This is a genomic window from Microbacterium immunditiarum (assembly GCF_013409785.1).
Taxonomy (GTDB): domain Bacteria; phylum Actinomycetota; class Actinomycetes; order Actinomycetales; family Microbacteriaceae; genus Microbacterium; species Microbacterium immunditiarum.
This window is the reverse complement of the sequence record NZ_JACCBV010000001.1, coordinates 2,165,347-2,221,343: the sequence shown is the minus strand read 5'-3', so window position 1 is coordinate 2,221,343 and position 55,997 is coordinate 2,165,347. Positions and strand designations below refer to the sequence as shown.

Annotated in this window: 54 protein-coding genes, 1 tRNA gene, 1 other RNA gene and 2 pseudogenes (2 of these 58 only partly in view); 25 read left to right on the top strand and 33 right to left on the bottom strand. The window is 68.5% G+C overall.

What is annotated here, in order from left to right; all coding sequences use genetic code 11:
- Positions 1-2,042: the 5' portion of a cation-translocating P-type ATPase gene (locus BJ991_RS10265; protein ID WP_179489708.1), read on the bottom strand. The gene continues 676 nt to the left of window position 1, outside the view; 2,042 of the gene's 2,718 nt are visible here — the first part of the coding sequence; it begins with the start codon at positions 2,040-2,042; its stop codon lies off the left edge, out of view.
- Between the two features lie 161 nt (positions 2,043-2,203).
- Here BJ991_RS10265 and BJ991_RS10260 point away from each other — a divergent pair, with 161 nt between their 5' ends.
- Entirely contained in the window at positions 2,204-4,090 is a 1,887-nt protein-coding gene (locus BJ991_RS10260) for a glycoside hydrolase family 15 protein (protein WP_179489706.1), read from the top strand.
- A 20-nt stretch (positions 4,091-4,110) separates the two neighbouring features.
- Here BJ991_RS10260 and BJ991_RS10255 read toward each other — a convergent pair whose 3' ends face one another.
- Complete coding sequence (locus BJ991_RS10255; RefSeq protein WP_425487526.1) at positions 4,111-4,671, bottom strand: helix-turn-helix domain-containing protein; 561 nt, start codon at positions 4,669-4,671, stop codon at positions 4,111-4,113.
- Positions 4,672-4,738: 67 nt separating this feature from the next.
- On the opposite strand from BJ991_RS10255, the gene BJ991_RS10250 reads away from it, so the two are divergent.
- Entirely contained in the window at positions 4,739-5,812 is a 1,074-nt protein-coding gene (locus tag BJ991_RS10250; protein WP_179489704.1) for an NAD(P)/FAD-dependent oxidoreductase, read from the top strand.
- On the opposite strand, the gene BJ991_RS10245 is transcribed toward BJ991_RS10250, so the two are convergent.
- From BJ991_RS10245 to BJ991_RS10230, 4 genes are all read right to left on the bottom strand, one after another.
- Positions 5,742-6,218, bottom strand: a complete 477-nt coding sequence (locus BJ991_RS10245) for a putative glycolipid-binding domain-containing protein (RefSeq protein WP_343048842.1) — start codon at positions 6,216-6,218, stop codon at positions 5,742-5,744. The genes BJ991_RS10250 and BJ991_RS10245 overlap by 71 nt on opposite strands.
- Positions 6,219-6,449: 231 nt before the next feature.
- A complete protein-coding gene (locus tag BJ991_RS10240) occupies positions 6,450-7,022 on the bottom strand; it encodes a helix-turn-helix domain-containing protein (RefSeq protein WP_179489700.1) in 573 nt (190 codons plus the stop codon).
- 237 nt (positions 7,023-7,259) lie between these two features.
- Complete coding sequence (locus BJ991_RS10235) at positions 7,260-7,520, bottom strand: Txe/YoeB family addiction module toxin (protein ID WP_179489698.1); 261 nt, start codon at positions 7,518-7,520, stop codon at positions 7,260-7,262.
- On the bottom strand, positions 7,517-7,768 hold the full coding sequence (locus BJ991_RS10230) for a type II toxin-antitoxin system Phd/YefM family antitoxin (protein ID WP_172988416.1): 252 nt from the start codon (positions 7,766-7,768) through the stop codon (positions 7,517-7,519). Before BJ991_RS10230 ends, BJ991_RS10235 begins: the two co-directional genes overlap by 4 nt.
- A gap of 360 nt (positions 7,769-8,128) precedes the next feature.
- Here BJ991_RS10230 and BJ991_RS10225 point away from each other — a divergent pair.
- Together BJ991_RS10225 and BJ991_RS10220 are read left to right on the top strand one after the other, a co-directional pair.
- Positions 8,129-9,146: pseudogene (locus tag BJ991_RS10225) on the top strand (Abi family protein).
- Positions 9,147-9,205: 59 nt separating this feature from the next.
- A pseudogene (locus BJ991_RS10220) lies at positions 9,206-10,099 on the top strand (IS5 family transposase).
- Positions 10,100-10,552: 453 nt separating this feature from the next.
- Here BJ991_RS10220 and BJ991_RS10215 read toward each other — a convergent pair.
- Positions 10,553-11,002, bottom strand: coding sequence for a hypothetical protein (locus tag BJ991_RS10215; RefSeq protein ID WP_179489694.1), 450 nt, complete (start codon positions 11,000-11,002; stop codon positions 10,553-10,555).
- A 145-nt stretch (positions 11,003-11,147) separates the two neighbouring features.
- On the opposite strand from BJ991_RS10215, the gene BJ991_RS10210 reads away from it, so the two are divergent.
- Positions 11,148-11,558, top strand: coding sequence for a hypothetical protein (locus tag BJ991_RS10210; protein WP_179489692.1), 411 nt, complete (start codon positions 11,148-11,150; stop codon positions 11,556-11,558).
- 139 nt (positions 11,559-11,697) lie between these two features.
- Positions 11,698-12,462 carry a LysM peptidoglycan-binding domain-containing protein gene (locus tag BJ991_RS10205; RefSeq protein WP_179489691.1) on the top strand — a complete coding sequence of 255 codons (765 nt, stop codon included), beginning with the start codon at positions 11,698-11,700 and terminating at the stop codon, positions 12,460-12,462.
- 250 nt (positions 12,463-12,712) lie between these two features.
- Here the strand turns inward: BJ991_RS10205 and BJ991_RS10200 are convergent, their stop codons facing one another.
- Positions 12,713-13,210, bottom strand: coding sequence for a GNAT family N-acetyltransferase (locus tag BJ991_RS10200; RefSeq protein ID WP_179492700.1), 498 nt, complete (start codon positions 13,208-13,210; stop codon positions 12,713-12,715).
- A gap of 135 nt (positions 13,211-13,345) precedes the next feature.
- Positions 13,346-14,119, bottom strand: a complete 774-nt coding sequence (locus tag BJ991_RS10195) for a DUF6414 family protein (RefSeq protein WP_179489690.1) — start codon at positions 14,117-14,119, stop codon at positions 13,346-13,348.
- 162 nt (positions 14,120-14,281) lie between these two features.
- Here BJ991_RS10195 and BJ991_RS10190 point away from each other — a divergent pair, with 162 nt between their 5' ends.
- Positions 14,282-15,238, top strand: coding sequence for a hypothetical protein (locus BJ991_RS10190; protein ID WP_179489689.1), 957 nt, complete (start codon positions 14,282-14,284; stop codon positions 15,236-15,238).
- A gap of 188 nt (positions 15,239-15,426) precedes the next feature.
- Here the strand turns inward: BJ991_RS10190 and BJ991_RS10185 are convergent, their stop codons facing one another.
- From BJ991_RS10185 to BJ991_RS10165, 5 genes are all read right to left on the bottom strand, one after another.
- Positions 15,427-16,542, bottom strand: coding sequence for a chymotrypsin family serine protease (locus BJ991_RS10185; protein ID WP_179489688.1), 1,116 nt, complete (start codon positions 16,540-16,542; stop codon positions 15,427-15,429).
- A 300-nt stretch (positions 16,543-16,842) separates the two neighbouring features.
- Complete coding sequence (locus tag BJ991_RS10180; RefSeq protein WP_179489687.1) at positions 16,843-17,256, bottom strand: hypothetical protein; 414 nt, start codon at positions 17,254-17,256, stop codon at positions 16,843-16,845.
- Between the two features lie 174 nt (positions 17,257-17,430).
- Positions 17,431-18,237 carry an IS21-like element helper ATPase IstB gene (istB, locus tag BJ991_RS10175; protein ID WP_179489686.1) on the bottom strand — a complete coding sequence of 269 codons (807 nt, stop codon included), beginning with the start codon at positions 18,235-18,237 and terminating at the stop codon, positions 17,431-17,433.
- Entirely contained in the window at positions 18,234-19,844 is a 1,611-nt protein-coding gene (gene istA, locus BJ991_RS10170) for an IS21 family transposase (RefSeq protein WP_343048710.1), read from the bottom strand. The genes istB (BJ991_RS10175) and istA (BJ991_RS10170) overlap by 4 nt, the downstream gene beginning before the upstream one ends.
- A 66-nt stretch (positions 19,845-19,910) precedes the next feature.
- A protein-coding gene (locus tag BJ991_RS10165) for an IS3 family transposase (RefSeq protein WP_179488225.1) occupies positions 19,911-21,163 on the bottom strand; the annotation gives its coding sequence in 2 pieces (ribosomal slippage) (positions 19,911-20,881 and positions 20,881-21,163; 1,254 coding nt in all).
- A gap of 87 nt (positions 21,164-21,250) precedes the next feature.
- Here BJ991_RS10165 and BJ991_RS10160 point away from each other — a divergent pair.
- From BJ991_RS10160 to BJ991_RS10140, 5 genes are all read left to right on the top strand, one after another.
- The gene (locus BJ991_RS10160; protein WP_179492696.1) at positions 21,251-22,432 is read left to right on the top strand and encodes an IS256 family transposase; all 1,182 of its coding nucleotides are present in this window, start codon (positions 21,251-21,253) and stop codon (positions 22,430-22,432) included.
- A 276-nt stretch (positions 22,433-22,708) separates the two neighbouring features.
- Complete coding sequence (gene istA, locus BJ991_RS10155) at positions 22,709-23,914, top strand: IS21 family transposase (RefSeq protein ID WP_179489685.1); 1,206 nt, start codon at positions 22,709-22,711, stop codon at positions 23,912-23,914.
- Positions 23,914-24,702: an IS21-like element helper ATPase IstB gene (gene istB, locus BJ991_RS10150; RefSeq protein ID WP_179487034.1), complete on the top strand. Its 789-nt coding sequence runs from the start codon at positions 23,914-23,916 to the stop codon at positions 24,700-24,702. The genes istA (BJ991_RS10155) and istB (BJ991_RS10150) overlap by 1 nt, the downstream gene beginning before the upstream one ends.
- Before the next feature lie 395 nt (positions 24,703-25,097).
- Positions 25,098-25,502: a VOC family protein gene (locus BJ991_RS10145; protein WP_179489684.1), complete on the top strand. Its 405-nt coding sequence runs from the start codon at positions 25,098-25,100 to the stop codon at positions 25,500-25,502.
- Positions 25,499-25,801 carry a winged helix-turn-helix transcriptional regulator gene (locus tag BJ991_RS10140; RefSeq protein WP_179489683.1) on the top strand — a complete coding sequence of 101 codons (303 nt, stop codon included), beginning with the start codon at positions 25,499-25,501 and terminating at the stop codon, positions 25,799-25,801. Before BJ991_RS10145 ends, BJ991_RS10140 begins: the two co-directional genes overlap by 4 nt.
- 266 nt (positions 25,802-26,067) lie before the next feature.
- On the opposite strand, the gene ssrA is transcribed toward BJ991_RS10140, so the two are convergent.
- Positions 26,068-26,438: a transfer-messenger RNA gene (gene ssrA, locus BJ991_RS10135) on the bottom strand.
- Between the two features lie 220 nt (positions 26,439-26,658).
- Here ssrA and BJ991_RS10130 point away from each other — a divergent pair.
- On the top strand, positions 26,659-27,177 hold the full coding sequence (locus BJ991_RS10130; protein ID WP_179489682.1) for a DUF2231 domain-containing protein: 519 nt from the start codon (positions 26,659-26,661) through the stop codon (positions 27,175-27,177).
- Here BJ991_RS10130 and BJ991_RS10125 read toward each other — a convergent pair.
- From BJ991_RS10125 to BJ991_RS10115, 3 genes are read right to left on the bottom strand one after another with little or no spacing between them, the layout of a single operon-like run.
- Positions 27,168-28,136: an SDR family NAD(P)-dependent oxidoreductase gene (locus tag BJ991_RS10125; protein WP_179489680.1), complete on the bottom strand. Its 969-nt coding sequence runs from the start codon at positions 28,134-28,136 to the stop codon at positions 27,168-27,170. The two genes, BJ991_RS10130 and BJ991_RS10125, sit on opposite strands and share 10 nt — an antisense overlap.
- Positions 28,133-29,626, bottom strand: a complete 1,494-nt coding sequence (locus BJ991_RS10120) for a phytoene desaturase family protein (RefSeq protein ID WP_343048709.1) — start codon at positions 29,624-29,626, stop codon at positions 28,133-28,135. The genes BJ991_RS10125 and BJ991_RS10120 overlap by 4 nt, the downstream gene beginning before the upstream one ends.
- A complete protein-coding gene (locus tag BJ991_RS10115) occupies positions 29,623-30,129 on the bottom strand; it encodes an SRPBCC family protein (RefSeq protein WP_179489678.1) in 507 nt (168 codons plus the stop codon). The genes BJ991_RS10120 and BJ991_RS10115 overlap by 4 nt, the downstream gene beginning before the upstream one ends.
- 153 nt (positions 30,130-30,282) lie before the next feature.
- Here BJ991_RS10115 and BJ991_RS10110 point away from each other — a divergent pair, with 153 nt between their 5' ends.
- Positions 30,283-30,903 carry a hypothetical protein gene (locus BJ991_RS10110; RefSeq protein WP_179489676.1) on the top strand — a complete coding sequence of 207 codons (621 nt, stop codon included), beginning with the start codon at positions 30,283-30,285 and terminating at the stop codon, positions 30,901-30,903.
- Positions 30,904-30,932: 29 nt separating this feature from the next.
- The gene (locus tag BJ991_RS10105; protein ID WP_179489674.1) at positions 30,933-31,607 is read left to right on the top strand and encodes an SIMPL domain-containing protein; all 675 of its coding nucleotides are present in this window, start codon (positions 30,933-30,935) and stop codon (positions 31,605-31,607) included.
- Between the two features lie 30 nt (positions 31,608-31,637).
- Here the strand turns inward: BJ991_RS10105 and smpB are convergent, their stop codons facing one another.
- The 4 genes from smpB to prfB form a co-directional block, all read right to left on the bottom strand.
- The gene (gene smpB / locus BJ991_RS10100) at positions 31,638-32,114 is read right to left on the bottom strand and encodes an SsrA-binding protein SmpB (RefSeq protein WP_179489672.1); all 477 of its coding nucleotides are present in this window, start codon (positions 32,112-32,114) and stop codon (positions 31,638-31,640) included.
- Positions 32,115-32,185: 71 nt separating this feature from the next.
- Positions 32,186-33,100 (bottom strand): permease-like cell division protein FtsX, encoded by a 915-nt coding sequence (ftsX, locus tag BJ991_RS10095; RefSeq protein ID WP_179489670.1) that lies wholly within the window; start codon positions 33,098-33,100, stop codon positions 32,186-32,188.
- The gene (gene ftsE / locus BJ991_RS10090) at positions 33,097-34,227 is read right to left on the bottom strand and encodes a cell division ATP-binding protein FtsE (RefSeq protein ID WP_179489668.1); all 1,131 of its coding nucleotides are present in this window, start codon (positions 34,225-34,227) and stop codon (positions 33,097-33,099) included. Before ftsE ends, ftsX begins: the two co-directional genes overlap by 4 nt.
- A 91-nt stretch (positions 34,228-34,318) precedes the next feature.
- Positions 34,319-35,431, bottom strand: a complete 1,113-nt coding sequence (prfB, locus tag BJ991_RS10085) for a peptide chain release factor 2 (RefSeq protein WP_179489666.1) — start codon at positions 35,429-35,431, stop codon at positions 34,319-34,321.
- A gap of 20 nt (positions 35,432-35,451) precedes the next feature.
- On the opposite strand from prfB, the gene BJ991_RS10080 reads away from it, so the two are divergent.
- Positions 35,452-36,762 (top strand): MFS transporter, encoded by a 1,311-nt coding sequence (locus BJ991_RS10080; RefSeq protein ID WP_246301072.1) that lies wholly within the window; start codon positions 35,452-35,454, stop codon positions 36,760-36,762.
- A gap of 19 nt (positions 36,763-36,781) precedes the next feature.
- Here BJ991_RS10080 and BJ991_RS10075 read toward each other — a convergent pair whose 3' ends face one another.
- A complete protein-coding gene (locus BJ991_RS10075) occupies positions 36,782-37,738 on the bottom strand; it encodes a helix-turn-helix domain-containing protein (RefSeq protein ID WP_179489664.1) in 957 nt (318 codons plus the stop codon).
- A gap of 330 nt (positions 37,739-38,068) precedes the next feature.
- Here BJ991_RS10075 and BJ991_RS10070 point away from each other — a divergent pair, with 330 nt between their 5' ends.
- Both BJ991_RS10070 and BJ991_RS10065 read left to right on the top strand, forming a co-directional pair.
- Positions 38,069-41,737, top strand: coding sequence for a S8 family serine peptidase (locus tag BJ991_RS10070; RefSeq protein WP_179489662.1), 3,669 nt, complete (start codon positions 38,069-38,071; stop codon positions 41,735-41,737).
- Between the two features lie 263 nt (positions 41,738-42,000).
- Positions 42,001-42,312 (top strand): hypothetical protein, encoded by a 312-nt coding sequence (locus tag BJ991_RS10065; RefSeq protein ID WP_179489660.1) that lies wholly within the window; start codon positions 42,001-42,003, stop codon positions 42,310-42,312.
- A gap of 28 nt (positions 42,313-42,340) precedes the next feature.
- Here BJ991_RS10065 and BJ991_RS10060 read toward each other — a convergent pair whose 3' ends face one another.
- On the bottom strand, positions 42,341-42,937 hold the full coding sequence (locus tag BJ991_RS10060) for a TetR family transcriptional regulator (RefSeq protein WP_179489658.1): 597 nt from the start codon (positions 42,935-42,937) through the stop codon (positions 42,341-42,343).
- Between the two features lie 78 nt (positions 42,938-43,015).
- On the bottom strand, positions 43,016-43,405 hold the full coding sequence (locus tag BJ991_RS10055) for a putative quinol monooxygenase (protein WP_179489656.1): 390 nt from the start codon (positions 43,403-43,405) through the stop codon (positions 43,016-43,018).
- Between the two features lie 91 nt (positions 43,406-43,496).
- On the opposite strand from BJ991_RS10055, the gene BJ991_RS10050 reads away from it, so the two are divergent.
- Both BJ991_RS10050 and BJ991_RS10045 read left to right on the top strand, forming a co-directional pair.
- Positions 43,497-44,957 (top strand): MFS transporter, encoded by a 1,461-nt coding sequence (locus tag BJ991_RS10050; protein WP_179489654.1) that lies wholly within the window; start codon positions 43,497-43,499, stop codon positions 44,955-44,957.
- An 11-nt stretch (positions 44,958-44,968) separates the two neighbouring features.
- Entirely contained in the window at positions 44,969-46,102 is a 1,134-nt protein-coding gene (locus BJ991_RS10045; RefSeq protein ID WP_179489652.1) for a saccharopine dehydrogenase NADP-binding domain-containing protein, read from the top strand.
- On the opposite strand, the gene BJ991_RS10040 is transcribed toward BJ991_RS10045, so the two are convergent.
- Genes BJ991_RS10040 through BJ991_RS10010 form a run of 7 tightly spaced genes read right to left on the bottom strand, consistent with a single transcriptional unit; the run spans position 46,035 to position 50,531 of the window.
- Complete coding sequence (locus BJ991_RS10040; RefSeq protein ID WP_179492690.1) at positions 46,035-46,475, bottom strand: pilus assembly protein TadG-related protein; 441 nt, start codon at positions 46,473-46,475, stop codon at positions 46,035-46,037. The genes BJ991_RS10045 and BJ991_RS10040 overlap by 68 nt on opposite strands.
- Before the next feature lie 5 nt (positions 46,476-46,480).
- Positions 46,481-46,954 carry a TadE family protein gene (locus tag BJ991_RS10035; protein ID WP_179489650.1) on the bottom strand — a complete coding sequence of 158 codons (474 nt, stop codon included), beginning with the start codon at positions 46,952-46,954 and terminating at the stop codon, positions 46,481-46,483.
- The gene (locus tag BJ991_RS10030; RefSeq protein ID WP_179492688.1) at positions 46,929-47,324 is read right to left on the bottom strand and encodes a TadE/TadG family type IV pilus assembly protein; all 396 of its coding nucleotides are present in this window, start codon (positions 47,322-47,324) and stop codon (positions 46,929-46,931) included. Before BJ991_RS10030 ends, BJ991_RS10035 begins: the two co-directional genes overlap by 26 nt.
- A 56-nt stretch (positions 47,325-47,380) precedes the next feature.
- Positions 47,381-47,572: a hypothetical protein gene (locus BJ991_RS10025; protein WP_179489648.1), complete on the bottom strand. Its 192-nt coding sequence runs from the start codon at positions 47,570-47,572 to the stop codon at positions 47,381-47,383.
- Between the two features lie 18 nt (positions 47,573-47,590).
- The gene (locus tag BJ991_RS10020; protein ID WP_179489646.1) at positions 47,591-48,514 is read right to left on the bottom strand and encodes a type II secretion system F family protein; all 924 of its coding nucleotides are present in this window, start codon (positions 48,512-48,514) and stop codon (positions 47,591-47,593) included.
- Positions 48,511-49,365, bottom strand: coding sequence for a type II secretion system F family protein (locus BJ991_RS10015; protein WP_179489644.1), 855 nt, complete (start codon positions 49,363-49,365; stop codon positions 48,511-48,513). The genes BJ991_RS10020 and BJ991_RS10015 overlap by 4 nt, the downstream gene beginning before the upstream one ends.
- Entirely contained in the window at positions 49,362-50,531 is a 1,170-nt protein-coding gene (locus BJ991_RS10010; RefSeq protein WP_179489642.1) for an ATPase, T2SS/T4P/T4SS family, read from the bottom strand. Before BJ991_RS10010 ends, BJ991_RS10015 begins: the two co-directional genes overlap by 4 nt.
- Before the next feature lie 147 nt (positions 50,532-50,678).
- On the opposite strand from BJ991_RS10010, the gene BJ991_RS10005 reads away from it, so the two are divergent.
- The 3 genes from BJ991_RS10005 (at position 50,679) to BJ991_RS09995 (ending at position 51,881) form a co-directional block, all read left to right on the top strand.
- On the top strand, positions 50,679-50,891 hold the full coding sequence (locus BJ991_RS10005) for a PLDc N-terminal domain-containing protein (RefSeq protein ID WP_179489640.1): 213 nt from the start codon (positions 50,679-50,681) through the stop codon (positions 50,889-50,891).
- A gap of 73 nt (positions 50,892-50,964) precedes the next feature.
- Positions 50,965-51,046: transfer RNA gene (locus tag BJ991_RS10000), tRNA-Leu, on the top strand.
- Between the two features lie 58 nt (positions 51,047-51,104).
- On the top strand, positions 51,105-51,881 hold the full coding sequence (locus BJ991_RS09995) for a DedA family protein (RefSeq protein ID WP_179489638.1): 777 nt from the start codon (positions 51,105-51,107) through the stop codon (positions 51,879-51,881).
- Between the two features lie 31 nt (positions 51,882-51,912).
- Here BJ991_RS09995 and ku read toward each other — a convergent pair whose 3' ends face one another.
- Positions 51,913-52,854 (bottom strand): non-homologous end joining protein Ku, encoded by a 942-nt coding sequence (gene ku / locus BJ991_RS09990; protein ID WP_179489636.1) that lies wholly within the window; start codon positions 52,852-52,854, stop codon positions 51,913-51,915.
- 112 nt (positions 52,855-52,966) lie between these two features.
- Between ku and BJ991_RS09985 the strand changes: the two genes are divergently transcribed.
- Positions 52,967-55,798 carry a cation-translocating P-type ATPase gene (locus BJ991_RS09985; RefSeq protein ID WP_179489635.1) on the top strand — a complete coding sequence of 944 codons (2,832 nt, stop codon included), beginning with the start codon at positions 52,967-52,969 and terminating at the stop codon, positions 55,796-55,798.
- Positions 55,795-55,997, top strand: partial view of an ATP-dependent DNA ligase gene (locus tag BJ991_RS09980; RefSeq protein ID WP_179489633.1) — the 5' portion only. It continues 2,371 nt past the right edge of the window; the window shows 203 of its 2,574 coding nt (coding positions 1-203); its start codon is at positions 55,795-55,797; its stop codon lies off the right edge, out of view. The genes BJ991_RS09985 and BJ991_RS09980 overlap by 4 nt, the downstream gene beginning before the upstream one ends.

Here is a 55,997-nt window from a genome sequence, read left to right as displayed (position 1 = left end):
AGCCGCACAGCCGTCACGAGCGTGCCGAAGTTGTCGTCGACGAGGATCATCTTGCCGGCCTGCTTCGTCACGTCGCTGCCCGAGCCCATTGCGACGCCGATGTCGGCCTGCTTGAGCGCGGCGGCGTCGTTCACGGCGTCGCCCGTCATCGCGACGACCGCGCCCTGCTCCTGCATGAGCCGGGCCAGCCGCAGCTTGTCTTCGGGCGTCACCCGGCCGAAGACGTGCAGATTCGGCAGAGCCGCCTTCAGCTCGTCGTCGCTCATCGCCTGGATGTCGGCGCCGCTCGCGGCACCGCCCGCGAGCCCGAGCTTCTCCCCGATCGCGGCCGCCGTGATCGAGTGGTCCCCAGTGATCATGCGGACCTCGATGCCCGCTTCGCGCGCGATCCGCACCGCCTCCTTCGACGACGGCCGCAGCGGGTCGATGATCCCGACGAGCCCGACGAATGTGAGGTCGGTCACGGCGAGCATCGGATCGGCCGGAACCGGGTTGCCCTGCGCGAATCGGCGCACGGCGAACGCCAGTACGCGGAGCCCCTGCTCGGACAGCCGCCGGTTGGCGGCGAGGATGGCGTCGCGCTGCGAGGCGAGGTCGACAGGGCCGTCGGGGGTCAACGCGTGCGAGCAGCGCTCGAGCACGACATCCGGTCCGCCCTTGACGACCGCGACGAGCCGGCTGCGAATGCCGTCGGGGAACTCGTGGAAGGTTGCCATGAACTTGTACGCCGAGTCGAACGGCACCTCGGCGGCCCGCGGGAATCGCGCTCGCGTGATCTCGGCGTCGGCGCCCATCTTGGCGGCGAGCACGACGAGCGCCGCCTCGGTCGGGTCGCCGATGATGTCGCCCTCGTCCGACACGGTCGCGTCGCTGCAGAGGGTGAGCCCCAGCGCGAGCTGCGTGAAGTCCGGGTTCGCGCCGCCCGCCACGCCTCGGATCTCACCCGACTTCTCATAGCCGGTGCCGCCGACCGAGAACCACTCGCCCGCGTAGTAGAGGGACTCGACCGTCATCTCGTTCATCGTGAGCGTGCCGGTCTTGTCGGAGTTGATCGCGCTGGTCGCACCGAGCGTCTCGACGTCGGTGAGGTTCTTCACGACGGCCTTCTGCTCGGCGAGCTGCCGAGACCCGTACGAGAGCATCGCCTGAACGAACGACGGCATGCCGGTCGGGATCGCCGAGATCGCCATCGAGATGCCCAGCAGCAGCACGGAGGCGATCTCCTGACCGCGCAGCAGCCCTGCGATGACGATGATCGCGACGGCGCCCCAGGCGATCCAGCCGAGGACGACGGTGAGAGAGTCCAGCTCGCGCTGCAGCGGGGACTTCGCGGGCTTGACGGCCGACAGCATCGACGCGATCCGGCCCATCTGCGTGCTCATGCCCGTGTCGGTCACGACGACGGTCGCCGTACCCCGGGTGACCTGGGTGTTCTGGAACACCATGTTCGCGCGGTCGCCGAGGGTCGTCTCGGGGTCGGCGATCGTGCCGGGGTCCTTCGCGATCGGCGTGCTCTCGCCGGTGAGCGCCGCCTCCTGCGTCTCGAGCGTCGCGGAGCGGAGGATGCGGGCATCCGCCGGAACGATGTCACCCGCCTCGAGCGCCACGATGTCGCCGGGCACGAGGCTCGTCGCCGCAATCTGCTCGAGCACTCCGTCGCGCACCACCTTCGCCTGGGGGATCTGCATCTTCGCGAGGGCGTCGACGGATGCCTTCGCCTTCAGCTCCTGGCGGGTTCCGAGCACGACGTTGAGCACGACGAGCGCACCGACGACGATTCCGACGCTGACCTGGTTGATGAACAGGCTGACGATCGCGACCGCTACGAGCATGATGTTCATGGGGTCGGCGAACTGGCGCAGCGCGACCTGCCACACCGACGGCGAGGGCTCGGCGGCGATCGAGTTCGGCCCGTACGTCGTCAGGCGCTGCGCAGCCTCGGAGCGGGTCAGTCCGCTGTCGCGATCGGTCTGGACGGCCGCCACGACGGCATCCGGATCCTGCGTGAACCACGGCGTGGCGGTGCTCTCCACTGTGCTCATGCCCGAACGATACTGCCCTTTCCGTCCCCCCATCAGGGTGAATCGGAACGACGGATCACCCGCGCGGGGCGAACAGCGCCGGGCAGCCGTCGCGTACTGTCGGACTCGTCGGCCGGATCGTCGGCGCGTCGACGCCGGCCCGAGATGCGAGGAGGCCGTCCGTGGCGCAGGACTACCCGAACATCGCCGACCATGGGCTCATCGGCGATCTGCAGACGGCCGCCCTCGTCGATGTGAACGGCACGATCGACTGGTTCTGCATCCCCCGCTTCGACTCCCCCAGCGTGTTCGGATCGCTCCTCGACGCGGAGAAGGGCGGGCACTTCAGCGTGCGCCCGCTCGTCGACGACTACGTGACGCGCCAGCTGTACCTGCCCGACACCGCGATCCTCATCACGAGGTTCATGAGCGAGGCGGGCGTCGGCGAACTCATCGACTTCATGCCGGTGATCGAGGGGGACGCGACGGACCGCCACCGCCTTGTGCGGATGCTCCGGGTGGTGCGCGGCGAGATGACGTTCCAAGGCGACATCGTGCCGCGGTTCGACTACGGCCGCACGCCCCACGAGATCCAGCCCGTGCCCGATGCGGGCGTCATGTTCACCACGGGCGAGCAGTCGCTCACGCTTCACCGCGTCGGACCTCCCGTGATCCACGGCTCGCGCAGGGCCGGCCGGATCGAACTGGTCGACGGGGGCATCCGCATCACCGGCACCCTCATGGCGGGAGAGCTCACCGGTGTGATGCTCGAGTCGGGCGGGGCGGCACCCGTCCAGACGACCGAGGAGGAGATGCTCCGGCTGTTCCATGCCACGCGCCGGTTCTGGCGCGACTGGAACAACCGGTCCACCTACCGGGGCCGGTGGCGCGAGGTCGTGGCACGGTCGGCGATGACGCTCAAGCTCATGACGTACGCGCCGAGCGGCGCGCTCGTCGCCGCGCCGACGGCGGGGCTGCCGGAACAGGTGGGCGGCGAGCGCAACTGGGACTACCGGTACACGTGGATCCGCGACGCCTCGTTCTCGGTGTACGCGCTGCTCGGGCTCGGCTACACCGAAGAGGCCGAGGCGTTCGTGAAGTGGCTCATGGACCGCATCCGCGAGAGCGCGGGCAATGGGTCCGGGCCGCTCAAGATCATGTACCGGGTCGACGGCTCGTCGGACCTCGAGGAGGAGGCGCTTCACAATCTGTCGGGCTATCGCGACTCCGCGCCCGTGCGCGTCGGCAACGGCGCATCCGACCAGCTGCAGCTCGACATCTACGGAGAGGCGATGGACTCGATCCACCTCGCCGACACGCACGGCCTGCAGCTCCCGCACGCGGGGTGGGTGCAGATCGCCGAGATGCTCGACTGGGTGTGCGAGAACTGGAACACGCCCGAGGAGGGCATCTGGGAGACGCGCGGCGGGCGCAAGAAGTTCACATACGGGCGGTTCATGTGCTGGGTCGCGCTGGATCGCGGCATCCGTCTCGCCCGCCTGCGCGGCCGGCCGGCCGATCTCGAACGGTGGATCCGCGAGCGCGACGCGATCTACGCCGCGATCATGGCGAAGGGCTGGCACGAGGAGCGCGGCGCATTCGTGCAGCACGAGGACTCGGACGTGCTCGATGCGTCGCTGCTGGTGATGCCCCTCATGGGGTTCGTCGCACCCAACGACCCGATGTGGCTCTCGACGCTCGACGCGATGGACGACGAGCTCGTCTCGGACAGCCTCGTGTATCGCTACAACCCGGCCGCGTCGCCCGACGGGCTGCGGGGCTCGGAGGGCACGTTCACGCTGTGCTCCTTCTGGTACGTCGACGCGCTCGCGCGCTCCGGCCGCCTCGACGAGGCTCAGCTCATCTTCGAGAAGATGCTCACCTACGCGAACCACCTCGGGCTCTTCGCGGAGGAGATCGGCCTGACCGGCGAGCAGCTGGGCAACTTCCCCCAGGCGTTCAGCCACCTCGCGCTCATCAACGCCGCGGTGAACCTCGACTACCAGCTCGACCACGGGTCAGGGGTCGTCGATCCGGTGCTCGCGATCGGCCGGCGCCGCGGCCGGTGACGGCGATGGTGAGGCGGATGCTACGCGTGCGAGTCCCGGTCGTGCGTGTGGATCCGCTCCCCCTCGGCGTTGAAGATGCTGATCACCTCGGCAGGACGTGAGCCGACGGCGCTCATCGCGTGCGGCGTGCGCGTGTCGAACTCGGCGGCCTCCCCGCGGGCGAGCACGAGGTCCTGGTCTCCGAGCCGCAGGCGCAGCCGGCCGCTCAGCACGTAGACCCACTCGAACCCGTCGTGAGTCTTGAGAGCGGGCAGATCATCCCGCGGCGCGTAGGTGATCTTGTAGGTGCTCACGGGCGAGTCCTCGAGCGTGAGCGGCGCGATGACCATCCCGTTGTGACGCACGGCGGGACGCCGCACGCGCGGGTCGGCGGACTCGGGTCGCACGAGATCGTCGATGCGGATGCCGAGCTGCCGCGTCACGGGAATCAGCAGTGCGAGCGTCGCCTGACGCTTTCCCGACTCGAGCCGCGAGAGCGTGCTGACCGACATGCCCGACCTGTTCGCCACCGCCTCGAGCGTGAGCCCCTTCGCGAGGCGCGCCTCCCTCAGACGCGGGCCCACCCGGTCAAGTTCCTCCACGATGCTTCCTTTTGCCATTTCCGCAATCCAGCTTGCCAGACTGGAAGGTGCGGCGCACTCTTGATCCATGGAACAGTGGGATGCGATCGTGATCGGCGCCGGTGCGGCCGGCCTCAGTGCCGCGCAGATGCTCGGGAGGTCTCGCCGGCGCACGCTCGTCGTCGATGCGGGTGCTCCGCGCAACCGGTTCGCCGAGCACATGCACGGCGTGCTCGGACAGGACGGGACTCCCCCGACGGAGCTGCTCGCACGCGGCCGCGCGGAACTCGACGTATACGGGGTCGTGGTGCGCGGGGCATCCGTCGTCTCCGTCGTCGAAGACTCGACGCGCGTCTCGGTCTGGCTCGATGACGGCAGCGAGCACGCCGGTCGCGCACTCGTCGTCGCCACGGGCGTCAGAGACGAGCTGCCAGATCTTCCGGGGCTCGCCGAGCGCTGGGGCCGGAGCGTGCTGCACTGCCCGTTCTGCCACGGGTGGGAGGTGCGCGATCAGCGACTCGGCGTGCTGCTGCTCTCGCCGCTGCAGCTGCATCAGGCGCAACTCGTGCGCCAGCTGAGCGACGACGTCACGGTGTTCGCGGGAGCGCTCGGTGCTCTCGACCCGGCGGTCGAGCAGCGCTGGAGGGCTCGAGGCATGGTGGTCGAATCGGAGCCTGTTGTGGAGTTGCTGGGCGATGCGCCCGACCTCACCGGCGTGCGACTGCGCGACGGGCGAACGGTGGGCGTCGACGCGATCTTCACGGTGGCTGCTCCTCGCCCGCTCGACGTCTTCCTCGTGAGCCTCGGGCTCGACCGTGCCGAGACGCCGCACGGCTCGTTCCTCGCGGTGGACGCGGCGGGCCGCACGAGCTCGCGGCGCATCTGGGCCGCGGGAAACGTCGTGAACCCGATGGCGAACGTCCCTCAGTCGATGGGCGCGGGAGCCATGGCGGGAGCCGCCGCGCACGGTGCGCTGGTCGAGGAGGACTTTGCGCTCGCGGTCGCCGGGAGCATCAGCGGGTGGGCGAGCACCGCGGAGGGATGGTCGGTCGCGCGGGACGCGACCTGGCGGACGCGCTCAGCGCTCCCGATCAGTTCACCGCCGTGTGTCGAAGGAACAGCCCTGGGTAGTGCAAGACATAGCCTTCCTCGTCGACCGTGATGATCGCAGTGAAGTCGGAGTCGCGCGACTCGTACAGGTACTGATCGGCGCTCAGCCGTGTGTAGCGCTGAGGGTCCGGGGTGACATGAAGGTCGGGCACCGAGATGTAGGCGGTGACGATGTCGGCGGTCTCACCGACCTCGAGCTTCAGTCGACGGATCGGCAGAGTATTGGTCAAGGGCGAAACCGAGATGTCAACTTCTTCGGCGCCGCTGAGATCGTGGCGCCGATGACCGCCGATGAACCATCCGTCCCGCTCGCGTCGAATCGAGGTCGAGCGATCGGCGACGGTCATCTCGAGGCTTTGGAAGCACCAGCCTGCATCGACGGACAGGACGTACTCGAGTTCCCCGAACGGCCCGAGCACCTTGCTCGCGAACCGGATCGAGTCCGAGCGCCGACTCACGACACACGTCTCGTCGCTCGGTTCGGCGACGCCGATCCATCGAAGAGCGGTCACGCCTCAATCATCGGGGAGCGCACCGAGCTCCAGGCTGATCGACACCGAAGAGCACCTCGACCTCGGCCTGCGACGCCCACTCGATCACTGTCGTCATGCGCCTAGGTGATCATTGGCGTCCGGCGACAACGGATGCCCGCACCGGCTTGTTGGTCTGACAACCAGTCCATCCGGTTTTCAGACGCTCGCGAACGTGTCGCGCCAGGCGAGGACTCCGCGCCGCGCGAAGTCCTCGGGAACTTCGGACAGAGGCGGTGTCGGGTCGGCAGGATCGACGGCGAGCGTGGCCGGCGTCGCGAGGTAGCGGTCCGGATCATCCACCCACGGAGGGGTCGGCAACCCGTCCTCGCGCAGACGCCACGTGACCAGCGCCGCAATCGTCGCATCCCAGGCCCGATCCCCGGTCGACTCGGGCTCGGCCAGGCCGAGAACGCCGCGGACGAGCCCGTGCTCGGCGACGAGATTGTCATTGAGCTGCAGGAGCGCTCGGAGCGCGCCTTCTCTGTCCCCGCCCGCAAGGCGATCGCGGATCTCGGCGGCGACGGCCGCGGCGTCGTCACGCTGGGTCGGCGCGGCGTACAGACGATGACCAGCGCCCGCCAGCAATCGCTCGACGGTTCCGAAGTCCGTGTCGCGCCCACGCTCAGATCGAGAGACCCTGCTCTGATCGATCCGGGCACGTGCCGCAAGCTGCTCCTGCGTCAGCCGTCTGCTCTTGCGAGCGGCGCGGATGAGGGTCGATGCTGCCATGGCGCCACCATCCTTCTCGGTATGACTTCTAAGTCATATTCTAAGCGACGGATGCCGTCACCAAGGCCGTGTCTCCTCCCCTGCCTCGGACAACGCCCATTCGGGTTGTTGTTGGCGCCCGCTCATCGGGTCTTCGTGCGGGCGGGTCATGCGTGCGTCTGCGATGTGTCGCTGGATTTCGGTTGCTTCGGAAGGGTCGTCCGCGCGTACGACGACCGATGCTCGGGCGCCGGTGACTCAGTAGTGGTCTCGCGCCTGCAGGATGACGATGTGGTCGTCAGTCACGTAGTAGACGAGTCGGTTCTTCTCATCGATGCGACGAGACCACGCGCCGGAGAGGACATGACGGAGGGGTTCGGGTTTGCCGATGCCTTCGAATGGATCGCGGAGGACGTCGGCGATCAGCAGGTTGATCCGCTTCAGCGTCTTGCGATCCTGTGTCTGCCAGTACACGTAGTCCTCCCACCCATTGGGGTCGAAGGCGAGGGATCGCGTCACGCGTCGAGAAGGTCGTGCTGCTCGAACTCGCCGCGACGTGCACGTTCCACGGCCTCGAGCAGCCGCTCCGCGTTCGCGGGGTTGCGCAGGAGGTAGGCAGTCTCGGTCAGTGCATCGAAGTCATCCTTGGACATGATCACTGCGTTGCCCCGGCGGGAGACGACCTCGACCGTCGTATGGTCCTCGTTGACCTGCTGGATGAGCCCGAACAGGCTCTTCCGAGCTTCGGTCGCAGTGATAGCGGACATGGAGACACCTCCGAGTAAGTAGTACGTAAAACGGTACCACTCTTGCGCCCGATCGAGGACCGCCATTCGCGCGCCGACGAGCAGGATGGGACGCACGCAGGTCGGTTCATCGCGATCACCGCACCCGGCAGTCGCGGCCGCCCCTCAGCCAGCGTCGGCCCAACGTCGAGGCAGCGGACGACGACGTCAACCAGAGCTTGACGTCAGATCGTGGAGCCGGAGCGCGGGGTCTTCCGAACTACCTATCAACTCTTTACAGCAGCGTGTCGGCGTTCTGTGCTAGCTTTGCGGTATCAGACATCGCCCCCCTCTGAGCCTCGGCTCATGGGGGCGATTTTCATGTGCGGTATACGTTGATTTGTGGAGTACACGAAGGAGTTCAAGGAACGCGATGCGCTCCTTGAGGAGCTAATCGGACGCGGGCTCGCCGTTTCGGATCGCGCTGCCGCGCTCGAGTTCTTGACAAGAGTGGGCTATTTCCGGTCGGGGGCCTACCGGTATGTCCTTCGAGAATTACTTCCGCCTGACCAGGTCGACGCCGAGCGGCGCGAGTATCGTTCGGATCGATACATTCCCGGCGCAACTTTCGCGCACGTGGTCGCTCTGGAGTCGTTCGACTTCAAGTTGGCGCGCGTCTGCCTCGAGGGGCTGCTCGACTTCGAAGTGCGCGCGCGCAGCTATAGCGCACACGCTTGCCGCCAAGGACGTTGCTGCGCACACACGCGTCGAGTGTCTCGACGGTGGAATGTGCGGTCGGCCAGCGCGTGACGGCACGAAGTTTGAAGCGTGGATGAGAACGTGCGATGCCGCTATCAGGGAGGCGGCAGAGGACGAGGACTTCATCGCCCATCACCTGCGGAAGTACCCTCTGCAGCCGGTGCCGATCTGGGCGGTGACAGAGGCGCTCAGCTTTGGCAAGCTTCCGTTCCTGTTCGAGTTAATGAAGGCTGAGGACGCTCGTGAGGTCGCTCGCGCTTTCGGCTTCGAACACCCGCGTCCGTTCGGCGCGGTGCTTCGCATGATGGTGGATCTGCGAAACGTTTGCGCGCATGGGTCCCGTTTATTCAACCGGGCTTTCAAGAGACCGCTCTCGCTGAAGGGCCATGAAACGGCTGGTGATCTCCTCAACCACGTAGCAGAGCAAGGATTCACGGCGTCGCCGAAGCCCAATCAGCGTCTGTACATCTACGCTGCGGTGTTGGCGTTCATGCTGCGCTCGCATGTCGCCGGAACCAACTGGCACATGACATTCAAGACTCAGGCGAAGAAGTTGAACATCGACTTACTGGCGCCCGACGGATTCCCAGTGGTATCCCGAGAAAGGAACATGGGCTTCCCCGACTATTGGGAGCAACTGCCGCTGTGGACGGCGTCCTGACTCGATCCGACTAGGGCGTGTCTGACAAATAGTTCGGGTCAGGCTGAGAGTCTGAGACGGTGTCGCGATTTCAGTTGCTGTCGGATGCCCAGTGGTCGTTGATCGAGGGGATGCTTCCGCGTCCGACGGGTCGGAAGGGACGCCCGTTCTCGGACGCGCGGACGATGCTCGAGGCCATCATCTACCGGTACCGGTGCGGAATCGCGTGGCGGGATCTGCCCGAGTCCTTCGGTCGGTGGCGGACGGTGTGGACCTGCCATCACCGGATGGCGACGGACGGCACCTGGGACAAAGTGCTCGCGAAGCTCACCGCCACCGCGGACGCCGTCGGGATCGTGGACTGGTCGCTGTCAGTGGACTCCACGATCGCCAGGGCGCACCAGCACGCGACGAACACGACCCGCACCACAGGGGGCTGGATCGAATTGCACGACTCTGCTCGAAGAGCCGCCTGACCACGGCATCGGCCGCTCCCGCGGCGGGCTCTCGACGAAGATTCACCAGCTCGTCGACGGGAACGGGCTGCCGCTGGTGACGCTGATCACGCCGGGGCAGGCCGGCGACTCACCCATGTTCCTCCCCATGCTGGCGCACCTGCGCGTCGGTCGCGATGTGGGTCGGCCACGCACGAGACCGGACGCGGTTCGCGGTGACAAGGCATACTCGTCGCGCGCGATCCGCGGGCACCTCCGCGCCCGCGGAATCAAAGCCGTCATCCCCGAGCCCCACGACCAGAAGGGCACCGTAAGCGGCGCGGATCGCGCGGCGGTAGGCCCGTCGGGCTCGATGCCTCCGACTACAAGAACCGCAACGTGATCGAACGCCGGTTCTGCGACGTCAAGCAGTGGCGTGGCCTCGCGACCCGCTACGACAAACACGCCATCGTCTACCGCGCCGCGGTCCTCATCCACGCCGCAATCGCGTGGGCCAAGCAATTGTCAGACACGCCCTAGCTGCCTGGGGAAGACGCCGGCGCCGCGGCGCCGCCGAACTGGCGCCGCCACCCTCGGCTTTCGGCGCCCGACGGACGACCGCGCTGCGGGCGCAACTCGCTTATTTCCGCAAGTGTCGGAGGCTGGCGGTACCGTCTCTGGCGCAGCCCCGAAACTGCCGATGAGAAGGAGTTCCAGCATGCGAGTCCCGACCTATCACTCGATCAATCAGTCCGACCCCGACGTCCATCACAACCACAACGACTGTCCGAGCGGCCAGCAGATCCCGGCGTACAACCGCCGCCCCGGCACCAACGGATGGCCGCTTTGTCGGCACTGCGCGAGCATGTGAGTCTCGGCGCCGAGAGCTCCCAGCCGTAGACTTTCGGCGCCGCTAGCAGTGATAGTCGCCGTCGCGGGCGAGCGCCCGCTGACCGACCTGCACGCGCCGTGGCGACTCAGGCCGAAGTAGCCTCAGTTCGTGGCCACGAAGACGTTGTCGGCTACCTTCAGTGAGTCGTCCGGGGCTGGTGCGCCGTCGGGAGTGACCACGAAGTCTCCGGACGGGCCGCCCACGCCGATCGCGCCACCTTCGGCGCCGCAGCCGACGACCCATTCTCGATCGTTCGGGTACACGATGAGACAGACCGTGTCGGGGCGCTCAGCTCGCGCGAGCCACAACCTCGTATCGTCATGCTCGCCCACGTATCGCGCCGTGTCGAAGGCGATTTCGTCGCTTCCCTCCACGACCACCGAGGGGAGCTCATCATCCGGCCCAGCCTGCCCGTCGAGGACGGAGTACGTCGCCCCGCTTGATGAGCAGCCAGCCAGGAGCGCCACCAGACCGAGAAGCGAAGAAGACATCATCGTCGTCCGCGTTGATCTCATCTGACCCATTCCTGTCGGCCCCGATTTGAGCGCCATCCTTGCATAGTGGGGAATCATCGCATCAGCAATTCCGTTCCAACGCGCGGACAGAGGCGCGCAATGCGTGAGGGCGCTTGATAGTTGCGCGTACAGCGACCGCCTTCCGTACCAGGGTTCGCGAGTGGTCTGCCACGATTGCGAGATGCGAAGAGACGAGTTCCCCTTCTCGCCGCAAAGCGCGACTGAGCTGTCGATCGGAGACCTGATCGCGGTGCCGGCTGCCGATGGGAAATGGACGTGCCTCCAGGTCTTGGAGTTGAAACCCCGCGCGCGCACGGAGCTTGTTGTCGGGCCGCTCCCGTGGGTGGGCTCCGATCCCCCGACCGCGGCAGCGGTCGGAGGCCTCGAACCGGTTGCGCGCGCGCTCACTCGCATCGAGATCTTCACCCGCGGCAAGTTGGAAGTCGTGGACAACATTGCGCCGTCGTCGAGTGACGTATCGACCTTCTACGGGGACCACGGCGTGGGAGTGGTCAGCAAAGTGTGGGGTTGGCAAGCAGCGATTCACAATGCCCAGGCGGTCACCGGCGTCGACCACGAGACGATGCACTGAGGGACCGTCCTCCGTACGGGGACTAGCTAGGCTTCGGCTTGTTCGGCCCAACGCGGGACGCGTACGTGTGAGGTTCTACGGCTGACCTGCGGCTCCTCAGTGCTGGCACCCGGACTGCCAGCCCCAATATAGTGTCGACATGAGCCTCGCCGGCAAGATCACCCTTGGAGCCGGCGTACTCGTCGTTGGCGGCCTCGTCATCCTCGCTGCCCCTGCTGTCACTTCGGTGGCTGGCGTGGTCTCGTCATGGGCAAACTCCGCCCCGACTGAAGAGTCGCCCGAGGCGGTTTCAGTGGCTGACGATGACGCCGCGATCGAGAAGAAGATGCTGGGCGAGTTGGGCGATGGGTACGTGTATGTCGGCAACGGCACGGCGATCCCAGAGAACAGCCCAGCGGGGTGCGAGGAGCCGCGCTGGCTTCACGTGGGGGGCGGGCGCGCCAGCATCAACGGCGACCTGATCGACCGGGGAGTGAACGAGCTTGCACGGGGGACGGCGGGCCTCGACGCTGAAGGCAACGTAAAGACGTACACGGTCCAGCCCGGTGATGCGCTGTATGCGATCGGTGACCGGTTCTGCATCGCAAACGCGCTGACTATCGCGACCCTCAATCACACGCGCACGATCCAGCCCGGCGAGGTACTGCTGCTTGCTCCTGATAGTTCGATCCCGTGGGTGGAGTACTTCAACCCGCGGAGCGCGGAGGGCGGCTACCAGCAGATTCCCTACCAGCTCGCGGTCGAAGCGATGAGCGCCGCTGCCTGGGCGGGCGATGTCGACCGGATGCGTGACATCTTCACGAACGAGCTACGCGCGCTGTATCCCGACCCGGCCGAGGCTGACGTCATCGCGCAGGCGCTCGACGCTGGCGACCTCGACGTGCTGCGCCAAATGTTCGCGTAGCCCAGTGACGTCCTCGACGGACCGCGCTTGCCCATGTTCCGCAGAGCCACGGCGAAGGCGTCATGCTCGACGACCTCTGTAAAGTCCCACGACCGATGGAATTCGCCTGGGCGAGTATCCAAAAGACCCAGACCATCCAAATGGGCCACTGCGTACTCAAACGCATCCCTGACGAGCTGGGAGTCGTAGCGGCCCTTCGAGGTTTCCGATCGACGCGAGCGTCCGCTGAAGGACCGGCTCGCGTACGCATTCAGAGTGTCATGCCGAGCACCGTACGGGCGGCGATGAGTCCGCCGTGGTCGTCCTCGCGTCGAGTCATCCCGATCTTCTGTGCGACATTCTCAGAGGCGGTGTTGTCGGGATGGATGATCGCCACGAGCTCGGGCGCGTCGATCTCAGTACGAGCGAAGTCCCGGCACGCCGCTGCCGCCTCCGTTGCGCAGCCCTGCCCTTGGAGCACGGTGCGCACGTGGTAGCCCACTTCGAGCATCGGGACGCCGTCGACGTCTTGCCCGGTCAGTCCGCAGTCACCCACGAACTGGCCCGAATGCGTCTCCATGATCCAAAGATCGAAGCCGTGGGTGGCGTAGTTGTCTTCGTTCCGTGCAATCCATCGCGCCCCGTCGTCGCGACTCTTCGTCGCCGGGTACAACATCACCCGGGGGTCGCCGAGCAGGGCGGCCATATCGTCGAGGTCGGCCGATGTCATCTCGCGGAATCGGAGCCGCGCGGAGGGAGCGGGAACCATCCCAGCACCGTATCGGCAGCCGACCGGCGCCCGCGCTTGCGGAGGGCGACCTGGCGCGCGCTCCGGCATCGCTCAACTATCTCGCGGGGTTGGCCCTGCGCGGTGTTGAGCCGCAGAGGAGTCGTGAGTACGTCCTCATTGGTAGATGGCGAGCAAGCTCAGTTGCATCGCTGGCCCTTCTAGCCACATCATTTCGGATCCTTTAGGCGGTCCTTTACGTTCGAGTTCGCGCCTCGCTTCGCGTGGAAGCTGCGAGTAGATGGGGATACCCGGCAGCGGCTTCCACTGGCCTGCCGGCCACGTGGTGACAACCTTGCCCACCACCCGGGCTACTCCGTCTACCGTGACACCACTAGGCACCTGCGCTGCGAATCGTGAGTCATCGGGAAGGTCTCCGAGGATGATGCCAGCGCCGTCCATAGCCGCGCCGAACTCGGCCATCGCATTGAATGTGCCGTCGTCGAACTTCTCCAGCCCCGTAGGCTTCCCAGTCAGCTGACCAATGGCCCGCATGAGGGGCAACATTGAGAGAATCCCCTTCGAGTCGGAGAGTTGTGACACATCCGCTGGGTACACCTCTGCAGCGAACTCCACTAGGTGTCCGGTACGCAGCGTCGCACGAAGCGACGGGTTTGCTTCGAGGTCGAACCAGCCAAACTGGTCTCCGTCGCCCTCAACTAGGGCGATAAGGCGCTCGAAGCGCGCCGGCCCATCATCTTCGTAGTCGAGCGATTCTGCTTCAGCCTTCGACCTGCCGACACCCAAGTTCGCGATCTTGGCGTCCAGCGCAGCCTTCTTCTGGCGGTCCGTCGACGAGGAGCGATTGCTCGCCCGGCGCAATCCGTCCTCGACTTGGCTGATGTACTGACCGAGCTGCTTCTCGTCGAGGTACAGGAAGTTCCTGAGCATTGAGTCCGCTTTCTCATGGCGATTAGGTTTGAGACTACTCAGGTCCACCGACATCAATCCGGTTCGTTGCCGTGCGCAGCAGTCACAAACTACGGCGCTGTCAGGTGGCACCGTCCCGCTTCAGTCAAGCGTGACGTCGGAGGCCGTCGGTACGCTCGACGCGTGGACGCGCACGAAACCTTCGCACCGACCCCGGCGCCTGAAGAGCTATCCCTAGGCGAGGAACTGAATCGCGACTTCTACGCGCACTCGCCTTCCCAGTATCTCCGCACTCGCATCACCCTTCTGATCACCTTCGGAGATTCGCGCGCACCCGCACATCAGGCAGTCTCCGATGGCGTCCAAGCCTGGAATCTTGGCGCTCAGTTCGACGCTACGCCGGACGAGGACGAGACAGATGAGTTCGCGGTGGTCGAGTCGATATCGATCATGTACCTGGCGGCTGAAGCGCTAATCCGCCTCTTCTTCGCCCACGTCGACGGCAACTCCTGTCCCCCGCTGCGGCTGTCCTCGCTGACCAGCTACGCCAAGTTCAAACAGAAGACAGCGAGTTTGCTCACCAACCCACCCGACGTGGACTCGTTACGTCGAGTGTTCCGCGGGATGTCCGCCCCGCCTTCCGAGGTCACTGAGGACATGTGGGCTGAAGATGCTGAGGTGCTTCAGTTCCTTGTTCGCCGTGCGGCGGAACTTCTGGTCAATGAGCCGAACGTTTACAACGCGACAAAGCACGGGCTCGCGGTTCAGCCGCGGAAGTCGGCCATGAAGCTCGGGAGCGAGACGGATCCGCTCGGCGTGATTATCGACCATCACGGATCTTCCGTGCGGTACCTAAACAAAATGCCGAGCGACGAGGTGGGCGTTCAGCACTGGCGGGAGACCGTTCAGTTCACTTTCCCCTCGATCAACCTCGCGACCGCTATCGCTTTTGCCGACGAGATCGATGCCGTTCATGCGGTCGCGAAGTGCCGTTTGCTGGACGAAAGTGGATCGATCTCGATCCGACGTCGGTCCTTGCTCAAGTACCTCCAGCGCGTGCCCTTCGGGGCCAACTACACCGGCCTGCTGTCCATGGCGATGAATCGGGACTTTCAGGTTGCAGTCTCACCAGTCCACTAGCGACGTCCAAGTGTCGCTGACGAGCTGCTGGTGATTGGCTATGTCAACTTGATTCGGGACCGGGATGACGGTCCGATTCAGGACCACCAAGGTGGTCACCCCTTACGCTTCGGGTACTTGCCACGTGGGACGGGAGTCGCGCTGAGGTCTAGTGGATCACCTCAGCGCGACTCCCGCGATCCTAGTTCCTACGGAACGTAGGCAAGGCCCCAGCCAGTCGAGCTTCCAAGCGCCACGTCGACCGGCGCATACAAGGCGACGGGGCTACACGACCGCGTTGATGACCCCGGGTCACCGGTGCAGGTCTGGGAGCCGCCAACGATGCCGCTGATAATGCCGGAAGCGTAGACCTTCCCGTCCACACGGCGGTAAACCGGTCCACCACTGTCGCCGTTGCCGGCGGCTTCGATGGAACTCGTCTGGCTGGTCCACGTCGTGCCGTAATAGCACTGAGTGATGGAGTAGCAGACGAGCGTGCCTGTCGCCGTTACTTCGTTGGAACATGCGTTTCCGGAGCGGGAGCCGCTGTAGCAGACATGGTTGCCGACGACAGCGATGTTCGCGCCCCGGATCTGTTCGAGTGTCCCGCCGTCAGTGTGGTTGCCGGTGAACACCGCCGGGTACATGACGGCGACGTTCCCCCCGGTCCAGAGTCCGGTGTCAGTAGCTGCGACCGAGGAGACCGACATCATCCCTTGGAAGTTGCCGATGTTCGAGCTCGAGTTCGAGGTGCTGCTGTAGTACCAGGTCTTCCCGATGTAGTCGCGACCGCAGTGTTCGGCCGAGAGCATGCCGGCTGCGTTGTCGGAGAACCTGCCGATGCGGAAGCCAGTGCTGCACGAGCGGCCGTTTGGTCCCGTGGTGGCAGACTGCATGTACGCACCAGAGAAGAAGTTCACGTAGTAGCCGATGTTGCGGGTCGCTGGCTGAACGTCCGCGGCGACGTCGACGGTGACCGGGATCCCGACATCAAGTTCTTTCGCGATTGCGTTGGTGTCCATCCGAGCGCCGACGGCGGGTTCGACACCGACCGCGATCGTGGAGCCGTCTTTCGCGGGCACTGCGGTGACGATGCGGCCACCGTTTGCAAGTACGCCCCCGTCCTCACCCATCGCGCGGAGCGCGGCATCGATATCGGTCTTCGAGTGAACGGCTGGGATGATCTTGACGGCCTGCTCCGGCAGATGCTCCTTGAGCAAGGGCGCCCACTTCGACTCTGGCATCGTGGAGTAGATGAGCAGCGTCTGACTGTCGCGATCCCACTCGTAGGTATTCACGGGAAGATCTGGGTTTCCGACCTGCATATGTCCCAGAGTCCGTCTTCGGTGGAGGCAGGCATTCCCCCCGGTTCCGCGGGCTGCACTACGGACTGGTCCTCGATGACCTTGCCCTCGTACGGGACGAGGCCCGGCCGGGCCTCGTCTTCCGCAAGTGCGGCTCCTGATGGTGAAAGCGACAGGGCGGGCAGCAGCAATGCTCCCAACAGTCCTACGCCAAGTCTGTTCCTCAGTTTCGTGTCCACCAATCCCCCTACTCTGCACGAGTTCCCGTTGAGTCGGAAACTACGGAGAGTAGATCAGGATCATCACTCGCCGCGTCAGAGGTTACCCCCGAACGGGGGGTAGGGTTTGAGGGGTTCCCGTACCGAGATCGACCGTGATCTCCTCGCCTGGGGCAAGCCCCTTGGGGACGGGAATTGTGTAGGTCTTCACGGCAATATCCGCCGTGCAGAGTGGTCCGCCGGCCCGCTCGATTTGGACCACGATCGACGTCGGGCTCTCAAGCTCGATGCTCTTCGGCTCGTTTGGGCAGGAGGAGCTGCCGAGAGTGACGACGAGTAGGTTGCCGTCTTTGTCCCAGAGTGCCTTGAACGACTCATCAAGCGGATCTGATGGCTCGTGACCTGCCGGGTACCCCTCATCAGAGGCAATGTAGATCGGCTGAGCACACGCGGTCAGCATGCCTGCTAGGGAGGTGGCGACTGCGAGGATCAGCATCGCTCGCGTGTGGGTCCGCATGGCCATCTCCTTGGGATCGCTTCCAAGCACGCTACCCCCGATCCAGGGGTGGGGCGGCCAAGAGTTGCGGCGTCGTTATCGGCCACGAGAGTTCGCAATCCGCCAGGGGAAGCAGCCGGAGTGTACCCCCGGGCGTGAGTCCTTCGTCTCATCCCCGTCCGACCAGTCCGGCGGTTAGTACGACTGCTCGTATCGCGCGTGGTTGAGCCGGTAGCTAGAAGTGCCGGTTTCGATGATCGTGCCGTTGAAAGTGAGCCGGTCAACGATCGCGGCACATAGGCGAGGGTCGGTGAACGTCTTGGTCCACCCGGAGAAGGACTCGTTGGAGGCGATCGCGACGGAGGCTTTCTCTTCGCGTTCGGTGAGGACTTGGAAGAGGAGTTCGGCGCCGCGGCGGTCGAGTTCCATGTAGCCGAGTTCGTCGATGCAGAGCAGGTCGACGCGGCCGTAGCGGGCGATGGTGCGGGCGAGTTGTTTCTCGTCGGCGGCTTCGACGAGTTCGTTGACGAGCCTGGTCGCAAGCGTGAACTTGACCCGGTAGCCGCGTTCGGCGGCCGCGGTGCCGAGCCCGATGAGCAGGTGGGATTTGCCGGTGCCGGAGTCGCCGATCAGGCAGAGCGGGTCGCCGCGGCGGATCCAGTCCCCGGTGGCGAGGGTGTGGATGGTGGCGGGGTTGATGTTCGGGTTCGCGTCGAAGTCGAAGTCCCCGAGCCACTTCTGCCTTGGGAACCCTGCCGCGGCGACCCGGCGGATCACGGAGCGACGGTCGCGGTCGTCGCACTCGGCCAGCAGCAGTTCGGCCAGGAACCCCTTGTACGTGAGCTGCTCGCGTTCGGCGATCTTCACCGCCTCATCCATGACCGCCCGAATGGTCGGCAACCGCAGCCGGCGGCAGGCTTGATCGACCGCGGTCGCTGCGGCTTCCTCGGTCATCCCACGCTGCCGGCGCAGACTAGTGGTCACCTTCGTCGGAGTACTCATTGCCCCGTGGTCCCCTCTCGTTCCTGGGCCCCCGACCCGGCCGCAGCGCGGCGAGTGAGGAGCCGGTCGTACTGTGCCAACGACGGCAGCGGTCGCCGGTCGGGTGGCAGGCCTGCGATCACCGCGGCTGGGTCCGCGAGCCGGCGTTGGGTGAGGCTGATAACTCGCTGCTCATGTCCGTGCGCTTCAACGGGCTGACGGTTCGATCCGGACCCACCAGCGTGCAGGCGGGCTTCGACGGCGACGACGTCGGCGGATACCGCGCCGACGGTCAGCGCCGCCCGGATCCCGGCCACGACATCGTCGGGTCGCATGCTGCGGTGCAGCAGGAGCACGTCAATAAGCGCTCGGGTGCCGGCGGTGTCGCCGTCGACTTTGCGGGCGGCCTGCCAGAACGCCTCATGCGCCGGCGTGAACACCCCGGCTGCGCGGGCGCGGGCCAACGCGGTCGATCCGGGCAGGGCGCCGGGCTTGTGGCGGAGCACCTCGAGGTAGTGGTCGAGGTCGATTGACTCGCCGGCACGGGCGACGACCCGTTCGTGCCGGGCGACCTGGTCGTGCCCGTCGAACACCACGACCTCGGATGCGCGTAGCGACACCCGCACTTGCCGGCCGATCAGGCGGGCGGGGACGGAGTACTTCGCCATCCGCACCGTGATCAGCGCCGACCGATCCACCCTGGGGTGCAGCACCAGCCCGGGGTCGAACCGCTCAAACGGCAACGGCGCCAGCCGGGATTGTTCGTCGGTGAAGTCCTGCCCGACTGTGCGGAGCCGCGTGCCGATGCGGCGGTTGTGGTCGCGGGTGTCGTAGTCGCGGATCCGCGCGTTCAGTTCGGCGAGGGTGTCGACTTCGGGCATCGGGGAGAGCCAGGTGCGGCGGAACCTTCCGACTTCGCCTTCGACGCCGCCTTTCTCGTGGGCGCCGTCGATGCCGGGCTGGCAGTAGAACGCGTCGAACCCGTAATGGGAGCGGAACAGCACCCACCGGTCGTTCTCTACCCGGTTCCGGCCGCTGCCGTACAGGACCTTCTGCACAGCCGACGTGAGGTTGTCGTAGCGGATGTGCCTTGTCGGGATCCCGCCGAGTTCCTCGAACGCGTCGAAGTGGCCTTCCAGGAACGCTTCCTGCGACTGCGTCGAGTACACCCGATGCACCGACTTGCCCGAATGGGAGAGCCGGAACGTGAACAGGTGGCACTTCGTCTTCACCCCGGCCAGGATCACCCACACTTCACCGAAATCGACCTCCGCCTCCTCACCCGGCGCGTGCTCCTGGGGCACGAACACCTCGACCCTGCGGCCCGCCTCAATATCGATCTGGGCACGGCGGATCCGGACATAGTCCCGCACCGTGGAGTACGACAGATCGGTCGCGCCGTTCTCGTCCGCGAGGCGGACCAGGATCCGGGTCGCCGTGTGGCGTTGCTTCCGTGGGGCGTCGAGGTCCTGCCGCAGCATCTCGTCGATTGCGGTCTTGAACGGATCCAGCTTTGGCGACGAGGTGACGTCCCCGGTGGTGGTGGAGTTTCCGGCAGGGTCATCGGCGTCGTAGACGTTGGTGAGCCATCGTGCGATGGTCAGTGAGTACCGATCAAAGTCACTCACAGGAAGACACAACGCACGATGGCTCTATGACTCGCCCCGGCATGTCCGGAGAGTTGTTTGCTGGTGTCAGCCGGCTCTCTCGACCGGTTCGATGCGAGCGTAGTCGAGCTGCTCGACCTCGAGCGGTGTGAGGTCGTCGATCGAGCCGTGGGTGCGTTCGGTGTTGAACCACAGCACCCAGGACGCGGTCGCCGCCTCGACTTGATCGACGTCCCGCCATGGGCCCTCGTGGTGGATGAGCTCGGACTTGTAGAGCCCGATCTGCGACTCCGCGAGCGAGTTGTCGTACGCGTCGCCGACAGACCCGACCGACGCGTCGATGCCTTCATCGATGAGACGGTCGGTGAAGGCGATTGACGTGTAGACGCTGCCCGCGTCGGTGTGGTGCGTGAGCCCGGCGAACCCGGCGACGCCTTCGCGTCGGCGGGTCCACAGCGCCATGTCGAGGCAGTCGAGAACGAGCGGGGTAGTCATCGAGGTGGCGGCGCGCCAGCCGAGGATGCGGCGGGAGTGCGCGTCGAACACGAACGCGACGTACACCCATCCGGACCACGTCCAGACGTAGGTGAAGTCGGCGACCCAGAGCTGGTTCGTGCGGAGCCGGGCGAAGTGCCGATCGACGAGGTCCGCGGGCCTGGTCTCACGCAGTTCGCGATCGACGGGTCGCTTGCGGCGTCCACGAGTAACGCCAGCGATGCCCAGGTCTCGCATGAGCCGCTCGACGGTGCAACGGGCGATGTCATGCCCATCGCGCCGCAACCTCAGCCAGAGCTTGCGGGCGCCGAGCACCTTCCGCTGCTTCTGCCACGTCGCGAGGATGATCGGCTTCCACCGCTCGTCCGACACCTCCCGCGCCGAGGGGCCACGGTCTCTCGCGTCGTAGTAGGTCGATGGGGCGATCTTCACGCCGTGCTGGGTGAGCACGTCGCAGATCGACTCGACACCCCACCGCAGACCACCATCACGGCGGTCCTTGTGCTCCTCGATGAACGCGACTATCGCTTCTGTGGCCGGTCGAGCTCGGCCGCGAAGAAAGCCGAAGCCGCCTTCAAGATCTCGTTCGCGCGACGCAGCTCGGCGTTCTCGCGCTTGAGCCGCTTGATCTCCTCCGCCGCTTCGGTCGTGACACCGGGCCGGTCGCCGGCGTCGATCTGGTTCCGGCGGATCCAGGTGCGGATCGTCTCCGGCGACCCGATGCCGAGCATCTGCGCGACCGCGATCATCGCGGCGTACTCGCTCGGATAGTCGGGCCGCACCTCGGCGACCATACGGACGGCGCGCTCACGAAGCTCGCGCGAATACTTGCTGGGACGTCCCATGAGACAGATCCTTCCAAGGAATCATGTCTCCGGACATGCCGGGGCGAGTCACTAGACCAGTCTGCCCTCCTCGAGCTCCTCGGGGAACTGAAACTCACCAATGTCAGCGACCGGATCCGGGTCGCGACCGAAACGCTCTACCAGGAGCTGATTGACGCGGAAGCGGCCGCGTTCATCGGCGCCGCCCCCTACGAACGCACCAGCGAGCGTGTGGCGCAGCGGAACGGGACCCGCCCGAAGACCGTGAGCACGACGGCTGGGGATCTGGAGTTGCGGATCCCGAAGCTGCGCACCGGCAGCTTCTTCCCGTCGCTGCTGGAACGACGCCGGAGGATTGATCAGGCGCTGTTCGCGGTCGTGATGGAGGCGTACGTGCATGGCGTCTCGACCCGCAAGGTCGACGACCTGGTGAAAGCGCTGGGCATGGACACCGGGATCTCGAAGTCCGAGGTATCGCGGATCTGCGCGAACCTCGACGAGGACGTCGCCGCGTTCCGAGACAGGCCGCTGGCGGACACCACCTACCCGTATGTGTTCCTCGACGCGACCTACTGCAAAGCCAGAGTCGGCCGACGGGTCGTCTCCCAGGCGGTGGTCGTCGCCGTCGGTGTCGCCGCTGACGGGCGCAGGGAAGTGCTCGGCTTCGAGGTCGGCGAGACCGAGTCGCAGCCGTTCTGGACCACGTTCCTGCGGTCGTTGAAGGCGCGCGGGCTGGGCGGGGTGAAGCTGGTGATCTCCGACGCCCACACCGGGCTGATCGCCGCTGTCGACACCGTGTTCGCCGGCGCGAGCTGGCAACGATGCCGGGTCCACTTCATGAGGAACGTGCTCACCGCAGTCCCGAAGGCCGCCGGCCCGATGGTCGCGTCGATCATCCGCACCATCTTCGCCCAACCCGACACCGAGCACGTGTTCACCCAGTTCCACGAAGTCACCCGGATGCTGACCCGGTCGCACCCGAAGGTCGCCGACATGCTCGAGGAAGCCAAGGATGACCTGCTCGCGTTCTGCCAGTTCCCGTTCCAGCACTGGCGTCAGATCTGGTCCACGAACCCGCTCGAGCGGGTGAACAAGGAGATCAAACGCCGCACCGATGTCGTCGGCACGTTCCCCAACCCAGCGGCACTGTTGCGCCTGGCCGGGCACGTCCTGATCGAGCAGCACGATGAATGGGACGGCGCCGACCGCCGCTACTTCTCCGAGCACTCCATGGCGCTGCTCCTCGCCGAGACAGAGGAGGTGAGCATCCCCGAACTCAGCGCGGCATAATCAGAAACAGCTGACCCGCACGGTGTCGAGAAATTCCACCAACCAGCGGGACGTCACCTGGCGACGAGCGCACCGGAGTCTTCCGCGGTGGCGGATCCGCCCGAGAGAGGGCGGTGCGCACGGTGTCGCGGCCGACCTGGTGCTTGCGGGCCAGGGCCCGGATGCCAAGGCCTTCCACACGAGCATCACGCCGGATGCGGGCGAACTGTCGACGACGCTCCAGAACCCGGCCAAAACGACGCTTGAAAACTAGGCCACCCGGACCAGATTGGGTGGGTGATCTCCTTGGAAGATTGGGCGTTGATCAGGCGGCTTGTCGCGGACGGTGTTCCGCAGCGTCAGGTTGCTCGAGATCTCGGTATCGCGCGGGACACGGTCGCGGCGGCGGTGCGGTCTGACCGGCCGCCGAGGTATCAGCGGCCGCTGCAGCCGACGTCGTTCTCGCCGTTCGAGGCGAGAGTCAGAGCGTTGCTGGCGGAGCATCCGTCGATGCCGGCGACGGTGATCGCGGAGCGGCTTGAGTGGTCGGGGTCGATCACCTGGTTCCGGGAGAACGTGCGTCGGCTGCGGCCGGAGCACCGCCCGGTCGATCCCGCTGATCGGCTCAGTTGGGCAGCGGGTGATGCGGCGCAGTGCGACCTGTGGTTCCCGCCCCGGAAGATCCCGCTCGAGGACGGCACGGCGGTGCTGCTGCCGGTGTTGGTGATCGTCGCGGCGCATTCGAGGTTCGTGACCGCGAGGATGATCCCGACGCGCAAGACGGAGGATCTGCTGCTCGGGTCGTGGGAGCTGATCCAGCAACTAGGGGCGGTGCCGCGACGGCTGATCTGGGACAACGAGCCCGGCATCGGTCAGAAGGGGCGGCTCGCGCAAGGCGTCGCCGCATTCGCGGGGACCCTCGCGGCGAAGGTCGTGCAGCTGCGCCCCTTCGACCCGGAGTCGAAGGGGATCGTCGAGCGGCGCAACGGCTGGTTCGAGACCTCGTTCATGCCCGGCCGGGCCTTCGCCTCACCGGCGGACTTCAACGCCCAGCTCGCCGACTGGCTGGAGAACGCGAACGGCAGGGTCGTGCGGACCATCAAGGCACGTCCGGTCGATCTGATCGAGCACGACCGCTCGAGGATGCTGCCGTTGCCGCCGATCCCGTTGCAGCTGGGCTGGCGGGAACGGGTCAGGCTCGGCCGGGACTATTACGTCCGCCTCGATGCGTCCGACTACTCCGTCGACCCGCAAGCGATCGGCCGCATCGTTGACGTGACCGCAGACCTGGACCGCGTCCGAGTCAGGATGGATGGGCGCGTCGTCGCCGACCACGCCCGGGTCTGGGCGCGCGGAAGCATCGTCACGGACCCGGCTCATGTCGAGACGGCGCGACGGTTGCGGCAGCAGTTCCAGCAGCCCCGCCCTGCCGTCGTCGGAGACGACCTCACCAGGGATCTCGCTGACTACGACCGCGCCTTCGGGATCGAGGGAGTCGCCTGATGGCCGCCAAGCAGACCGACGCCGTCAAGCAGATCACCTATCTCGCCGGAGCGCTGAAAGCACCGAGGATCACTGAAGCGGCCGGCCGGATGGCCACCCAAGCACGGGACGCGGGCTGGTCGTTCGAGGACTACCTCGCCGCCGTCCTCGAACGCGAAGTCTCAGCGCGGAACGCGTCTGGCGCGGAGCTGCGGATCAAAGCCGCCGGGTTCCCCGCCCGGAAGACTCTCGAGGACTTCGACTGGGACGCTCAGCCGGCAGCCCGTCAGCAGATCGCCGGACTCGCCTCCGGAGGGTTCCTCCTCGAGGCGCAGAACGTCGTCCTGCTCGGCCCGCCCGGAACCGGCAAGACTCATCTCGCGACCGCTCTCGGGATCGTTGCCGCGAGGCACGGGCACCGGGTGTTGTTCGCGACCGCGACGGACTGGGTCACCCGTCTCACCGACGCTCACCGGCAGGGCCGGCTCCCGCAGGAACTCGCCCGGCTACGACGCTACGGGCTGATCATCGTCGACGAAGTCGGCTACCTCCCGTTCGAGCAAGACGCCGCAAACCTCTTCTTCCAGCTCGTCTCATCCCGCTACGAACACGCCTCATTGATCCTCACCAGCAACCTGCCGTTCTCTGGCTGGGGCGGCGTCTTCGGAGACCAAGCCGTCGCCGCCGCGATGATCGACCGGATCGTCCACCACGCCGACGTGCTCACGCTGAAGGGCGCCAGTTACCGGCTCCGCGGACGAGGCATCGACAGCCTCCCCAGCATCAAGACGCAAGATCCGGCAGACTGACGAAACGACGAATCGGTGGCCTAGTTTTCGCCCGTCGTTTTGGCCTGGTTCTCAACCGTCGCCGACACGAACAGGTCCACACGACTTCCCATCTGACCACCCCGATTCCGCGCCACATCATCGAGGCGCGGAACCACCGTCAGAGGTGGTCCCGAATCAAACAGTCACAACACACCGAGAAGGCGAAGGGTGGTCCTGAATCAAGCCGTCATCCCGGTCCTGAATCAAGCTGCCATAGTCAGGTGATCGTCGCCATCTCGAAGAACCGTTGCGTTGCTCGCCACAGGCTCCGCTTGCGCACGTCGCCCGTATGGGGATCGTCCCGAAGGGCGTTCGGGCTCTGTATCCACCGACGGGACTTGACGAACCACTTTCATTTTGAAAGTGTCGGCTGCATGAGTCTCTTCATCACGTGCCCGGTCGAGAGCGTGGAACGCGCGACCGCTTTTTACACTGCCCTCGGATGGACGCTGAACGCCGAGATGTCGGATCACAACGTGTCGTGCTTCGCGATTGCGCCCGAGCAGTACGTCATGCTCGGCAGTCGTGAGATGTACGCGCGCGTCGGTGGGGTCGATGAACTCATCGGCGGGCCCGACACCCCCTCGAAGGTGACCGTCTCGTTCGACCTCGCCAGCCGTGAGGCGGTCGATGAGCTCGTCGAGCGCGCTGGTGCGGCGGGCGGTCGGATCGGCGATATCGACGACTACCCCTTCATGTATCAGCGCCAGTTCGACGACCCTGATGGGTACCACTACTCGCCGTTCTGGATGAAGCCGGACTCTGATCAGAGCGCGTGAGCGACCTCGCCGCGGCCCTCGAAGTTGTCGGAGCACGGTGGGCTCTGCTCATCGTGGAGCGCCTTCTCGACGGTCCGCAGCGCTACGGCGATCTCCAGCGCGATCTCGGAATGGGAACGAACGTGCTTGCCACCCGCCTACGCGAGTTGGAGACGGCCGGCATCCTGCGTCGGCTCCCCCTTCGGCACAACACGCGCGCGTATGCGCTGACCCCGCGGGGGCTGGCCTTGCGCGAGACCATCGACACGCTCGCACGCTGGGGCGCCGAACGCACCGATGACGCGGCGACATCACGGTGAGTGTCGAGGGCGGACTGTGCCTGTCCTGTGCCGTCGCCGTACGCAGACCGCCCGCCCGTCAACGTGCGCTGCCCCGTTCAGGGATCCCAAGCAGATTCCGCAGCGCTCAACGACCGGGCGCGTGTCGTCTCGCTTCGCTCGCTGAAAGACCGGGGAAGCACATGCCGCAGACAGCCGCCGGTTCGCGGCATCCGCCATACATACGAAACGGACCCGAGATCCGCGCAATACGCGAACCTCGGGCCCGAAACTCCTGTGACAGCGGTTCGTGGAGATGGGGGGAATCGAACCCCCGTCCATCGCTGAAAGCCTGCGGCTTCTCCGGGCGCAGTCTGTGAAGGCGTTCTACTCGGCTCCGACCTTTGTCACAGACACCTAAGTCGACAAGCCCAGCCTGATAAGAGTCCCGCGTGACCCTCAGGCGTGGTCACACAGCAAGATCCCTAGATGACGCCAGGAACCGTGACGGGATCAGTCACGGACTGACGGACTCGGGCTCGCTGCTCAGGCAGCGAGGGCGAAGTCAGACTGCTTCTTTTCGGCAGTTATTGGTTTGCAGGGGGCGTTCACGAGATAACCCTGCATCCTCGGCCCGCTTCTCGCAGATTCGCAGGCGATGTCGAAACCGATCATCCCCGTGCCCCTGAAGTCAGGGTGTCTCCTTGCGGAGGGGCCGCTGTCACGCTGTGGAGTTGTCAGAGCTCGATGCCGTGGCATCCGAGCATCACAGGATACAACGGATGCGCCACCCGCGCCATTCCCGCTCGCCAGACCGCTTCCCTTCTCCCTGTCAATACCCTGTGCGCCATGACATGGGAGTGGTCGACTGGCCCCCAGACCGACAAGGAGGGCACGACATGACGCAGTCCACTCCGCAGAACACGCCGCTGCAGCGCGCCAAGCAGCCGCGCACGCCGCTCGCGGGTCCCTACGGGCACCCGTTCCACCCGATCCTGGTGACGATCCCGATCGGAGTCTGGGTCGCGAGCCTCATCTTCGACATCATCGGCTTCTTCGTCGAGGACCCGACTCCGTATGTGACCGCCGCGTGGATCCTCATCCTCATCGGACTCATCGGCGCCGTGCTCGCGGCGATCTGGGGGTTCCTCGACTACCTCCAACTCCCGAGCGGAAGCGCAGCGCGGCGGACGGCAACGATCCACATGTCGCTCAACCTCGGCGTAGTGGTCGTCTTCCTCATCAGCCTCATCGTGCGGCTCACCTCGGATGACGACGAGGTGAGCATCGTCGGGTTGATCCTCGGCATCATCGCCCTCGCGGCGCTCGTCGTCTCGGGCTGGCTGGGTGGCAAGCTCGCCTACCGCTACGGCGTGCGGGTCGCCGACGAGCGCACCCAGATGGAGGGCTACCGCTGACCTGTGCGCGACGCGAGCCGGCCGAGCGCTACGAGCCCGGCGACGATCGCCGTCACACCTGCCACCAGTCCCATCCGGGCGCCGACCGACCGCCAGCCGCCGTTGACACCACCCGCGGTCGGCGGCGGCTCGAAGACGGTTCCGACGGTCATCTCGGCACCCGGCTCGCGCAGCTCGATCTTGTCCTTCGCGAGGGCAGTCGCCGCGTCGTAGAGCCCCGGCGACACCCGGTGCGGCAGGAGCGTCCACGTCTGTACGCGCCCCACGAACACGACCGGACGACGTCTGCCCGGCGCACGCACGATCGCGCGCGCGACGCGCTTGGGCGAGCTCGCGGGCGGCAGCGGATGCACGTGCCGACCCGTCACGTTGGCGGCGTTCTGGTAGATCGGCGTGTCGATCGTCGCGGGTAGGACGACCCGAAGGCGGATGCCGCTCCCCCGCAGCTCCGCCCGGAGCGACTCCGCGAACCCGAGCGCCCCGAACTTGCTCGCGACGTACGGCGACACCATCGGCGAGCTGACCCGCGAGTAGAGCGACCCGACGAGCACGAGCGTGCCGGAACCCTGCATCCGGAAGAACGGCAGCACCGCACGAGCCCCGTGCACCTGCCCCATGAGGTTCGTCTCGATGACCTGCCGGAACACGGCCTCCGACAGCTGCTCGAACGAGCCGTACGCGAAGACGCCCGCGTTGCCCACCCACACGTCGATGCGCCCGAACTCGGCCACGGCGCCGACCGCGAGCGCATGCATGTCGGGCTGCTGCGAGACGTCGGCCGGGATGACCCGCACCTCGGCGCCGAGCGCGCGACACTCGTCGGCGACCGTCTCGAGCGAGTCCTCGTTTCGCGACGCGAGGACGAGCCGCGCACCGCGCCGCGCGTACTCCTGCGCGGTCGCGCGCCCGATGCCGCTCGATGCGCCCGTGATGACCACCACGGGATCCGGCGTGGTCATGACGATCCTCCTGTCGTCCGCGGCGAGAGGTCGGGGAGAGCACGCGTGCCGAATTCGTGCCGCAGCGCGCTGCGCGCCGCGAACCAGCCCGGCAGTCCGTGCACGCCCGGACCGGGAACAGCGGATGCCGACGCCAGGTAGACCCCGGGAATGGGCGTGCGCCAGGGGTCGGTGCTGAGCACCGGTCGCCGCACCATCTGCCACAGCGTGGGAGCGCCCGCGGCGATGTCGCCGCCGGGATAGTTCGGGTTGTGCCGCTCGACGTCGACCGCGGTGCGCGAGCTCACGCCGATGATCGTGTCTCGGAAGCCTGGCGCGAAGCGCTCGATCTGCCGCACGACCTCCTCCTGGCGATCGGCCGTGCTGCCGGCCGGCACGTGGGTGTATGTCCACAGCGTGTGCTTGCCCTCGGGCGCACGGCCCGGGTCGAACAGCGACGGCTGCGACACGAGCACGTAGGGCCGGTCGGGCAGGCGCCCGCGGTTGACGTCGTTCTCGGCATCCGCGATCTCGGCGCGCGTGCCGCCGGTGTGGACGGTCCCCGCGCGACGCACGTCGGGGTTCGTCCACGGCACCGGCGCGCTCAGCGCGAAGTCGACCTTCGCGACGCCCCCGCCGTACCGGAAGCGCTCGAGCGCGCGGCGATAGCCGGCGGGCATCGCGTCGCCGGCGAGCCCGATGAGCGCGCGCGGCGTGACGTCGAGCAGCGTCGCGTGTGCGCTCGGCAGCTCTGCGAGGGATGAGACCGGATGCTGCAGCACGACGTCTCCGCCGTGGGCGCGGAGGTCGTCGACCATCGCGTCGACGATCGCCTGGCTTCCGCCGATCGGGATCGGCCAGCCGCTCGCATGCGCGTAGGTCGTGAGCGCGAGACCGGCACCGGCGGCGGAGAGGCTCGGAAGATGGAGGATCGTGTGCGCCGCAACGCCGACGAGCATCGCGGGCGCCTGGTCTTCACGGAAGCGCGCGTTCCACACGGGAGTCCCCTGCTCGAGTGCCCGCAGCCCGAAGGCGACCGCAGTGACCGGGTCGGGGGGAATCCGCAGGAGCGGCGATCCGGTGAAGTCCGCCACTCGCGTCGAGCGCTCGACGAGCGGCCCGAGCAGCCCGGCGTAGGCGCGGCCGTCGACGCCGAGCCCTTCGGCGGTGCGCTCGAGATCGCGGTACGCGATGCCCGCGCGCCCGCCGTCGAGCGGGTGCGCGAACGAGACCTCCGGGATCGCGAACTCGATCCGCCCGCGCAGGCCGAACTCTCGGAAGAACCGCGATTCGAATGCCATCGGATGCACCGCCGAGCACACGTCGTGCCGGAAGCCCGGCAGCGTGAGCTCGCGCGTCGACGCTCCGCCGCCCGCCTGGTCGGCGGCCTCGAACACGCGCACGCGGAGTCCCGCCCGCGCGAGGGTCACCGCCGCGGCGAGCCCGTTCGGACCCGCGCCCACCACGACCGCGTCGAACTCCGTCGATCCGCGGCGCGCCGCGATGCTCACCCGGTCGTCGATCCCTTCTCTGCGCTGTCCTGCATCTCGCGCTCGCCCGTGCTCTGCTCCGAGCTGCGCTGACCCATGCCCTCGGCGAGGTATGCGAGACGGTGCAGAGTCTCATCATTGCGCCAGTGGAGCAGCACATCCATGATCGGCGCGGGCACGAGCAATCCGGGCCCCGCGATCGGCTCCTCCTGGATGCGAACGACGCAGCGCTCGCCACGCGGCTTGATGTCGATCGTGACGCGCGCCTCGCCGACGGGCCAGCCCCGCGCGCGCAGTACCATCCGCCGGGGCGATTCGCACTGTTCGACGACCGTCTTGTCGTTGATGAGCGCGGGCCACACCCCGACCGAGTGGTGCAGTTCGGATCCCGCCTGCGGCCACGCCTCGTCGACCTCGCGCATCCGCGACGCGCCGACGACCCACGAGGGATAGAGCCAGCCGTCGCCCAGCACTCGGAACACGTCCTCGGGGGTGCAGCGCAGCTCCCTGACGTTGCGAGACATCGTGCCTCCCGGTGATCCTCGTCCGTTCCTCTGCGACCGACGCTAGATCACTTCGGGGAGCGGCAGAGCGGGGGTTGCGCAGATGCGGGCCGTGTGCCAGCCCGCGGGCGGGACGTCGCGGGGCGCAGCGGCCAGAGCGGCTACGCTCGACCGGTGACGACCACCCGCCTCTGGATCATCGCCGGCAGCGCCGCCGCCGTCGTGGCCGCGCTCGTGCTGATCCTCGTGTTCGCCGTGCCGCTCCCGACGCCGGGTCCGACTCCGACATCTACGCCCACTCCGACCCGCACGGCGACCCCGACGCCCACCGCGACGGCGACGACCACGCCGACGCCGACGACCGCCCCCACTCCGACGGCGGCGACATGCGAGAACACGTCGACCGAGCAGTATCAGGCGATGGCCCGGTCCAACGGCTGGGTCTCGTGGAGCACCGTCGACGAGCAGATCGGCGCACGCCCGTTCGACGACTTCCCCGGAGGACCGCCCGACGGCTGGATCGTGTGCCGGTGGGGCGCCGGCCCCGAGGTCGCCACCGACAACATCATCGACCTCGCGTGGGCGCGCATCGACCCGTACAATGCCGTGAGCGCGATGCAGCACCTCGAAGAGACGGGCTGGGCCAGAAGCGAGACGGATGCCTCGGGGGCGACGCTCTTCACGAGCGAGACGAGCGGCCCCGGCGGCGCGTTCCTCTTCACGCCGTCCGACGTACGCTGGGCCGCCTACGCCGAATACCTGGAGTACATCACCTCACCCGACGAGCCCCGCTGACCGCCCTCGTGCCGCGTAGGCTCTCGTCCATGAGCGAAGTCACCATCTCGGTGCGCGGTGAGCACGAGACACGTCTCCAGCCCGAGCGCGCAGTCGCGCACCTCACGGTCCGGGCCGAGGGACCCGAGCGCGGCGCCGTCGTCGAGCGCATGGCCGCCCTGAGCGAGCCTGTGCGCGACGACCTCGCCGCCCGCAAGACGGACGGCACCGTCGAGGAGTGGACGAGCCAGCGCGTCTCGGTGTGGTCGGAGCGGCCGTGGCATCCGGAAGGCCGTCGCCTCGCCCCCGTCCACTACGCGTCCGTCGACTTCACCGCCGCCTTCCGCGACTTCACGGTGCTGTCGTGGTGGGCGACCGAGGTCGCCGAGCGCGACGGTGTCCAGCTCGGCTGGATCGAATGGCAGCTCACGCCCGAGACGCGCGCCGCGGTCGAGCGCGATACGGCTGCCCAGGCCGTGCACGTCGCCGTCGCGCGCGCGACCGCGTACGCGTCGGCGCTGGGGCTCGGAACCGTGTCGCCCCTCCAGATCGCCGACGTCGGGCTGCTCGCGCGCGAGGAGTCGCAGCCGATGGCGAAGGGTCCGCTCATGGCGCGTGCCGCGTTCGCTGCCGCCGACGCCGGCGGCGGGGCGCCGGCGGTGAGCCTTCAGCCCGAAGACATCGTGGTCACCGCGGCGATCGAGGCGCGGTTCAGCGCGCGCTGATCCCGTCGACCCGGATGCCGCTCCCCCGAGTCACTCGCCGAGGCGGTTGCGGGTGCGCATGGCGCGCTCGGCCTCGCGCTTGTCTTCGCGCTCGCGGATCGTCTGGCGCTTCTCGAACTCCCGCTTGCCCTTCGCGACGCCGATCTCGACCTTCGCGCGCCCATCGGAGAAGTAGAGCTTGAGCGGCACGAGCGTGTAACCGCCGGCCGACACCTCGTGCGAGAGCTTGATGATCTCGTCCTTGTGCAGGAGCAGCTTGCGCGTGCGCTTGGCCGCGTGATTGGTCCAGTGGCCCTGCGCGTACTCGGGGATGTGCACCGCGTCGAGGTAGGCCTGGCCGCCGTCGATGTAGGCGTAGCCGTCGTTGATGTTCGCGCGGCCCTGCCGCAGCGACTTGACCTCGGTACCGGTCAGCACCAGACCCGCCTCGTACGTCTTCTCGATGGTGTAGTCGTGCCGTGCGCGACGGTTGGTCGCGACGACCTTCTCACCGCGTTCCTTGGGCATGACGGACCCCTCGATCGAGTGCCGCACCGGGCGCGCGGCAGCGTGTCAGTCTAGCCGACGCGCGGGCTCGGTCAGGCCCGTAGCCAGCGCCGGATCGCGAAGCCCGCCGAGAAGGCGGCCAGCACGACGCCGATCAGGATGAGCACGGGCACGACCAGCCAGGCATCCGACAGTCCCACCCACGTCGTCACGAACTCGATTCGCCCGCGCAGATACTCCTCGACGCCGAACTGCACACCCGCGAGGACCGCGCCGCTCGCGAGCACCGAGCCGATCAGCGCCGCGAACACGCCTTCGAGCACGAACGGCGATTGGATGAAGCCGTTCGAGGCGCCCACGAGTCGCATGATCCCGATCTCGCGCCTTCGCGCGTAGGCGGAGAGGCGGATGGTCGTGGCGATCAGCAGCACGGCCGCGATGAGCATCAGCGCCGCGATGCCGACGGCGATGTAGGTCGCGACGGTGAGCGCCGAGAACAGCGGATCGAGGTATTGCAGCTGATCCTGCACGTCCTCGACACCCGCCTCACCGCGGAACGCCTCGACGATGACGTCGGACTGCGTCGGGTCGACGAGCGTGATGCGGAACGTCTCGTTGACCTGTTCGGGAGTGAGCACGCTCGCGTTGTCCTCGCCGACGAGCTCGAGCAGCTCCTGATACGCCTGCTCGTGGTCGAGGAACCTCATCTCGCGGATGAGCGGCGCGAGCGCCGGACCGGCGAGCTTGTCCTGGACTGCGGCGATCTGCTCTTCGCCGGCGGCGCCGTCGACGCACGTGGGCGCCTGCGAGATCGACGTGCACATGTACACCGCGACCTGCGCACGGTCGACCCAGTAGTCGCGCATCGTGCCGATCTGCATCTGCATGAGCATCGCCGCGCCCACGAAGGTGAGCGACACGAACGTCACGAGCACGACCGAGATGACCATCGACGCGTTGCGGCGGAGACCGGTCAGCGCCTCCGTGATGACGAGCCCGACCCTCACGTCGTGGGACCCACTTCCTCGTCGTTCTCGGCATCGGCGAGGCCGAGGCGCTCGGCGAGCCCGAGTTCGGCCACGTCGACTTCGGGGATGTCGGCGACCGGTACGGGCGCGGTGCGCGGGGCCGCGGCGGATGCGGCATCCGCTTCTTCCCCGGCCGTGTCGGCTTCGGGGGCGCGTGCCGGTCGACCGCGAGACGAGACGGATGCCGCGCCCTCCGGGTCCACGATCGGCTCGGCCTCGATCTCGGGCTCGAGTTCCGCCTCGGTCGCGAGGATCTCGGGTGCCGCGGCCTCCGCGGCCGCAGTCGCAGCGGCCTCCGCCGCCGGCTCGAGGTCGACCACGCCGCTCTCGTTGATCTCGCGCTGCAGCTCGAGCACCGCGGTGAGCGCGGCGACGGCGGCCGCTCCCCGCTCGGGCACGGGTGCGAGGCTCGGCAGGCTCGACGTGTCGCCGTACCCGCCGTGGCGCTCGTCGCGCACCATCTCGCCGTCGCGCAGCTCGATCACGCGTCGCTGCATCTGGTCGACGAAGCCCGCCTCGTGCGTCGCCATCACGACCGTCGTGCCGCCGTCGTTGATGCGCGCGAGCAGCTGCATGATGTCGACGGAGGTCGCGGGGTCGAGGTTTCCGGTCGGCTCGTCCGCGAGCAGCACCTGCGGACGGTTCGCGAGGGCGCGCGCGATCGCGACGCGCTGCTGCTCGCCGCCCGACAGCTCATGCGGGAACCGCTTCTCCTTGCCGGCGAGTCCGACGAGCGCAAGCACCTCGGGCACCGCCTGGTGGATGAAGCCGCGGGACGAGCCGATGACCTGCAGCGTGAACGCGACGTTCTGGAAGACCGTCTTGTTCGGCAGCAGGCGGAAGTCCTGGAACACCGCCCCGATGTGCCGGCGGAAGTACGGAACCTTGCGGTTCGACAGCGTCCGCAGGTCGCGGCCGAGCACGACGACGCGGCCGTCGCTCGGGGTCTCTTCGCGCAGGATGAGGCGCAGGCACGACGACTTGCCCGAGCCGGATGCGCCAACCAGGAACACGAACTCCCCGCGCAGCACTTCGAAGTCCACCTTGTTCAGGGCAGGCTTCGCGGTGCCGCGATAGCGCTTCGTGACGTTCTCGAACCGGATCATGGCCTAACGAGCCTAAGCGCGCGGGCCGAGTGGTCGCCCAGCGACACCCGCCGCGGCGGCATCCGTCTCACCCCGAAGATCGGGAGGATCGTCAGTCCTCTTCGGACTTGCGCTTGCGCCAGCGGATGCCGGCCGAGATGAGGCCGTCGAGATCTCCGTCGAAGACGATCGCGGGGTTGCCGACCTCGTAGCCGGTGCGCAGGTCCTTCACGAGCTGCTGCCCGTAGAGGAAGTACGAGCGCATCTGGTCGCCCCAGCTCGCGGTGATCGTGCCGGCGAGCTCCTTCTTCTTGGCGGCCTCTTCTTCGCGCTTGAGCAAGAGCAGACGCGTCTGGAGCACGCGCATCGCGGCCGCGCGGTTCTGGATCTGCGACTTCTCGTTCTGCATCGACACGACGATGCCGGTCGGGATGTGCGTGAGGCGCACAGCCGAGTCGGTCGTGTTGACGGACTGGCCGCCGGGCCCCGACGAGCGGAAGACGTCGACGCGGATGTCGCTCTCGGGGATGTCGACCTCTTGCGCCTCTTCCATCACGGGGATGACCTCGACGGCGGCGAACGACGTCTGGCGCTTGTCGGCGGAGCCGAACGGGCTGATGCGCGCGAGGCGGTGCGTGCCGGCCTCGACCGAGAGGGTGCCGTAGGCGTACGGCGCGTCGACCTCGAACGTCGCGGACTTGATGCCCGCGCCCTCGGCATAAGACGTGTCCATCACCTTGACGGGGTACTTGTGGCGCTCAGCCCAGCGCAGGTACATGCGCAGCAGCATCTCGGCGAAGTCGGTCGCGTCGTCGCCGCCCGCGCCGGAGCGGATCGTCACGACCGCGGCGCGTTCGTCGTACTCGCCGTCGAGCAGCGTCTGCACCTCGAGCTGGCCCACGATGTCTTCGAGCTCGGCGATCTCGCGGCGGGCCTCTTCGGCCGCGTCCTCGTCGTCCATCTCGTTGGCGAGCTCGACGAGGACGTCGAGGTCGTCGAGGCGGCGCTCGACGTCGGTCACGCGCTTGAGCTCGGCCTGGCGGTGACTGAGGGCGCTCGTGATCTTCTGCGCCTTCTCGACGTCGTCCCACAGATCGGGCTGCCCGGCCTGTTCGCTCAGCCGCGCGATCTCGGCCTCGAGCGCGGGCACGTCGACCACCGCCTTGATGTCGGCGAACGTGGAGCGCAGGGCCTGGATGTCGTCGGACGGATCGAATTCGAGCATGACACTCCAGACTAACGTGGATGGTCGTGACCGAACGCCCAGCAGACGACACACGACGGATGCTGTGGCAGTTCGCCCCGATGATCTACGGTCCGACCCTCCTCTACGGTATCGGCCAGGGCGCGGTCCTCCCCCTCATTCCGGTCATCGCCGCGGAGCTGGGCGCGAGCGTTCCGGTGGCGGCGCTCGTGGCATCCGCCCTCGTCGTCGGACAACTCGTCGGAAACCTCCCCGCCGGATGGGCTGTCGCGCGCATCGGCGAGCGCCTCACGATGATGGTCGCCGCCGGCGTCTCACTCGTCGGCGTGGTCGCGATGGCGCTCGCTCCCGTGCTCGGGGTGTTCGCGGCATCCGTCCTTCTCATCGGATTCAGCGCGGCGGCGTTCGGCCTCGCCCGCCACTCGTTCATGACGACGCGCGTGCCGCTGTCGTTCCGCGCACGCTCGCTGTCGCTGCTCGGCGGCAGCTACCGGCTCGGGGTGTTCGTCGGGCCCTTCATCGCCGCGGGCCTGCTCGCCGTGTTCGACGACCCGCATGCCGCGATCTGGTTCTTCGGGATGTGTCTGCTGGCCACCGGGCTTCTCGTGACGTTCGGGCGCGACCCCGAGAGATCGCTGATGACGGATGCCGCGTCCGCCCCGCCCGCACCGACGACGCACACCGCGGCCGACGACACGATGAGCGAAGACACGGGCGAGGCCGTGACGGGCTCGATCCCGACGGCGGACCGCGCCGGGGTGTTCCGCACGATGTGGCGGCACCGGAACGTGCTGTCGCGCCTCGGGCTCGCGGCGGCGTCGCTCTCGGCCGTGCGCTCCGCGCGCCAGGTGGTGCTGCCGCTGTGGGGCGTGTCGCTCGGGCTCGACGCGCAGACGATCGCGCTCGTGGTGGGCGTGGCGGGTGCCATCGACTTCGCGCTCTTCTACGCGAGCGGCCAGGTGATGGACCGCTTCGGCCGCCTGTGGGCGGCGCTGCCGGCGATGGTGCTCATGGGCGCGGGGTTCATCGCGCTCGCCTTCACGCACGACCTGGACTCCGCCGCCATGTGGTTCGCGATGTTCGGAGCGGTGCTGGGCGTGGGGAACGGACTGTCGAGCGGAATCCTGCTGACGCTCGGGGCGGATGTCGCGCCGCCCGCCGATCCCGCGCCGTTCCTGGGCTCGTGGCGAACGCTCACCGACGCGGGCGGCGCGCTCGCGCCGCTGCTCGTGTCGGCGATCGCCGCAGCGACGTCGCTGTCGATCGCGACGGGGGCCATGGGAGTGATCGGGCTCGTCGGCGCGTACGGGTTCGTGCGGTGGGTGCCGCGGTTCGTGCCGCGGGCGCGGTGAGCTCGCGGGACTTCGGGCGTCAGACCCAGGACCGCCGGACGGCTTCCGCGCCGAGCTGGATGCGCGTCGTCACGTTCGCGCGGCTCATGAGCTCGGCGATGCGGCGCTGCACCGTGCGCACCGAGATTCCGAGCTGCGCCGCGGCCGCCGCATCCGTCAGTCCCAGCAGGAGCAGCTTGAGGAGGTCGCGGTCGACCTCGGCGCTCGTCGACGTCTCCGGCGGCGCGAGGAACTGGGTCGCCGCGCGCCAGTACTCCTCGAAGATCGCCATGACGAGGTCGAGCAGTCCGCTCGGGTGGATGAGGAGTGCGCCGAAGCCGTGCTCGCCCTGCGCGCGCATGGGCAGGAGCGCCAACGTGTCGTCCGCGATCACCATGCGCGTCGGAAGGGTGGCGAGGACGCGGATCTCCTCGCCCACGGGCGCGCTCTCGCGGGCGCCCTGCAGGAAGCCCGGGCGTTCGAGGACGGCGCTCTCGACGATGACGCGGTAGCGGACGCCGCGCATGAGCGCGCGCTCCTCCTCGACGTTCTCCTCCGCCGTGAGCAGCGCGACGTCGCTCAGCACGAGCGCGCGGACCTCGCGCTCTGCTGCCGCCTGGAGCTGCGCGAACCGCTGGCGTACCGCGTCGTCGCCGATCACGACGTCGACGACGTCCGCGGCGGTGCGCTGGTCCGTCGTCCGGCGGTAGGCGTCGCTCAGTTCGGCGAGAGCCTCGTGCGCGCGCGTGAGCCCGCGCTCGTGCTCGAGCAGCAGCGGGCGCAGCGCCATCGCGGGCGGCGACGCGACGACCCGCGCCGACTCGGCCCCCTGGCGGGCGAGGAGACCAAGCTTCTCGAGCTTCGCGAAGATCGAACGGACGCGCGGGAGCGTGTAGCCCAGCTCGGCCGCGATCTCGTCGGCCGAGGCCGAGGAGCGCTCCAGCACCGACCGATAGACATCGGTGTCGGACTCGTCGAGGCCGAGTGCATCCAGCATGCGCCGCTCCCTGCGGAGGCTCCGTGCGCCGACCCGCGTCTCGCCTGGCGAAAGCAGGCCATGGCATTTCTCCGCCACCACCCTACGCGTCCCCCGTGAGAGATTCGTGACACTCCCTGACCCCTGGAGGTTCCCTTGCCACGTCTACACCCGTCCGCGCGTCGCCTGCGACCGATCGCCGCAGCCACGAGCTGTCTCGCGATAGGGATCGCGACGATCGGCGCCGCGGTCCCCGCATCCGCAGTCGCCCCGGCCGCCTCGCCCCCGGAGGGCGCGCCGGGGGCCCCCAGCTCGGTCACCGTCACCCTGCTCACGGGTGACCGTGTGACGGTGACCGAGCTCGCGGGCGGCCAGTCCGCGGTCGAGATCGACACCGCCGACCCGGGCGCGGGCATCCGCACGTTCGAGGTCGACGGCGACCTCCACGTGATCCCGGCCGACGCGGAGCCGTACCTCGCCTCCGGCGCGCTCGACGGCGACCTCTTCAACGTGACGAAGCTCATCGAGTACGGCTACGACGACGCATCCGTCGATGCCACTCCGGTCATCGTCGAGAAGTCGGCTGTGTCGCGGTCCGCGACCCCGCTGCCGGGCGTGGAGCTCACGCTGCCGCTGCCGAGCGTCTCGGGCGCGGCCGGAACGGTGTCGCACGAGGAGTCGGCGTCGCTGTGGGACGCGCTCACGTCGGCGCCCGCGGCGCGGACGTTCTCGGCGAGCAGCGCCGCCTTCCCCGGCGGCATCACCGCGATCCATCTGGACGGCAAAGTCCGGACGACGCTCGACTCGAGCGTGCCTTACGTCGACGCGCCTGAGGCGTGGGCGGCCGGCTACACGGGCGATGGCGTCACCGTCGCGGTGCTCGACACCGGCTATGACGACACGCACCCCGACCTCGCGGGTGTCGTGGCGGATGCCGCGAGCTTCGTGCCCGGGCAGGACGTCGCCGAAGACCCGCACGGGCACGGCACGCACGTGGCCTCGACCATCGCAGGTTCCGGCGCCGCGAGCGACGGGCAGCACCGCGGTGTCGCGGGCGGCGCGAAGCTGCTCGTCGGCAAGGTGCTCGGCAACGACGGATACGGCCAGGACTCATGGATCATCGCCGGCATGGAGTGGGCGGCGCAGAACGCGCCCATCGTGTCGATGAGTCTCGGGTCTCAGGAGGCATCCGACGGCACCGACCTCATGGCCGAGTCGCTCAACCGCATCTCGGAGGAGACCGGCGCCCTGTTCGTCGTCGCCGCCGGGAACTCGGCCGCACCCGAGACGATCGGCTCGCCCGGCGCCGCCGAGTCGGCGCTGACCATCGGATCGGTCGACGACCCGACCGGCTACCTGTCGTGGTTCTCGAGCCAGGGTCCGCTCTTCCGATCTGGCGCGCTCAAGCCTGACATGGTCGGCCCCGGCAACGACGTCGTGGCGGCACGGTCGTCCGACAGCTTCGGCGACGGACCCTACGTATCGATGAGCGGCACGTCGATGGCGACGCCGCACGTTGCGGGCGCGGCCGCGATCGTCAAGCAGCGGCATCCGGAGTACACCGCCGACCAGCTCAAGGCGGCGCTCGTGAGCTCGGCGGTCGACGTCGACCTCACGGCGTACCAGGTCGGCGCCGGCGTGCTCGATGTCGACGCGGCGCTCGACGCGCCCGTGATCGCGTCCGGGTCGGGAGATTTCGGCATGCTGTCGTGGGGCGACGCGCCCGAGCCCGTGTCGCGGACGATCGAGTACACGAACGAGACGGATGCCGAGGTGACCGTCACACTCGCGGCGACGCTCGACGACACCACTCCCCCGTCGGGTGGTGGCGGCGGGGTCGGTCCCGGCCCGCTGTCGGTCGAGGCGCCGTTCGACGCCCTCACGATGGACGCAGATGAGCTGACGATCCCGGCGGGCGAGGAGCGTTCGGTGACGCTGACGGTCGATCCGGCGAAGATCCCCGCGGGCACGCAGCTGTCGGGCGAGCTCGTCGCGTCGATCGGCGACCAGTCCGTCGCGCGCACCGCGCTCGGAGCGATCGTCGAGGCGGAGCGCTACGACCTGACCTTCACGGCGACCGGCTTCGACGGTGAGCCCGTGGCGACCTTCGTCTGGCTGTGGAACGGCGAGACGGGCGGGTTCTCGCCGGTCGCCGTCGACGGCACGACCGAGCTGCGCCTGCCGGCCGGCACGTACTCGGCCATGTCGTTCTTCGAGGTCGCGCGCACGCCCGACACGATCGCGAACGTGCTCGTGGGCGACCCCGACGTCGTGCTCGATCAGGACCGCACGGTCGCGCTCGACGCTCGCGCGACGGAGCAGGTGACCGTCGATGTGGGCGAGAAGGGCCTCGAGCCGACGTTCCGTCGCGTGGACTACACGTCCGACGGCTTCGCCGGCAGCGCGATGATGCCCGTGTGGGTCGACGAGCTGTGGGCGCAGCCGCTCACGGCGACCGAGGCCGACTTCGACTACACCACCCGCTGGCGCCTGCAGCGCCCGATGCTGTCGGTGACGGCTGGCAAGCTCGAGCTCGACGTGATCCCGCAGGCCGGCGCGCAGCTGCTCGACGGCTCGCTCAAGGCGGTCGCGGTCGACGCGGGCACCGGCAGCGTCGAGGACTTCGCCGCGGTCGACGTCAAGGGCAAGGCGGCGGTCGTCACCCGCTCCGACGCGGTCGCGTCGTGGGATCGCGCGGCGAACGCCGCGGCGGCCGGCGCGGCGATGCTCATCGTCGCGAACGACGCCGACGGCGAGCTGAGCGAATGGGTCGGCAACCCGTACGAGGGCACCGAGATCGCGCTTCCCGTCGCCGGCATCAGCGGCGTGCAGGGCCGTGCGCTGCTCGCCGACATGGCGAAGAAGAAGGTCACCGTGAACGCCACCGGCATGGCGATCGCCGACGAGGTGTGGGACATCGCCCGCTACAGCGACGGCGAGATCCCGGGCAACCTGGCCTACAAGCCGGGCAAGCTCGCGCGCATCGACACGACCTACTTCGGCCAGAGCGAAGTGGTCGGCGAGTTCCGCTACGACTTCGTCCCCGGAGTCGAGCACGGCAAGGGCTTCGCGATGCGCACGTCGCGCGGCATGGAGCGCACCGAGTGGGTCAACACCGACCGCCTCTCGTGGTACCAGGACGCGACCGTGGCGTCGGTGGGCTGGCAGATCCGTGACATCCAGCGCACGTACAAGCCCGGCCAGCGAGTCGAGGTCGAGTACTTCGGCGGCATCGTGCGTCCGTACGTCGGAACCGGATACTGGGCACCGCACCGCGCGGGCGACGGCGCGCAGGTCAACCTTCCGTCGTGGGCCGACGGCGGTGACCCCGCGCACACGGGCTCGTTCGACGTCTTCTCGGGATTCCCCGGCATCGAGCAGTTCACCGAGGTGTACGTGAACGGTGAGCTTGCCGGCTCCGGCCCCTTCCAGGGCGCGAACGTGTGGGGCCTGCCCGACGGCGAGTCGGAGTTCCGCGTCGTCAACACCGCCACGCACGACGGTTCGCACCTCGCGGGGTCGACCGCGACGACGACGGAGTGGACGTTCCGTTCGACCGGCACGTTCGACGACTACGAGCAGAAGCTGCTGCCGATGCTCCAGGCGTACTACGACGTCGAGGTCGGTGACACCGGTTTGGCCGGCGACGGACGCCGCAAGGGCGCATCCGTCGCGCTGACCCTCGAACTCGGCCATGTCGCCGGCGCGGAAGGCGCCGACAAGGTCACCGCGGCCACGCTCGAGGTGCGCGGTGCGGACGGCGTGTGGAAGCCCGTCACGCTGAAGGACGCGAAGACGGATGCCCCGACCGGCGCCGTCGAGCACCCGGGCGGCATCTTCGCCGAGGGCCGCTCGTTCGTGCGGGCCTTCGCGGCGGAGCTCCCCGCGCCCGACGCGGGCGGCTGGCTCGACCTGCGGGTCACGGCGACGGATGCGGCGGGCGGCACGTTCTCGCAGGAGATCGTGAAGGCGCTGCAGATCGCTCCGGCGAAGGGTGCCGGCGGCGGTCCTCGCGGCTGACCGGCACTGGCCCGGGAGGGGTCGCCCGCTACGGCGGGCGGCCCCTCCTCGCGCGCGCAGCTCGTTTACGCGCTCGCGCGCTCGCGGGCCGGTGCGCCGGCGCTTCGCGGGCTCGGTTCATGTGTGCGCGCTGCCGCTTCCTGCATGCGCGGTCGCCTGTGACAACCGCGCGCGCCGATTTCGGCAGCGCGGGTGATCGCCCGGGTCGTGTCGGTGGTCGCGACGTATCCTGGTGTCATCGGCCGGAGAGAGGGGAACTCCGGTTGGTCAGCGATTGGCATCCTGTTCTCGCCGCTGTCGAGGGTCCGACGGGCACGTGGCGCATGGTCGCGCCGGACGGCACCGAGTACGGCACGATCGAGATCCGGCGCGTCATGAACGGGCAAGAGGTCCGCTATCGCGCGGTCTGGCGCGGCGAGGTCATCGGCTGGGCGACGACGCTGCGCGAGGCGGCCCAGCGCATCCACATGGCGTATGTGCGCGCCCATGGGCCGGGCATGCGGTCGGGTGCGCCGATGCCCTGGGAGTTGCAGAAGCCGCCACGCGGATCTGGTCCGGTCGCACGCTCCCGGTGATCAGCGCGGTACTGTGCGACCCGGGGCGTCAGGTGATCGTCTGTGCAACCCGGTCGAGAATCGCGGTGAGCTCGGCGCGCGTCGGACGCGGGTAGGCGCTCCCTGCCGCGATGAGGTTGTGGATCGCGCTCGTGATGAGGAATCCGAACGCATCCGCATCGACGTCGGCTCGCACGCGTCCGCGTCGCTGCTCGAGCCGCAGATAGTCGGGCACGGTGGTGTGAAGCGATGCGAGGAACGCGGAGTCGCGCGTCGCCGCAGCGAGTCGGACGTCGACGATCCGAGCATCCATGAGCTCCGCATGCACCAGCCCCGCCGTGGGCGAATCGAGCAGGATCGTCGCGTAGCGGTCGAGGTTCGCCGAGACCGAGTGCTGCGCGGTCTCGGCGAGCCATTCGTCGAACTGCTCGACGAGGTCGTCGAGTTCGAGCGTGATGAGCTCGATCACGATCTCCTCACGGTCGGCGAAGACCTTGTAGGCGAGCCCGACCGAGCATCCCGCCTCCTGCGCGAGCGCCCGCATCGTGAGCGCCGAGGGCCCGTCGCGGCGCACGAGCGTGCGTGCATGCCCGAGCAGGTCCGCGCGCAGCCGCGAGGTCGCCTCAGTCGAGCGCGGGGCGGGCACGGCGCTGACCTGTCGGTGTGAGCTGATCCATTTCCTAGACAGGCTAGCGCCGCCCCGACCCGCGACCGGTTCGCCTGCTCACCCGGCGAGGGCCGGGAGGCAATCGAACCCGAGCCCGGCCGGCTCGAACACCGCAATGGTGGTGCCGGCGGCGGAGTTGCGCTCGAGCGCGCCCTGAAGCCTCGGACCGGGCTCGCCGATCACGATGAGGTGCTCCGCGATGAGGTCATCCCCCGAGCGCTCGATGAACGCGCCGACGAGAGCGAGATGCGACTCCATCGCTTCCGAGTCGCGCATCTCGGCCAGGTGGACGAATCGCGATCCGTCGTCGCTGAAGTGGAGGCGAAGGCTCCTGCACCGTGGCTCCTCGCGCTCGACGAGATCGGCGTACTCGATCGCGAGCGCGCGGATGTCCTCGAGGTGCCCGGGGACCACGCGGTACGAGGCGATGAAGGTGAGTGGCGGCATGACATTTCTCCCAACGCGGTTGTGAACTGACGTTCATGAGCGTATCGTGAACTTCTGTTCATAACAAGTCCCACTCCGAGGAGGTCTCTTCGTGAGCACTCACCGACCCGCCGGCCACATGTCACCCGACGCTCCCCCGGCGGCCCCGACGACCCGCGACTGGGTGGTCCTCGCACTGCTGTGCATCGCGCAGTTCATGCTCGTGCTCGACGTCACCGCCGCGAACATCGCATTGCCCTCGATCGCGTCCGACCTGAGGCTCGGCACGAGCGACCTGACATGGGTCATCACGGCGTACGCCGTCACATTCGGCGGCCTGATGCTGCTCGGCGGCAGGCTCGCAGATGTTCTGGGCCGACGACGACTGCTCGTGACCGGCCTCGTCCTGTTCACGGTCAGCTCGGCCCTCTGCGGACTCGCCCTCGATGGCGTTCAGCTCATCGCGGGCCGCGCGGTTCAGGGCGTCGGCGCCGCGCTCCTCTCGCCGGCCGCGCTCGCGTCGGTCTCAACGCTGTTCACGGGAGCCGCCCGTACGCGCGCCCTCGGTGTGTGGGCAGGTATCGGCGCATCCGGCTTCGCAGTCGGCCTTCTGGCGAGCGGGCTGCTCACCTCCGGTCCGGGTTGGCGATGGATCTTCCTCGTCAACGTGCCGATCGGCGTTGCGCTCATCCCGCTGCTGTTGCGGATGCTCCCCGCGTCGAGCGGGATCGGAGGGCGGATCGACCTCGTGGGCGGCCTGCTCGCCACGGTGTTCGCGGCCGCGCTCGTCGTTGCGCTGGGCGGGCTCGGGGGCCTGGGCGACGCCGCGGGCGGCCTAGCATCCTGGTGGCCGATCACCCTGGCGCTCGGCGTCGCGGTCCTCGCGCTGGTGCTCTTCGTCCTGCAGGAACGGTGCCACCCCGCCCCCCTCGTGCCGCTCGGCGTGCTGCGGCGGCGTCCGGTCATGACGGGACTCGCCCTCATGCTGCTCGCGAGCGCCGCGATGCTCTCGCTGTTCTTCCTCGCTTCGATGTACCTGCAGCAGGTCGTGGGGCTCGATCCCTTCCAGACCGGTCTGGTGTTCCTGCCGTCGGCTGTGGCGACGGTGATCTCGGCGCACCTCGCTTCACGCGCGCTCGCCCGCTTCTCGGTGCGCCTCGTCGCGGCGGGGGCATTCGCGATCACTGCGGCCGGCGGGCTCGTGCTCACGCAGCTCGACGGGTCATCCGCGCTCTGGTATCCGCTCATCGCGGGCCTCGTGCTCGTGTCGTTCGGCCTCGGCCCGGCGTTCCTGACCGCGACCGCGAGCGCGCTCGCGCGGGTCGACGTGCACGAAGCTGGTCTCGCGTCGGGCATCGTCAACACCGGGCACGAGATCGGCGGCGCGTTCGGTGTGGCCGCCGTGGCATCCGTCATCGGAGCCGCATCGGCATCGCTGCTCGACCCCGGGGCGTACGCTCGCGGCTTCGCCGCGCTCGCGATCGCGGCGCTCGCGGCCGCCATCGTGTCCCTCGTCTTCATCGCGCCGGGTCGCATCGACTCGAGCGCGCTGCCCGAAGGGCCGCTGCACTGATGGGAGCACCGATGAACACCTCAGAACGCCTCTTCCCGGATGCGCCGGGAGACGACGTGACGCGCCCGATCCTCGTGGTGGGCGGATCCGGTCGCGTCGGGTCGATCGCGGCCGAGCGCCTCGCGGCCGATCCCCGACTCCGCGTGCTGATCGGCTCCCGGCATCCGTCGCCGCAGGGTCCGCACCCGGCTGTGCGCGTAGACGTCACCGACGCCGAGAGCGTCCGGGACGTGCTTCGCCGCGTTCGGCCGAGCGTGGTCGTGCTGTGTGTGGATGTCCCAGACGGTTCATTCCACGCGGCGTGCCTCGAGGAGGGCGTGTCTGTCGTGGACGTGACGGCCTCGGTCGAGCAGTTCGCGACCGTGGAGGCTCTCGCACCTCTCGCGCTGGAGCACGGGGCGAGCGTCGTCCTGAGCATCGGCGTCGCGCCCGGTCTCACCAACGCCCTCGCGCGGCTGGCCGTCTCGGCCCTCGGCGGGCATGTCGAACGGGTCGAGCTCACGGTGATGGCCGGATCGCGCGAAGAGCACGGCGCCGAAGCGGTGCGGTGGACGATCGACGGGATCCTCGAGCCCGGTGCGGAGCACCGCGACGCCAGACGCGTCGATGTACCGGGCAGCGGGCGACGCACGGCCCACTTCATGCCGTTCGCCGACCAGGTCTCGCTCACCCGGACGCTCGGTGTGCCGAGTGTCACCACGCGACTCTCCCTGGATTCGCGGGCCTTGACGTGGTTGCTGTTCCGTTTCGGCCGCTCGCGTGTGGGCCGGCGCGTGCTCGGCAGTCGTGCCGGGCGCGCCGCGCTGAGAGGCGCGAGCGGACGACTGCCGATCGGCGGCGAGGACTTCGTCGTGCTCGCTGAGGCCGAAGACCGCGGCCGGCGCGCGACCTGGTGGGTCCGCGGCCGGAGCCAGAGCCGGGCGACCGGGCTCGTCGCGGCGGTCGCAGCACGGCGTGTCGCTGTCGACAGCACGCCCGCCGGGGTCTGGCACCTCGATCAGCTGCCCGCGCTGCTCGCCGAGCTCGTCGAGCTCGAGAGCGATGGTCTCGTCTTCGACGGCGACCGATCTCGCGGGGTCAACGCAGTGCCGTGCGACTCGTCGCGGTCGACTCCAGCGGCACGCCGTCGGGCACGAACAGCGTGAGAATCGGCGGATGCCACGTGTCCGCCACCGTCACACGTGCGGACGTGCCGTCGGGGGTTCCCGCGGCGATGAGCACGGCTGTCGATCCCACGTCAGCGACGACGGCCTCCGCCTGCGAGCGCACGCCGTCCGATGTGAGCGTCGCGATCGGCGCGCCGCCGACGACCTCGAGCACGAACCCGTCCGAGCCGGCGAGGGCGGCGGCATCCGCGAGGGAGTCGAGCCGCTTCTGCGCGAGATACAGACTGGTCGCGTCGGCGCACAGCAGGATGAGCACGAGCGCGAGCACGCCGTACCCGATCGCGAGCGGGAGGACGCTCCCGTCCTCATCGTCCGGGGTCGCCGCTCGGACGCGTGCGACGAGACGTCGGATGAGCCTCACGTGCCGTCGCCCCACGTCCGCGAGACCTTCTGAACCGCGGACGCTTCGATCGGGATGCTCGCGATCCGTTCGAGGCCGAGGACGGGCGGCACGAGCGGGAGCGACACGCGGGTGCTGATCGTCACGTGGAGCATCGCACCCGCACGCGGACACGCCCCGCCCGCAGGACTGCACTCGACGTCGACGGCCACGGTGGAGGGGTCGAGCCCGTACTCGGTTGTGACGGATTCGAGAACGCGCTCGGCTCGGCGGTCGGCGTCGGCGACGCCGCCGGCCGTGGCGACAGTGCGCGCGAGGTGTCGCGCGCCGGCCTTGGCGCCGAGCGCCTGCGACTGGATCAGCCCGAGCGCGACGATGAGGTACACGATCGGCACGAGCATGAGCAGTCCCACGAGGATGAACTCGAGCGGAGCGGATCCGCGCTCGGGAGGGTCTTCAGAGACGTCAGTCGAAGGACTCGACGGGCGCATGCGCGCTCACCTCCAGCATCCGTGGCATGCCCAGCAGGCCGACGAGCGGCAGCGTCGTGCGCACCGTGAGTTCCACGGCGGGATAGCCGAACCGGTCGGTCTCGCGGACCGCGACATCGTCGGCGAACTCCGCGCCGACCGTCCGCGTGACGATCTCGCGCGTGCGGTCGACTCCGTCATGCAGCGACGCGTCGGCGAGCGCCGCATGGAAGGCGCCGTCGACGGCAGCATCATGCACGACGTTGCGCACGTACACCGCGAGCCCGAACTGCAGCACAGCGAGCGTGACGAGCGTCAGCAGCGACCCGACGAGCACGAACTCGACGGGGCTCGCGCCTCGGTCGCCGAGCTCGACGCCCGGGCGACGCATTCGGGCGGTGATCCGCCTGAGCGACCGCCGGCCGATGCCACGCACGCCGCCCATGCTCAGAATCCGGAGACGCGCTCGATCGCCTGCTCGAACAACCCGGCCAGTGCGGGCCCCGCGAGCATCCAGATCGCGACGACGAGCCCTGCCGTCATGAGCGTGATGAGGACCCAGCCGGGCACGTCGCCGCGCTCGTCGTCGACGACGATGTGCAGGCGAGCCGCCGCGCGGGAGATGAGGCTTCGGATCATGAGTGGTCTCCTTCCGACCTAGCCGATTCCGAGGCGGAGCATGAAGATCCCCGGAAACACCGCGAACAAGACGCTCAGCGGGAGAATCAAGAAGACGAGCGGCACGAGCATGTAGATCTCCTTGCGGCCCGCCTGTTCGATGAGCGTGCGCTTGGCGTCTTCGCGCGCGTCGAGCGCCTGCGCGTGGAGCACATCCGAGAGCGGCGCGCCGCGTTCGATCGCCGCGATGAGCTGATCGACGGATCGTGTGAGCGCGGGGAGCCCGAGGTCGCGCGACAGCCGGTTCAGCGCGTCGGTGAGCGATGATCCGGTGCCGACCGCGACGACGACGGCGCGCAGTTCGGCGCTCAACTCCCCCGCCCCGGTGTCGGCGACGCGCCGGATCGAGTCGAAGATGCCCTCCCCGGCCGAAAGGCACAGCGCGAGGAACTCCAACAGCGTAGGCAGCTCGTCCTGGACTCGCTCGATTCGTCTCCGAGCCGCGAGCGAAAGCAGCTGGTCGCAGCCGATCGCTGCGATCGCGCCGGAAAGCGGCGGAAGCAGCGCGACCGCCGGAGCTGCCCGCCCGAGCAGCACGAGCGCGACGACGAGCACTCCGCCGATCGCGACACCGGCGACGGCCCACACGAGTTGGCGGCCGCGGAAGCCCGCGGCATCCGTTGCCCACGCCGCCTGGCGCAGCCGTCGATCGATCGAGGCCGACCCGCCGAGCCGAGCCGCCCAGCGGTCGCGTTCCTCACGCACAAGCGCACGGAGGCCGAACGGCTGAGGTGCGAGAACGAGCCCACGGGGATCCGTGATGTCTCGCAGGTACGGGGCGACGCGACGTGTGAGCGACGGCGCACCCCACCGCGGAACGAGCGCGAGCAGCAGGCACACGCCCACTCCGAACGCTCCGCCGAGCACGACGGCGAGCGCGAGATCAGTCGCGAGGATGCTCATCCGAACCACCGCCTCGGCTCGGGGAGCCGCCCGACGCGGATCATGAGGCGATACGCGCCGAACGACACGATCGCCCCACCGAGGATGAGCGCGACGCCCTCGGGGCTGCCGTACGCGCGGGCGCCCTCGGGCCGCGTCGCGAGGAGCGCGAGGATGACCCACGGCGCCGCGACGCCGAGCACTGCCGCACCACGCACCCACGACTGCCGAGCCTCGACCTCGGCACGCAGCAGCGCGTCGGCGCGCACGGACGCCGCGAGCGCGCGCAGCACGGTCGAGAGCTCGGTGCCTCCGACCTGTCGCGCCATGCGGAGCGTCTCGACGATGCGATCGGCCACGGGGTCACCGAGCGCGGCCTTCAGGCGCTGTGCGCTCGAGTCGAAATGACCGGATGCCGCGAGATCCCGCGCGAACTGCTCGAACGGCGCCCGCAGCGACGTCGGAGCCGAATCGGCGAGGCTCGCGACGGCGCCGGGCAGCGACATGCCCGCTCGCACGGACGCGATGAGCAGATCGCACACGTCGGGCCAGAGTCCGCGGCGCGTCCGCAGGAGACGCAGGCGACGAGCGCGCAACCACGCCAACGGCACCGCCGCGCCGCCGACGGCGGCGACGAGCGTGAGCGCCCACACCTGGGTCGCCAGCCAGGCGACCGCCGCGGCGAGCGCTCCGCCCGCGACGCACGCGACGAGGACGGTGCCCGGAGCGACGCGAGACAGGCCGGCGGACTCGAGCAAGCGCGAGAGTCGGCTGGGCGGCGCATCCGCCTGCTTCTCACGTGCCGGCCACAGCCACGGCGACAGCGCCAGCAGCAGGCCGATGCCGAGCACCGCTCCCCAGACGAGCGTCACGCGGCCGACTCCTCGCGCGCTGCGGCCGCGGCGTCATCGAACGCGTACACGGTGCGGCACTCGATCGCACCATCTGCCACGCCGACGGGCTCGACGATCTCGACGACGCGTCGGCGGCCGGCGGCATCGCGTTCGCAGTGGGCGACGAGGTCGACGGAGCTCGCGACGGCCGGGAGGACGAACCCGGAATCGATGTTGCGCCCGGCGAGCAGCGGCAGTGCGCTCAGTTTCGTCAGCGCTTCGCGCGCGGAGTTCGCATGGATCGTCGCAGCGCCCGGCACGCCCGTGTTGAGCGCGAGGAGCAGGTCGAGGGCTTCGGCGTCGCGCACCTCGCCGACGACGAGCCGGTCGGGGCGCATCCGCAGCGCCTCTTTCACCAGACGGCGGAGGGTGACCTCGCCTGTCCCCTCGAGCGAGGGCTGGCGTCCCTGCATCGCGACGAGATCGGGTGCGTCGACGGAGAGCTCGAACGTCTCCTCGACCGTGACGATGCGGTGGTGCGGCGGGCACGCAGCGATCATCGCGCTGAGCAATGTCGTCTTGCCTGCGTGCGTGGCGCCTGACACGAGAACGCTGCGCCCGTCCGCCATCGCGCCGCGGAGGAGTCGTGCGGCTTCGGGCGCGACCGACCCCGCCGCAACGAGGCTTCCCAGGTCGCCGAACGCCGGGAGGAACTTGCGGATGTTGATGGACCAGTGCCGCCGCGTGATGTCGGGGATCACGACGTGAAGTCGCGAGCCGTCGGGCAGCGATGCGTCGACGAACGGCTGACTGAGGTCGACCCGGCGCCCCGTCGCATGGAGCATGCGCTCGACGAGGTCGCGGGTCGCGGCATCCGTCAACGCCAACGGCACCCGCTCCGCCACGCCGCCGCGGGCGATGAAGATGCGGTCGGGGGCGTTGATCCAGACCTCCTCGACCGTCGGATCGTCGAGATACGCCTGCAGCGGCCCATACCCGGTGACCCGCGCGAGCACATCACGCACGCACGCCGCCTCATCGTCGATCGGCGCGAGCCCGCGCGCGAGCGCGAAGTCGTTGTGCCGGCGCACCTCGTCGCGGGCGATCCTCAGCGCAGCCCCCGCGTCCCGGGCCGTGTCGACCCCCTCCGTCCGCAGCCGGTCGCGAACGCGTTCGACGACGGCGGGCGGCGCGGCGGGAGTCACCGAAGCATCCTCGCAAGCCGCGTCCACCGCACCGCGAAGTTATCCACAGGCGTTCTGGGCCCACGCCGGAGCAGCGCGCCACGGCTGGATCCCCGTGCATCCGCCGCCTGCAGAGGGCAGGATGAGAGCACCGACAAAGGACGGACGATGACCAAGACGAAGAAGCAGCTCAGCCCCGGCGCGAAGGCGGCAGTGGGTGTCGGCGCGGTCGCGCAGCTCCTGTTCGCCTTCCTGGCTTTCTGGGACCTCTCACACCGCGACGGCGACGAGATCCGCGGTCCCAAGCCGGCGTGGATCCCGGTGATCCTCGTGAACTGGATCGGGCCCACCACGTACTTCATGTTCGGCATCCGGCGCTGAGGCCGCACCCGGCACCATCCGGGGGCTGACCCCCCAGCCGGTTCGCAGGCGCCTCAGTAGACTGAAGCCACTCGCGGGAGTGGTGAAACTGGCAGACACGCAGGATTTAGGTTCCTGTGCCTCCGGGCGTGTGGGTTCAAGTCCCACCTTCCGCACGAGGTGCGCTCATCGCCGCATCCGCCGCCGACCGATCCGACCGACGGGAACCCCCTCTTGCACCAGGCAGCCCTCATTCCTTGGCTCGACCCCGCTGCGATCATCGATTGGGCGGGCCCATGGGCACTCGTCGTCGTGTGCTTCATCGTGTTCGCCGAGACCGGCCTGCTCGTCGGCTTCCTGCTGCCGGGTGACACGCTGCTCGTCATCTCGGGCCTCCTGTCGCACCCGCAGGACTACGCCGCCAACGGCGTCTTCGGCATCAGCGTGTGGTGGGTCGCGCTCCTCATCGGCCTCGCCGCCTTCATCGGCGGTGAAGTCGGGTACTACATCGGGCACAAGGGCGGCCCCGCGGTGTTCGAGAAGAAGGAATCAGGCCTCTTCAGCGTCAAAAACGTCGAACGCACGAACGCGTTCTTCGAGCGCTTCGGCGGGCTCACGATCATCCTCGCCCGCTTCGTGCCGATCGTCCGCACCTTCGCCCCCGTCGCCGCCGGCGTCGGCCACATGAACAAGTGGAAGTACACCCTCTACAACTTCATCGGCGCCGTCGTCTGGGGCTTCGGCCTCACGATGTTCGGCTACCTCATCGGCTTCATCCCGCCGGTCGCGTGGTTCGTGGAGGAGTACATCGACCTCATCCTCCTGCTCGCGGTCGGCGGCACCGCGCTCATCACGCTGTGGCACTACTTCCGCGAGCGCAGCAAGGCCAAGAAGGCCGCTGCCGCGGGCGAAGACGTCGTCACCGACCATGAAGAGGCGCGCGAGCTCGTGCTCGACCCGGAGGTGTTCGAGCGCGGGCCCGAGCACCCCGACGACGACCACAAGGCCTGAGAACCGGATGCCGCGTCCGCGGCACCCGTCATCAAGACGCCTTCGCGGTCTTCTTCTTGGCCTCCGACTTCGACTCGGACTTCTTCGCGGGAGCCTTCTTCGCGGCCGGCGTGCTCGACGTCGCCGACTTCTTCGAGGGGCCCTTGGACGCGGCATCCGAGGTCGATCCGCCCTTCGACTCGCCGCGCGCCTCGCGCGACTTCTCGATGCTCGCCCGCAGCGCCGCCATGAGGTCGATGACCTCGCCGCCGGTCTCTTCCTCCTGCTCGCCGAACGTCTCGGTCGTGTCGACCGCGTCGCCCTTCTCGAGCTTCGCCTGGATGAGCGTGCGCAGCTCGGCCTGGTACTCGTCCTCGAACTCCGATGGCTCGAAGTCGCTCGCGAAGCTCTCGACGAGCGCCGACGAGAGCTCCAGCTCCTTCGCCGAGATGCGCACCGGTTCGTCGAGCGAAGGGAACGACGCCTCGCGCACCTCGTCCGACCACAGGAGCGTCTGCAGCACGAGTACGTCTCCTCGCACGCGCAGCGCCGCGAGCCGCGTCTTCTGACGAAGCGAGAACCGCACGATCGCGGTGCGGTCGGTCTGCTCGAGCGTCTTTCGCAGCAGGACGTACGCCTTCGGCGATGCGGAGTCAGGCTCGAGGTAGTACGCGCGGTCGAGCGTCAGCAGATCGACCTGCTCCGTCGGCACGAACTCGACGACGTCGATCTCGCGGCTGCGCTCGGCGGGCAGCGACGCGAGGTCCTCCTTCGTGAGGATCACCGTCCGCTCGCCGTCGTCATAGGCCTTGTCGATGTCCTGATACGGCACGACCTCGCCGTCGATCTCGCAGATGCGCTGATACCGGATGCGCCCGCCGTCCTTGGCGTGCACCTGATGCAGCGGCACGTCATGGTCTTCGGTCGCCGAATAGACCTTCACCGGCACGTTCACCAGGCCGAAGGTCAGCGCGCCCTTCCAGATCGCCCTCATCCCACCAGTACACACCGGTCACAGGCTTCACGGCTAGGGCTTGCATTCGTGAATCACGGCGCTTGCCTCCGCCTCCTTGCCCGCGCCGACGGCCGCCCGGGAGGATGAGAACATGGCGATACCGGAAAGCTCGACCCCGCTGGCGACCGGGCATCCGTCGACGCGCGATGCACGGGACGTCGCCGGCCAGCTCGGCACCGACCCCGAGTCCGGACTGAGCGAAGCGGAGGCCGAGCGGCGCCTGGCGGAGTACGGTCCGAACGAGCTGCGCGCCGCGACGCGCAAGCCGCTGTGGAAGCGCGCGCTCGCGCAGTTCGCCGATCCGCTGATCATCCTGCTGCTTGTGGCCGCCGGGGTGTCGGTGGCCGCGTGGCTCCTCGAGGGCGAGGACCCCGTCCCGATCGACGCGATCGTGATCGGCGCGATCATCGTGCTGAACTCGATCATCGGGCTCGCTCAGGAGGCGCGAGCCGACCGTGCGGTCGCCGCGCTCGCCTCGCTCACCCGTGCCCAGTCGACTGTGCTGCGAGACGGGCGCATCCGGTCCGCGTCGAGCGCCGACCTCGTCCCGGGCGACATCCTCCTTCTCGCGGAGGGCGATCGCGTCGGCGCGGACGCGCGCGTGCTCACGAGCCACTCGCTTCACACGATGGAGTCCTCGCTCACCGGCGAGAGCGCCCCCGTCGAGAAGGATGCCGCGATCCTGCCCGCGCTCCTGCCGCTCGGCGACCGCGCGAACATGGTGTTCGCCGGCACCGCTGTCACCCGTGGGAACGCCCGTGCGATCATCACAGCCACCGGCATGAGCACCGAGACCGGTGCCATCGCGGACCTCCTCGCCGAGACGAAGGCCGAGGCGACGCCGCTCCAGCGCGAAGTCTCGCGACTGGGCCGCACGCTGAGCATCATCGTGATCTCGATCGCGATCGTCGTGATGATCACGATCACGCTCGTGCAGGGCATCACGTCGCCCGCCGACCTCGTCACGGTGCTGCTGCTCGGCGTCTCGCTCGCGGTCGCGGCCGTTCCCGAGGGTCTGCCCGCCCTGCTGTCGATCGTGCTCGCCCTCGGCGTGCAGCGCATGGCGAAGCGCAACGCGATCGTCAAGAGCCTCTCGAGCGTCGAGTCGCTGGGCTCGGCATCCGTGATCTGCACCGACAAGACCGGCACCCTCACGACGAACCGGATGCGGATCGAGCGGGTCGTCACCGCGTCGGGCGAGACGGATGTCTCGTCGACCGCCTTCCGCGACCTCGACGCGGAAGGCGGCGCCACGGGTGCCGCCCTGCGTGAGGCGGAGGTAACCCTTCGCGTGGGGGCCCTCGCGAACGACGCGCGGCTCGTCGACGAGGGCGGGGAGATCCAGGTCGAAGGCGACCCCACCGAGACCGCGTTCCTGCTCGCGGCGCACCGGCTCGACAGCGAGCGCCCGTCACCGCGGCGATTCGGTCGCATCGGCGAGGTGCCCTTCAGCTCGGAGCGCAAGATGATGTCGACCGCCCACCGCGAGGCGGGCGGACCCGTCTTCGTCTTCAGCAAGGGCGCGCCGGACGTGCTGCTCGCGCGCTGCACCGATCAGCGGATCGGCGATGAGATCGTGCCGCTCGACGACGACGGACGGCGGCGGGCGCTGGAGGCGGTCGAGACGCTCTCGGCTCAGGCCTACCGCACGCTCGGCGTCGCGTACCGGATCGCGCCGGAGGAGGTCGAGGCGACCGAGGGTGCCGCGTTCGACGAGTCGCACGAGCAGGACCTCGTGTACGTCGGCACGGTCGGCATCATCGACCCGCCCCGCCCCGAGGCGGCGAGGGCGATCGAGGAGGCGCATCGCGCCGGCATCCGGGTCATCATGATCACCGGCGATCACCCGGCCACCGCCGCACGGATCGCCCGCGACCTCGGGCTCGCGAGCGAGGCCGACCCCGTCGTGAGCGGCGCCGAGCTGGAGAGCGCCGACGACGCGCGGCTGCGCGACATCGTCGCCGCGACGCCCGTGTTCGCCCGCGTCGCCCCGGAGCACAAGCTGCGCATCGTCGACGCGCTGCAGGAGCGCGGGCAGATCGTCGCGATGACCGGTGACGGCGTCAACGACGCGCCCGCGCTCAAGTCCGCCGACATCGGCATCGCCATGGGCATCGCGGGGACGGAGGTGACGAAGGAGGCGGCGCGCATGGTGCTCACGGACGACAACTTCGCCACGATCGTCGCCGCCGTGCGCGAGGGGCGCGTCATCTTCGACAACATCCGCAAGTTCCTGCGCTATCTGCTCAGCTCGAACGCGGGCGAGGTGCTCACCGTGTTCTTCGGCGTCGTCTTCGCGGGCGTGCTCGGGTTCACGCAGGCCAGCCCCGAAGCCGTCGTGCTGCCGCTGCTGGCGACCCAGATCCTGTGGACGAACCTCGTCACCGATTCCGCTCCCGCCCTCGCGATGGGCGTCGATCCCGAGGTCGACGACGTCATGGCCAGGCCGCCGCGCGGCGCGGGCGACCGTGCGATCGACGGCGCGATGTGGGCGATCATCGCGACGACGGGTCTCACGATGTCGATCGCGACACTGCTGACGATGGACATCTTCCTGCCGGGCGGCATCGTGCCCGGCGGTGTCGACACGTTCGAGACGGCGCGCACCGCGGGCTTCACCACCTTGGTGCTCGCCGCGCTGCTCACGGCGTTCAACGCGCGTTCCGCCCGCGCGAGCGTCGTGAGAGGCCTCTTGCGCAACCGGGTGCTGTGGGGATCGTTCGCCCTCGCGGTCGTACTTCAGATCGCCGTCGTCTACGTCCCGTTCCTGCAGGTCGCGTTCGGCACGACCGCGCTCGAGCCGATCCACTGGGCGGTGAGCATCGGGCTCGCCTCCCTCGTGATCTGGGTGGAAGAGGTGCGCAAGGCGATCGTTCGGGCGCGCGCCTCCCGCCTCGACCCGGACGGGATCGCCGCACGGTGAGCGCTCCGCAGCTCGTCACGATCGGCGGTCGCCGCGTGCGGCTCACGAACCTCGACAAGGTGCTCTACCCCCAAACGGGCACGACCAAGGGCGAGGTCATCGACTACTACACGCGCATCGGCGAGGTCATGATCCCGCACATCGTCGGGCGCCCCGTGACGCGCAAGCGGTGGCCCGACGGCGTCGGCACGGCCGACGA

Bases quoted from the DNA above. Each gene is read 5' to 3' on its own strand.
- istB (WP_179487034.1), top strand. From the start codon at position 23,914: ATGGCCGCCAAGCAGACCGACGCCGTCAAGCAGATCACCTATCTCGCC.
- BJ991_RS10210 (WP_179489692.1), top strand. From the start codon at position 11,148: ATGCGAAGAGACGAGTTCCCCTTCTCGCCGCAAAGCGCGACTGAGCTG.
- BJ991_RS10030 (WP_179492688.1), bottom strand. From the start codon at position 47,324: ATGCGTCGCCCGGGCGTCGAGCTCGGCGACCGAGGCGCGAGCCCCGTC.
- smpB (WP_179489672.1), bottom strand. From the start codon at position 32,114: ATGCCCAAGGAACGCGGTGAGAAGGTCGTCGCGACCAACCGTCGCGCA.
- BJ991_RS10035 (WP_179489650.1), bottom strand. From the start codon at position 46,954: ATGCGCCCGTCGAGTCCTTCGACTGACGTCTCTGAAGACCCTCCCGAG.
- BJ991_RS10185 (WP_179489688.1), bottom strand. From the start codon at position 16,542: ATGCAGGTCGGAAACCCAGATCTTCCCGTGAATACCTACGAGTGGGAT.
- BJ991_RS10195 (WP_179489690.1), bottom strand. From the start codon at position 14,119: ATGCTCAGGAACTTCCTGTACCTCGACGAGAAGCAGCTCGGTCAGTAC.
- BJ991_RS10240 (WP_179489700.1), bottom strand. From the start codon at position 7,022: ATGGCAGCATCGACCCTCATCCGCGCCGCTCGCAAGAGCAGACGGCTG.
- ku (WP_179489636.1), bottom strand. From the start codon at position 52,854: ATGAGGGCGATCTGGAAGGGCGCGCTGACCTTCGGCCTGGTGAACGTG.
- prfB (WP_179489666.1), bottom strand. From the start codon at position 35,431: ATGCTCGAATTCGATCCGTCCGACGACATCCAGGCCCTGCGCTCCACG.
- BJ991_RS10230 (WP_172988416.1), bottom strand. From the start codon at position 7,768: ATGTCCGCTATCACTGCGACCGAAGCTCGGAAGAGCCTGTTCGGGCTC.
- BJ991_RS10125 (WP_179489680.1), bottom strand. From the start codon at position 28,136: ATGACCACGCCGGATCCCGTGGTGGTCATCACGGGCGCATCGAGCGGC.
- BJ991_RS10215 (WP_179489694.1), bottom strand. From the start codon at position 11,002: ATGGCGCTCAAATCGGGGCCGACAGGAATGGGTCAGATGAGATCAACG.
- BJ991_RS10080 (WP_246301072.1), top strand. From the start codon at position 35,452: ATGGTCGTGACCGAACGCCCAGCAGACGACACACGACGGATGCTGTGG.
- BJ991_RS10025 (WP_179489648.1), bottom strand. From the start codon at position 47,572: ATGATCCGAAGCCTCATCTCCCGCGCGGCGGCTCGCCTGCACATCGTC.
- BJ991_RS09985 (WP_179489635.1), top strand. From the start codon at position 52,967: ATGGCGATACCGGAAAGCTCGACCCCGCTGGCGACCGGGCATCCGTCG.
- BJ991_RS10200 (WP_179492700.1), bottom strand. From the start codon at position 13,210: ATGGTTCCCGCTCCCTCCGCGCGGCTCCGATTCCGCGAGATGACATCG.
- BJ991_RS10130 (WP_179489682.1), top strand. From the start codon at position 26,659: ATGACGCAGTCCACTCCGCAGAACACGCCGCTGCAGCGCGCCAAGCAG.
- ftsE (WP_179489668.1), bottom strand. From the start codon at position 34,227: ATGATCCGGTTCGAGAACGTCACGAAGCGCTATCGCGGCACCGCGAAG.
- BJ991_RS10020 (WP_179489646.1), bottom strand. From the start codon at position 48,514: ATGAGCATCCTCGCGACTGATCTCGCGCTCGCCGTCGTGCTCGGCGGA.
- BJ991_RS10145 (WP_179489684.1), top strand. From the start codon at position 25,098: ATGAGTCTCTTCATCACGTGCCCGGTCGAGAGCGTGGAACGCGCGACC.
- BJ991_RS10075 (WP_179489664.1), bottom strand. From the start codon at position 37,738: ATGCTGGATGCACTCGGCCTCGACGAGTCCGACACCGATGTCTATCGG.
- BJ991_RS10105 (WP_179489674.1), top strand. From the start codon at position 30,933: ATGAGCGAAGTCACCATCTCGGTGCGCGGTGAGCACGAGACACGTCTC.
- BJ991_RS10115 (WP_179489678.1), bottom strand. From the start codon at position 30,129: ATGTCTCGCAACGTCAGGGAGCTGCGCTGCACCCCCGAGGACGTGTTC.
- BJ991_RS10180 (WP_179489687.1), bottom strand. From the start codon at position 17,256: ATGCGGACCCACACGCGAGCGATGCTGATCCTCGCAGTCGCCACCTCC.
- BJ991_RS10055 (WP_179489656.1), bottom strand. From the start codon at position 43,405: ATGCCGCCACTCACCTTCATCGCCTCGTACCGCGTGGTCCCCGGGCAC.
- BJ991_RS10005 (WP_179489640.1), top strand. From the start codon at position 50,679: ATGACCAAGACGAAGAAGCAGCTCAGCCCCGGCGCGAAGGCGGCAGTG.
- BJ991_RS10250 (WP_179489704.1), top strand. From the start codon at position 4,739: ATGGAACAGTGGGATGCGATCGTGATCGGCGCCGGTGCGGCCGGCCTC.
- istB (WP_179489686.1), bottom strand. From the start codon at position 18,237: ATGAGTACTCCGACGAAGGTGACCACTAGTCTGCGCCGGCAGCGTGGG.
- BJ991_RS10045 (WP_179489652.1), top strand. From the start codon at position 44,969: ATGAACACCTCAGAACGCCTCTTCCCGGATGCGCCGGGAGACGACGTG.
- BJ991_RS10205 (WP_179489691.1), top strand. From the start codon at position 11,698: ATGAGCCTCGCCGGCAAGATCACCCTTGGAGCCGGCGTACTCGTCGTT.